Here is a 46,497-nt window from a genome sequence, read left to right on the forward strand (position 1 = left end):
AGGGGTAAGTCAAGAGTTTACTCATGTTGCTACACCAGAGGAAAATGCACATGTAGAAGCTTATCATGGAATACTTAAAAAAGAAGTCTTTCAACGATTTGAGTATAGAACATTTGGAGAGATTCAACAAATACTAAAAAGATATGTGGTTTTCTATAACAACGTAAGGCATCATGGACTATTGGGAAGAATAACTCCTATGGAAAAATGGAACAAAGACAAACACTTAATTTTAATGAAAAATAGAGTAGCATAATTAATAATCCAAATTTAAAAGATTACTCTTGTTTTATAGGGGTCAAAACAACCAGATCAAATAGGAAATACAGAAGATCCAAAAGTTAATTTCGATTACTTTTGGAATATTTTTAATGACTATTATGCTTTTTTTGAAAGACGAAATGTGAATTGGTCTGAGTTTGAAAATGTAAGAGATCAAGTTACTGAAGATAATTTTTATGATATTGTTGAAGAATTAGTATTGCAGTTAAAAGATGGACATGTAAGTGTAAAAGATGAAAATAAAGGTGTAGAAATCGAACCTGGTTTTTCGAATTTAGTAGAAAGATTGAATGAACATCTTGAAGGACCATATCGTATAGAGAATACAGACGACTATTGGGATGTTCTGGATGGAAAAATGAATGTAATTGCAGAAACTTATCTCAAAGGAGAATTCAGTCAAAATGCCAAAGAAAATATGTTTTGGGGATTGGTAACTGATCAGATAGGATACGTTGCAATTCTTGAAATGGAAGATTTTGGAACAAGCCTTGAAAATGAGAGAATCGCTCTAAATGAAGTATTAGATGAAATGATGAATGATTTTGAAAAATCTGGAGTTTCCAAGTTAATTATAGATGTTAGGGCCAATGGAGGAGGGCATGATAAAATTTCATTAGATATCGCCTCTCGTTTTGTAAATAAAAAAATAGTAGTCGGAACAAAAAAGGCAAAACTAGGAGAAGGCTTTACAGAGCCTCAGACAATCTCTATTAGCCCTAAAGGGGGCGTATCAGTTTACAGGAGACATTGCTCTTTTGACTAGTCCTGTCACATCTAGTGCGGCAGAAATATTTACTCTAGCGATGAAAGGTTTGCCGTATGTAAACCTTATAGGAGAGAATACCAATGGAATCCTTTCTGATGAATTAACACATGTGTTGCCAAATGGAGCAAGGATAGTGTTGTCTAATGAGGTGTATAGTGATCCAGAAGGAGCTGTTTTTGAAGCCGTAGGTATGGGGCCAGAAAAAGAAGAAAATAAAGTGCCATTTTTGTCTACTCTAGATTTTGATAACAAAATTGATAGTGGGATAGAAAGGGCTATTGAGTTACTAGGTAATTAATAGGGTGTTTATTTCAAAGTCAAGAAGCAAAAGTCTTTAGTATTGAATGCGTTTCTTGACTTTGTTTGACGTGATAAGAATTTATTAGTGTTATTTCACAAGTTAAAATGATATGAGTTCATTTGCTTTCTCATACACAAGATTTGTTTCCCATCCTCGATATAGTAGGTAATCTACGAGTTTTTTATATTTTTTGTTTTTATCCTGTTCAGAAATGCTGTTATATTTTTTTTCTGCCAGTTCATGAAAGATGATAAAATAATCCTCTTCAGCTATTTCCTTAAGTGCAGTTTTTATATTATAAGGAGATATTTTACGTAATTTAAGTTCTCTGGTAATACGTTGTTTACCCCATTTTTTAATATTAAATTTTCCTCTGGCAAAACTTTTAGCAAAACGCTCTTCGTTTAGGAAATTATGCTCCAAAAGATGTAAGATGATTTTTTCCTTAGCTTCAGGAATCAGTTTCATCGTTCTCAATTTATCTTCAATATCTTTATGGCAACGCTCCTGGTAGGCGCAATAATGTTCCATTTTGTGAGTTGCTTCTGCTACCGTTACAGACTTTATAGGGTACTTATGCATGCAACAAAGGTAAGGCACTTTTGTGATTGAATTCAAGTCATATGAATACAAATCTTAATCAATTAGCTATTATGTGTTTAAGCCAGATCATAAAAATAGAAAATAGTATATTTATCTTTTTGATACTAACCATTTAAAAATACCACACACTTTTGAAACTTAAAAACCCATATACTTTTTTCGATAAATTCTGCCTTAGAACGCCTCTTTTGCCTTTAAATTTTTATTACGATCTAACAAAAAATAAGGAGATAACTACAGAGGTATTTGTTGATCTTTGGAAGAATGATGAGATTAAAGAGGCAATTTTTCTTGCCTCTCCAGAATTGTTTGCTGAGATAGAAAAATGGTTATCAGGTAAGCTCAATGATATTAATAAAACTAAGAGACTTGAATCTTCATTGTTAAAATACATATCCAGAATGAGCTCACGCTGTACTCCTTTTGGACTATTTGCAGGGTGTAGTGTAGGAGCATTTGGTGGTGAAACTATGATTGCTCTAGATGATTACTGGAAGAATCATAGGCAAACTCGATTTGATATGAATTTTCTGGTAGCACTTTCTCAAAAACTAGCAAAAGAAGAAGTTATAAAAAAGCAATTATTGTGGTATCCTAATAATAGCTTATATAAAATTGGAGATCAATATCGATATATAGAATATCGATATAATTCATATAACCAAAGGGAACACTCTATAGAAGCTATAGCGTATACGGGATATTTAGAAACAATACTCAAAACTGCTATTTCTGGTAAAAAGGTTAAGGACTTGGCAATGTTGTTGGTAAATGATGAAATCATCTATCAAGAAGCAGAAGAGTTTATAGATGAGCTTATAAGTAATCAAATCTTGGTAAGTGAGATAGAACCCTCTGTAACAGGAGAAGACTTCTTAGAGCAGCTTGCAAATAGAGTAAGCTACTTAGAAGAAGCAGATGTATTACTAAAAGAAATTCAATATTATCAAAAGTTTTTGAAAGAAATAGATAATAGATTGGGTAATGAAGTTAATAAATACGTAGAACTAAGTGATAGAGTAGCAAAAATGGAGACCCCGTTTGAATTAAAATATCTTTTTCAAACAGATATGTATACAGGAATTCAGTCAAATCAATTAAATATTCGGTGGGGTTATAAGTTAAAAAGGTTATTGCCATTATTAAATAGAATGAGTAATACACCATCAGAAACAAACTTGCAAAAATTTAAAGATGCGTTTATAAAACGATACGAAACTCAAGAAATACCGCTGGCAATTGCATTAGATACAGAAGTTGGTATTGGGTATTTGCAAAACATGAATGCCAGTGATTCTACTTCTTTTTTAGATGATTTATATATTCCTTCAGCTCCTGTTACAACACAAGAAATACAATGGAATCCAGTACAGGAAATAATAGGTCAAAAATTGCAAAGTATCCATAGGGATAATAAATATTTAATGCTTCTAGAAGATCAGGATTTTGACCATTTAGAGCTTAATTGGAATGATTTACCTGATACAATGTCTACAATTGCGCAAATAGCAACAGTGGATGGAGAAGAGAAAATGATATGCTCGTATATAGTAGGCGCTTCTGCCGCAAATTTACTAGGGCGATTTTCTACTGGAAACCATAGCATATTAGAGCATGTACAACAAATTGCGGCTGTGGAACAAGAAATGCATGATAATCAAATACTTGCAGAAATTGTTCATTTGCCAGAATCAAGGACAGGTAATGTGATAAGAAGGGCAACAATACGTGAATATGAAATCCCTTATTTAGGCAAATCTAATCTACCTCTAGAACGGCAATTACCAATAGAAGATTTAATGATATCGGTAAGAGGTAATCAAATTATATTACGCAGTAGAATACTGAATAAAGAAATTATTCCAAGATTAACAAATGCACACAACTACAGTGCAAATGCATTACCTGTGTATCATTTTTTATGTGATATGCAAAGCCAAGGAAGGAGGCAAAGTATTGGTTTTTATTGGAATGAGGTACTGCAAAAACATGCTTTTTTGCCAAGAGTGATATATAAAGATTTTATATTGGCAAAAGCCAGATGGAAGATTACTGTAGCTGATCTTTCCTTTCTAAAAGAGTCAGATGATAAAGAAAGAATGGTGGCTGTAAATGAATGGAGAGCAAATTATAATATCCCCAAGATGGTGCAGTTGATTGATGGGGATAATACATTGCTAATACATCTAGAGAATAACAATTCTATACAGATGTGGATAGATTCTATAAAAAAGAAGAAAGAATGCATTATAGAAGAATTTTTGTTTTCAGAAGAAAGTTCTTCTGGCAATGTAGCGGGGGTGGTACAACAAAAAGGAATGAATTATACCAATCAGTTTGTGATCTCTTTGTATAATCAAGAAAAACTAGAAAGAGCAAGAGAGAAGAAAGAAAAGCTGGGATATGCTGGTAAAGAAGTATTGTTATGAAGATGATAGTAAGTGCAAGTATTATTACCAGAACGGTCACATAAATACAACAACATGAGTACAAAAAGAACATTTATATTAGGAGATGAATGGTTATACTATAAGATATATTGTGGTGCCAGAACATCAGATATACTTCTTACAGAAGCTATAAAACCTCTTGTAGAGTATTTAGTAAAGCAAGATGTGATTGATTCTTGGTTTTTTATACGCTATGGCGATCCTGATTTTCATATTAGAATACGATTTCATATACCAGACATAGAGAAAATAGGGAGTGTTATTCTGCATATTAATAACGCACTACAGAAATATGTAGAACAGCAAGTGGTGTATAAAATACAAACAGATACCTATTTGAGAGAATTAGAGAGGTATGGTGTGAATAGTATAGATGCTTCAGAAAAATTATTTTATTGGGATAGTGCTACTTTATTAGAGGCAATATCGATGATAGAAGATGAAGAATTGTACTTTTTGTTTGTGATAAAAGCAATAGATCGATTGTTGGATAGTTTTGGGTATACAAAAGAGGCAAAACTACAATTGGTGTCGCAAAACGGATTAGCTTTCAAAAGAGAGTTTCATGCAGATAAAACCTTGAATAAGCAATTAGATAAAAAATATAGAGGGTTGAAAAACAAAATAACTTTGTTTATAGAGGAAGCCCATACAGATCAGAATTATGTAATTCTCGATAATCTATTAAATCATAAAGAAGAAAATACATCTGTGTACATACAAGAAATTAAGAATATTCATACCGATAAGAATCTTGAAATGCCATTAGACAATTTGATGAGTAGTTATATTCATATGTTGGTAAATCGTGCTTTTAGGTCAAAACAACGATTTTACGAATTGGTATGTTATGATTTTTTATCACGTTATCATAAAACAAAAGTTAGAAGCAAAGTGTTGATTTAGCGTAAATACGAGAAGTTAGAAAAACAAAAAACCCGACACTTAAAATAAGGTCGGGTTATTTTTATTTTATCATTTCACCATTTTTGTCATGAAAATGATATTCTAAATACGTGTAAGCGTCTCTAGGTACAATTTTTACCCATCTTTTATGGTTAATAAACCATTTGGATCGGGTGGATGGAAATCCTTTTGTTAAAAAAGCTGCAATAAAAGGATGCGCACTAAGCGTTATCTTTTTATGATCTTTTTTAATTAACTTTTCTAATTCGACTTTTATTTTTTCTACCAAAACGATTGGTGCCTCAACCTCACCATTTGTTCCGTTTGGATCAACCTCACGGGTTTTGATATTCATTTCAGGTCGAACGCGTTGTCGTGTTATCTGAATCAAACCAAATTTACTTGGCGGTAATATTTTATGCTTTGCTCTATCGTCTTTCATCTCTTCTCTCAATTGATTGAAGAGAGTTCTTCGATTGTCAGCATTATTCATGTCAATAAAATCAACTACAATAATACCTCCCATATCTCTAAGACGTAATTGTCTTGCTACTTCAGCTGCGCTAATAAGATTTACTTCTAGTGCAGTATCTTCTTGGTTTTTGGCTTTGTTTGATCGATTGCCACTATTCACATCGATTACATGCATCGCTTCTGTATGCTCTATAACCAAATAAGCGCCCTTACTCATCGATACAGTTTTACCAAAACTTGTTTTGATTTGCCGTTCAATACCATATTTTTCAAAAATTGGTATTTTAGGATTATGAAGTTTTACAATAGACTCTTTTTTTGGAGCAATTTCTTGCAAATACTCTTTGATTCTGTTGCAGAGATCTTCTTCATCTACAATAATAGAAGTAAAGGTGTCATTAAAAACATCTCTTAATATAGAAGATGCTCTATTCATTTCACCAAGTACTTTTGAAGGATGATGAGCTTTGTATAATTTCTTACACATACTTTGCCATCGTCCTATTAGATTTTGTAAATCTTTGTCTAGTTCTGCTACTTTTTTGCCTTCTGCTACAGTACGTACGATAATTCCGAAACCTTTAGGCTTGATACTTTTTACAAGCCTCTTTAAGCGTTCTTTTTCTTCTGATGATTCTATTTTTTGAGAAATAGAAATCCGATTAGAAAAAGGCACTAAAACTATATATCTACCAGCAATCGAAAGCTCAGAGCTTATTCGAGGACCTTTGGTAGATATAGGTTCTTTTACTATCTGTACTAGTAGTGACTGGTTTGATTTGAGCACATTGGTAATAATACCATGCTTATCAATATCGTTCTCAAAAGGAAAATCCTTTAGAGAATAGTTTTTTAATTTACCTGTGCTTACACGTTTTATGAATTTAAGTAAAGAAGATACTTGAGGACCAAGGTCATGATAATGCAAAAATGCATCTTTTTCATAGCCTACATTTACAAATGCGGCATTAAGACCTGGGACAGATTTGCGGATTTTGGCAATAAATATATCACCAACAGCAAAATCACTGTCGTCTTCTTCCTTATGTAATTCAATTAGTTTTCCATCCTTTAGTAAGGCAAAATCCGTAGAGGAACCTGACCTAATGATCAATTCGTTGTTCACTCTGATTAGATTTTTATCCCGATAGCTATCGAGATGGATTAAACAATTTTTCACAGGAATTTTTTACAATTCCGTTGAAATAAAACGTACATATAGGTAGTGAATATGCTGTTTTATTTCGATTTCAAAGAACTTAACTTTTTAAATAAAAAAAGTAGTTAGAAACTACTTTTTCTTGTGACGGTTGGCTCTTCTTCGTTTTTTACGCTTGTGCGTAGCTACCTTGTGTCTTTTTCGTTTTTTACCACTTGGCATAGTGTACTTTTTATTTAGTTATTATTATTTTACTTCTACGTTCGTTTTTACACCTTCTACAAATACTTTTGCAGGTTTAAACGCAGGTATATTGTGTGCAGGAATTTTGATAGTAGTGTTCTTAGAAATATTACGGCCTGTTTTTTCTGCCCTGGTTTTGATAATAAAACTACCAAATCCTCTAAGGTATACATTATCTCCACTCTCTAAAGAACTTTTTACTTCTTCCATAAAGGTCTCAACTGTTGCCTGAACATCACCTTTTTCTATTCCTAGTTTTTCTGAAATTTTTGCTACAATATCTGCTTTAGTCATTATATTACCTATTTAGGGGTTTTTAAATTTTCAAGGGGGCAAATATAAGAATTTAAAAACCAAAAAATCAATACTTAAGATGATATTTTCATCTTTAAACGTTTAATTTTGCAAAACTTATAATTTTACTATGATTTTTTCTAAAAAACTCATTTCGTGGTATTTACAGAACAAAAGGGCAATGCCGTGGCGAGAAACCAAAAACCCATACCACATTTGGCTTAGTGAAATTATACTTCAGCAAACCAGAGTAGCACAAGGATTACCATATTATTTGTCATTTACAGAAGCCTTTCCTACTGTTTTTGATCTTGCCAAGGCAAAAGAAGAAGAAGTGTTAAAATTGTGGCAAGGTTTGGGGTATTATTCAAGGGCTAGAAACTTACATACTACAGCAAAATATGTGGCAGATGAGCTAAAAGGTGTTTTTCCTTCTACATATAATGACCTTTTAAAACTTAAAGGAGTAGGTGATTATACAGCAAGTGCAATTGCTTCTATTTGTTATAATGAAGCAGTCCCTGTAGTAGATGGTAATGTATATAGAGTATTATCACGATATTATGGGATCGATACTCCTATTAATACTACTAAAGGAGTAAAGGAATTCAAAGAATTGGCTATAACATTAATGGATCATGAGCAGCCTGCAGAATATAATCAGGCAATTATGGAGTTTGGGGCGTTACAGTGTAAACCTCAAAGCCCATATTGTATTATCTGCCCCATACAAGATAGTTGTGATGCATTAAAAGAAGGAAGAGTACAGTTGTTACCTATTAAAATTAAAAAGCTAAAAATCAAAAAACGATATTTTAACTACTTAGTTTTTTGTGCAGAAAATCAAAAAACAATTATTCAGCAAAGGATAGGTAAGGGGATTTGGGAGGGGTTGTATGAATTTCCTTTAATAGAAGGAGAGAGGGTAGATCATACCACAATTACTTCTGATGATGCTTTTAAAAAAATGATAAAAGGAGAGAAGAGTGAGATAACACCATTTTATGATAAGCCTATAGTGCATAAGTTGTCTCATCAACATTTATATACTCAGTTTTATATTGTAAATTTAGGCGATCCCCCGTCAATTATTCATAATCAAAAACTCATTGATTGTGTCGATATACATAAATATCCCGTTCCTATTTTATTAGGGAAATTTATAGACAGATTTTTTGATAAAAGTTCTATTAAAAAACACTTAAAAAGCATGAGTTAAGAGAAGCGCAAAGCTATTTGTTTGTTATTTTTTATTACATTTACTATAATAAGAAAACTGTTTTTGGGTTAGTTAAAAAAATAAGAAGATCAAGATGGTGTTATTTATCAAGGTTTATTATTTCTTTGCGTACAATAACCCTAATAAAAACTATAAATAAAAATGTCTGGAACATTAAATAAAGTAATGCTTATTGGGCATACAGGAGATGAGGTAAAGATGCATTATTTTGAAGGTGGTAACTGCATAGGCAGATTTCCACTTGCGACCAATGATTCGTATGTCAATAAAAGCACAGGAGAGCGTGTAAATTCGACTGAGTGGCATAATATTGTGGTAAGAAATAAAGCTGCAGAAATATGCGAAAAATATCTTAATAAAGGAGATAAGGTATATATAGAAGGACGTCTTAAGACTAGAAAATGGCAAGATGAGCAAGGAAAGGATAGATATAGTACAGAAATACAATGTACAGATTTTACTTTTCTTACTCCTAAAAATGAGAATCAACCTTCTGAATCTGGACCTCAGAATACGCGTCAAATGAATGCGCCTGCTGTTAATGATAACACGCAGATAGCTCCATCTAATTCACAGAATATGGAAGAGGATGATCTTCCGTTCTGATATGTTTAACTAAACAAAGATAATTTGGACCCTGATCCTGAACTGTTATTTATTTCATTATTCACTTTTGATATTTTGCAAACCATTAATGTGGTGATGCTTGTTGTATTGCTTGTTTTTTCTGCATTAATTTCTGGTAGTGAAGTGGCTCTATTTTCATTGACGCCTACCGATCTTAAAGATGAAGAAAATATCTCTAGGAACCTTAAGATTATAATTAAGTTGCTGGATAGTCCTAAGAAGTTGCTGGCAACTATACTGGTGGCAAACAATTTTATCAATATCGCAATTGTATTGCTCTTTGATGCTATTGGAAAAGTGTATTTCAGTAATCTGGATTATGTTTGGTTGGGATGGATCAATGTAAGGTTTGTGGTAGAGGTAGGGTTGGCAACCTTTTTTATATTATTGTTTGGTGAGATTTTGCCAAAGTTGTATGCTAGTAGAAACAGGGTGAAATTTGCAAAGTTTATGGCGCGCCCATTAGGAGTTTTAGATTGGGTGATTTCTCCAGTAAGTATTCCTATGAGAGGTGTAACTGTAAGGATGCATAGCCAGTTAGGGAAACAAAAATCAAATTTGAGTGTAGATCAGTTATCGCAAGCATTAGAATTGACATCAGATAATGATACTACAGATGAAGAAAAGAAAATATTAGAAGGGATTGTGTCTTTTGGTAATACAGATACCAAACAAGTAATGCGCCCTCGTATGGATGTTTTTGCACTTAATAGTACTTCTTCATACAAAGAAATTCTTCCAGAAATTATAGAAAAAGGATATTCTAGAATCCCTGTGTTTGAAGATGGTATTGATAAGGTTATTGGGATTTTGTATGTAAAAGATTTGTTGCCACATATAAATGAATCTTTTTTTGATTGGATTCCATTATTGAGAGAGCCTTATTTTGTGCCAGAAAATAAAAAACTAGATGATTTGCTCAATGATTTTAAAGACAAAAAAAATCACTTAGCTATAGTTGTAGATGAATATGGAGGAACTAGTGGTTTGATTTCATTAGAAGATATTATAGAGGAAATAGTAGGAGATATTAGTGATGAATTTGATGATGAGGATTTAATTTTTTCAAAACTAGATGATAAAAACTATGTTTTTGAAGGAAGAACAGCTCTAAAAGACTTTTATAAAGTATTAAAACTGGAAGATAATACCGTCTTTGAAGATAAAAAAGGAGATGCAGAAACTATAGCAGGGTTATTACTCGAAATATCAGGAAATTTCCCTAAAAGAGGAGAAACTATAGTTTTGAATCACTACGTATTTAAGGTAGAGTCATTAGATAATAAGCGAATAAAACAAGTGAAATTAACGATCAATGAGGAATAAGATAGTTAGGTTTTTTTTGGTAGTATGTGCTCCAGTTGTATTTTTTTCTTGTGGAGGAGAGGTATTGCCTAAGCCCAAAGGAATGTTACGATTGAGTTATCCTGAATCTAAGTATAGAGAGGTGTTGCTGCCATGTTCATATTCTTTTGAAAAAAATGATCTTTCAGAATTATATCCAGCAAGAAGAAATCAACAATGTTGGTACAACTTGGAATATAAAAAAATGAGAGCAACCATGTATATTTCGTATTATCAAGTTAACAATAATTTGGATTCATTGCTTAGGGATGCTCAGAATCTTACACAAGAACATGTAGTCAAGGCAGATGGGATTATACAAACTCCTTTTGAAAATAAAAAAAACAACGTCTACGGTGTGTTTTATGAAGTTTCTGGAAATGCTGCATCCCCATCCCAATTTTATGTAACAGATAGTATTAATCATTTTATTGTTGGGTCAATGTATTTCAAAGTAAAACCTAATTATGATTCAATACTTCCAGCGGCCAATTATTTGCGTAATGATATGATGCATTTGATGGAAACTATTAATTGGAGATAATAAAAAACATACCAAAAGAGGGGTGTTTTATTAAAAAACTGCCCTTGTGTATCTATAATTTCATCACTTTTGCAACTATAGTAATAGGGAGATGGAAAACACAAAACTAAAATGGATATACCTGGCAGTGTTGTCTTTGGTGTGGGGAAGTTCATTTATTCTTATTAAGAAATCATTGATTGGGCTTACGCCATTACAATTGGGTGCGCTAAGAACATTATTTGCTGCAACCTTTTTGTTTTTAATTGGATTTAGAAGTATGAAAACCATACAAGCTTCCGATTGGAAATGGATAATTATATCTGCCTTTGCGGGAACATTTATACCAGCCTTTTTGTTTGCCTTTGCAGAAACAGAAATCGATAGTGGTATTGCTTCAATACTTAACTCAACCACTCCTCTGGTTACATTGATATTTGGGATATTAATTTTTTCAGTGACATTCAGTAAAAACCAACTTATAGGTGTCATTGTAGGGTTTATAGGCTGCTTAGCACTCATATTAGAAGGGGCTTCGGTAAATCCAGATCAAAATTATTGGTATGCATTATTGGTGCTTTGTGCATCAATTTGTTATGCGATCAATGTGAATATTATAAAACGGTATATGCAGCATATATCTCCTATGGCTATTGCCAATGGAAACTTTCTGGTATTAGTCGTTCCAGCTTTGATTGTATTGTTTTTTTCTGATTTTTTCAAGAGTGATGTGATGCATGACCCTATTGTACATACAAGTTTGGTATATATATCTATTCTTGCGGTTATAGGAACAGGGATTGCCAAAGTGTTGTTTAATAAGTTGGTTCAGATTAGTACGCCAGTATTTGCAAGTTCGGTAACATATACAATTCCTATTGTAGCATTATTATGGGGAATATTGGATAATGAGAAGTTTACACTGTATCAAGTGTTTGCCTCTGGAGTTATTATTCTTGGAGTCTACTTGGCAAATAGGAACAAGTAGTTTTTTAATACACTGAAAAACAATAAATTAACATTTGTTTGTATTTAAAAAGGTTCTGTTTTTCTTATTTTTAAGAAAGAACTTTAAAAGATAGAACTTATGAAAAAATCAACTATTCCTGTAAAATACGGTATTCTCATTGCTGTAGGTCTTGTTATATATTTTTTAATTCTTTCTTTGATAGGGATGCATACAAAACCTGTTTTTAGTATAGGTAATGGTGTTATTATGGCTTTTGGTCTGTATAATGCTATGAAGGATTACAAGCATGAAAAAGGAAAAGAGTTTAAATATCAAAAAGGGTTTATGGCAGGGCTTTTTACGGGATTTAATGCAACTATTCTTTTTACAATGTTTTTTGCAGTATATGTAACGAATATTAATGTAGGTTTCTTGCCAGAAATGCTGGCAAACTGGAGTTCGCATTATCATGTAGGTGTTGGTATTGTTGTGTTTGTAGCGGCAATTATGGGATTTGCTACTACTTTTATGCTCACCTTATCGTTTATGCAGCTGTTTAAAGAAAGCTGGAATTCTAAGAAAAATCACAAATCATACTCTGTAGAGGCTTAAAATGTTTGTCGTTTAATTAATTAGCAGTATATTTGCACCCGCCTATTTAAAAGATAGGCAGTTCTTTATTTACAAAATAATTAATTAAACGTTACGCTATGTACGCAATTGTAGAGATAGCAGGGCAGCAATTTAAGGTTGCAAAAGACCAAAAAGTGTTTGTACACCGTTTAGCAGGAGAAGAAGGAGACAAAGTTTCTTTTGACAAAGTTCTTCTTGCCGCAGATGGAGACAATGTTACTTTAGGCGCCCCAGCTATAGATGGAGCTCAAGTAGGAGCAAAAATCACAAGACACCTTAAAGGTGATAAAGTTATTGTTTTCAAGAAAAAGAGACGTAAGGGGTACCGTGTAAAAAATGGTCACCGTCAATCTCTTACAGAAATTGTTATCGAGAGTATTGTAACTTCTGGAGCAAAGAAAACAGCAACTAAAAAAGCTGAACCAAAAGCTAAAGCAGCAGCTCCTAAGAAAACAGAAGCTAAGCCAAAAGCAGAAAAGAAATCTACTGTAAAAGTTGATGATCTTAAAAAAGTTGAAGGAATTGGCCCTAAAATTGCCGAAATATTCAATAGTGCAGGGATCAATACATTTACAGATCTTGCAGGAACAGATGTAGAAAAACTAAAAGAAATTTTAGGAGAAGCAGGTTCTCGTTACGCTTCAAAAAACCCAGGATCATGGCCAAAGCAAGCAAAAATGGCTGCTGACGGTAAATGGGATGAGTTGAAAGAATGGCAGGATAACCACAAAGGTGGTATAGAAAAATAAACGTTTAATTTTTTTACCAAATCACTATCTTAGCTTAGACTTAGATAGTGGGTAAAATAAAAAATATGTATTATGGCTCATAAAAAAGGAGTTGGTAGTTCAAAAAACGGTAGAGAATCAGAATCGAAACGCTTAGGTGTTAAGATATTTGGTGGACAAGCTGCCGTGGCTGGAAACATCATTGTAAGACAAAGAGGTACAGCCCACAAGCCAGGTGAAAATGTATACGCTGGTAAAGACCATACCCTACACGCAAGAGTAGATGGTGTTGTAAAATTTACTAAAAAGAAAGATAATAAATCATATGTTTCAATAGTTCCTTTTGAAGCATAGAGAATTTTTTCTTTGTAATATAAAAAAACCCTTTCAAGTTAACTTGAAAGGGTTTTTTTATATAGCCTTTCTTTGATAATGCGTAAGAGGCTGATTCTCAAATTTTATAAATTAAGTATTTAAAATTTCTTTTTTTTTATTAAAAAAGAAATACCTTTAGTAGTGTTAAATTTAAAAACCTAATTATGAAAAAGTTATTGTTGTTTACAATGCTAATGACTCTTACATTTTCTTTTGGACAAAAGCGAAAAGATATAGAGGGAAGTATTAAAAATTTAAAAGGAATTACAGAATACAAGTTAGTTTTTGATTATGAAAACCTTAAAGTTCATAAATTTAATACAGAAGAAGAATTTTTGAAAGATAAAATGGATAAGCGAGAAGAGAAGAATGTTGGTGGTGGAGAGAAGTTTAAAAAATCTTGGTTTGCTGATCGCGAAAATTTATATGAACCAAAGTATATAGAGTCTTTTAATAAGCGTTTTGATGGTGGGGCTGTAAAGGTTGGAAAAGATATAACAAATGCTAAATATACAATGAAGGTTAAGACAACGTGGATTTATCCAGGTTATAATGTTGGCGTTGTAAAACAGCCATCTAAAGTAAATGCAACAATCATTATATACGAAACAGCCACTCCTGATAAAGTAGTGTTCTCTACAAAATATTTTAAGGTTCCTGGAAGTAATTTTTATGGAGCCGATTTTAATTCGGGATACAGAATAGCTGAGAGTTATGCCAAATTAGCAAAAGAAATGGCAAAATACATTCTTAAAAAGGCAAAGTAATAGTAATACCATTTCCAACTTAAATTTAATCAATAAAACCGCGCCTTTTTGTCTAATGTTTCAAAATAAAATACAACCATAGCCCTGCTATGCTTGATTTTTCTTTTTTATCTAAGTCAAAAATTCATCATTTTTCTTATGAGTAAATTTAAATCAGAACTGGTATAATCTGGAAGCTTAAAATTACTAACAAAAGAAAGCAAAACAATAAAAAAAGTCTCTTGAAAAGAGACTTTTTTTATAAAATCAGATGCTTTTTTTAGTATCTGTAATATTCTGGTTTAAATGGCCCTTCAACGGTAACACCAATATATTCTGCTTGATCTGGTCTTAGAGTTTCTAGTTCTACTCCTAGACGTGCCAAGTGTAATTTTGCAACCTTTTCATCAAGATGTTTAGGTAACATATACACTTCATTTTTATAGTTTTCTTTGTTGTTCCAAAGTTCTATTTGTGCCAAGGTCTGGTTGGTAAATGAATTACTCATTACAAAACTTGGATGTCCAGTAGCACAACCAAGGTTTACCAAACGACCTTCAGCAAGAATAATGATATCTTTACCATCAATAGTATATTTGTCAACCTGAGGTTTGATTTCGTCTTTTGTATTTCCGTAATTGTCATTTAGCCAAGCCATATCTATTTCATTATCAAAATGACCGATATTACAAACGATAGCTTTGTCTTTTAGTGTCTTGAAGTGTTTTCCTTGTACAATATCTTTGTTTCCAGTAGTAGTAATAACAACATCGGCATTACCAATTACAGTTTCTAGTTTTTTAACTTCAAAACCGTCCATTGCAGCTTGTAGTGCACATATAGGATCAATCTCAGTAACAGTTACTATAGACCCAGCTCCTTTGAATGAAGCAGCAGAGCCTTTACCAACATCTCCATATCCACAAACAACTACACGTTTACCTGCGAGCATTGTATCTGTAGCACGTCTAATAGCATCAACAGCACTCTCACGACACCCGTATTTGTTATCAAACTTTGATTTGGTTACAGAGTCATTTACATTGATGGCAGGCATAGGTAACGTTCCGTTTTTCATTCTTTCGTATAAACGATGTACACCAGTGGTTGTCTCTTCAGATAAACCATTGATACCACTAACTAGTTCAGGATATTTATCTAATACCATATTGGTAAGATCACCACCATCATCAAGAATCATGTTAAGTGGTTTTCTATCTTCACCAAAAAATAAAGTTTGCTCAATACACCAGTCAAATTCTTCTTCGGTCATTCCTTTCCAAGCATATACAGGTATACCTGCATCTGCGATAGCAGCAGCAGCTTGATCTTGAGTAGAAAATATATTACAAGAACTCCATGTAACTTCTGCGCCTAGAGCTTGAAGTGTTTCTATCAATACAGCTGTTTGGATTGTCATGTGAAGACAACCTGCAATACGAGCACCTTTAAGAGGTTGCTCATCTTTGTATTCTTCACGAAGAGACATTAATCCAGGCATCTCTGCTTCGGCTAATTCGATTTCTTTTCTTCCCCAGGCAGCCAAAGAAATATCTTTTACCTTGTAAGGAACATAAGGTACTGTTTTGGTACTCATAGTTTTTATTTTATGTTTATAAAGCGCATTCTGGTATTTTGCGCTAATTTGTTCTAAATTCGCCTTTCGAAAAAATTAGAAAAAACTTCTTTTTTCGGTTTGCAAAGGTACGTAATAACTTTAAGAATCTAAATGCCTCTTTACAAAACTATAACAGTAGATCAAAGCACTAATGTGTTGATTTGGAAGATCGAAGAATCGTATGAGTCTTTGTGTGAAGGAATAGAATTAACAACACATTGCCAAAATAGAGTAAATGGCATGAAATCAGAGATGCATCGCAGAGCTTTTATGAGCGTGCGACATTTGCTAGCTATATTTGGGTATACCGATCATGATCTTTATTATGATGAATTTGGTAAACCACATCTCACAGATGGTAAGCAAATATCGATTACCCATTCATATGAATTTGCAGGAGTTATTGTTAGTGATAAACCAGTAGGGATTGATATCGAAAAACAAAGAGAAAAAATACAAAGGATAGCACATAAATTTGTAAACGAATTCGAAAACGAATCAATAATAAAACAAGATTCTGATAAAACTCGAGCTCTTACGGTAATATGGGGAGCCAAAGAATCATTATATAAACTGTATGCCACTGCAGGATTGAGTTTTGAGCAACATATTTTTATCTCACCGTTTGAATTAGAATATCCTTTCATTTATGGGGCTATTAGTTATAAGGATCAAATTAGTCATTACGACATGAGTTTTTTGGAGTTTGAAGGCTTTACATGTGTATATGCTCAACAAGCTGTAGAAGAGTAATGCGATTTATGGTATAGAAGCTGTGATAGATGTTTAAAAACAATATTTGTTAAGTAGATTTCTATGAGATATTTTAGGTTTAAATTATTGACAATACTTACTTTCGTAGTTTTGTAACTATATATTATTATAAAGACGATGCAAGTATCAATAGAGCTGACCCTAACTCCACTTCAAAATAATTTTGAAGAACATATCATGCGTTTTATAAAATGTTTACGTGCGTCTGATTTTACAGTTTTAGAAAACCCTTTAAGTACTCAGGTTTATGGCGAGTATGATAAGTTGATGATTTTTCTTACTCAGGAAATAAAAAAAGCATTTGGTGCTATGGATCATGTTTTAGTACATATGAAAATGATAAAAAGTAATAGAAGCGATTATGAGCCCTTTTTTTGATTTTTTCTTCGGACAGTATTCAGAATATTCAAATTTGCATATAACACTTGAAATTATTGCTGCATTTTTAGGATTCTTAAGTGTGCTCTTTGCTTGGTTTAATAAGATATGGGTGTACCCGGCTGGGATCATAAGCACTTCTATTTATGTGTATTTGTTATTAGAATGGTCCTTACTGGGTGATATGATGATTAATGTGTATTATTTTATAATGAGTATTTATGGATGGTATGTGTGGACTCGAAAAGTAAATGAAGTAAGTGTTACCCCTATTTCTAAAACAACTTCTGAAGAAGATAACGTAGCTATAATAATATTTATTATGACGATCCTTTTTGTATTTGGGGTTTATGTTGTTTTTGATAAACTGAATGATTGGCCAGCATATATTGATACTTTGACTACAGCAATATTTTTTGTTGGAATGTGGCTCATGGCAAAAAGAAAAATAGAGAATTGGATATTTTGGATTATTGGAGATATTATTTCGGTGCCATTATATTTTTATAAAGGATTTACATTTACAAGTCTACAGTATTTATTATTTACCGTAATTGCAATTTTTGGATATATTACATGGAAGAAAAACTTAGACAACACCCCAGTGATTGCATAAGAGTAGTGCTGTTTGGCCCAGAATGTACTGGTAAAACTACACTATCCCAGCAATTGGCATCATATTATGATACACAATGTGTTTCTGAGTATATGCGGGAATATCTACAAGAAAAATGGAATAAAACTAAAAAGGTATGTGTTTTTGATGACCTAATCCCTATTGGAGAAGAGCAAATGAGATTAGAAAATGAAGCAGCTACAAAAGCAAATAAGATTTTGTTTTGTGACACCAATCTTTTAGAATTAAAAGTGTATTCAGAAGCTTATTATGATGGAGCAGTACCTGAAAAACTTAACAAAATTTCATTAGAAAATGTTTATGATTTGTATCTTTTGACTTATATTGACATACCTTGGGTTGCTGATGACCTGAGAGATAAGCCCCATGAGAGAGAGGAAATGTTTTTGAGATTTAAAGAATGTCTAGAGCATAATAATCTTCCGTATATTGTTATAAAAGGAGACAAAACGTCTCGTTTTGAGCAAGCAATAAGACATATTAGCCAACTAATAATATAGAAAAGTGAATATAACAGATAAAGATATAAAGTTAATCAAATCAAAAGGGTTAACCGTAGATAAAGTGTTTTCACAAATAGAAATTTTTAAGAATGAGATTCCTTTTGTTGCTTTACGAAGTGCTGCAACATTGGATAACGGGATTTTAAAACTATCAGAACATTATCAATCAGAACTTACTAAGTTATATGATTCTAGGGTTGAAAATCTAGAGACAATAAAGTTTGTGCCCGCTTCTGGTGCAGCGACCCGGATGTTTAAAGATTTGTTTAGATTTCTTGATAACTATGACTTTAAGAAAGAGAGTCTAAACTCTTATACTAATCACGAAAAAGCAAACGCAATACGACTTTTTCTTATAGGCCTAGAGAAGTTTCCGTTCTATGCCACAATTATGGAAAAGGTAAAAAATGCATATCCAAAATTTCAATCTCTCTCTGAAGGAAAACAATTGTATATTTTTGTAGAAATGATGCTAAAGGAAAAAGGTTTGAATTATGGTACTTTTCCTAAAGGGTTATTTCCTTTTCATAAATATACAGATAGTGTTTCAACCTCTTTTGAAGAACATTTGTATGAAGCAGCGGGATATAATACTAATGATAAAGGAGAATCAGCCTTACACTTTACTATTTCCAAAGATCACCTCGAAGCTTTTAAAGAAGAGTTTGAAAGAATTAAAAAAAGAGTAGAAAAAAAGACCAATACAAGTTTTGGAATTACATATTCTTTTCAAAAATCAGAAACAGATACTATAGCGGTAACAGAGGATAATGAACCTTTTAGAAAAGAAGATGGTTCTCTTTTGTTTAGACCTGGAGGGCATGGGGCTTTGATTGAAAACCTTAATGATTTGGATGCAGATATTATTTATATAAAAAATATAGATAACGTTGTGGTGCGTAAATATCAAGATGAAGTTTCTGCCTATAAGAAGATATTAGCAGGTAAATTGACCGAGGTTCAGGATGAGGTGTTTAGAATATTAAATGCAATTGATCAAGAGAATCCATCAGAAGCAGAATTGATAGATATAAAGAAATTCTTGGTAAAACAGCTTAATGTGAGATTACCATTGGATTTTGATAAATTTTCTGAGAAATATAAACTTCAATTCTTGAGAGAATCCCTAGATAGACCTATTCGTGTTTGTGGAATGGTAATTAATGAGGGAGAGCCAGGTGGAGGACCGTTTTGGGTTAAGGATGAAAATGGAAGGCAGGTTTTGCAAATTATCGAAGCCCCTCAAATAGATACGTCAGACCGTAGACAAGCTGATATTCTGGGGCGTGCAACCCATTTTAACCCAGTAGATTTGGTGTGTGGAGTGCGAGACTATCAAGGCAAGAAGTTTGATTTACTTCAATATGTAGATCCTGAAGCTGGATTTATCACAGAAAAAACGATGGATGGCAAAATCCTAAAAGCATTAGAACTTCCTGGATTATGGAATGGAGCAATGTCAAATTGGATTAGTGTTTTTGTAGAAGTGCCTCTTACAACGTTTAACCCTGTAAAGACAGTAAATGATTTGCTTAAATCGGCTCATCAGGTAACACTTTTTTCATGAATACTTCGGTAATTATTAATGAATTAAAGTTTAAAGCTATTAGAAGTTCAGGGGCAGGAGGTCAGCACGTAAATAAGGTGTCTTCAAAAATTGAATTAACTTTTGATATAATGACATCAAAAGGATGTACCGATGATGAAAAATTAAGACTCTCTCAAAAATTATCTTCACGATTGACCAAGTCAGGAGTTTTATTATTACAATGTGGTGATAGTAGAAGTCAGCATAGGAATAAAGAGATGGTAATAAAAAGGTTATTAGACGTACTTAGAGCTAATCTTCAAATACCTAAAAAAAGGAAGCCAACCAAACCTTCAAAAGCTGCTATAAAAAAACGCGTAGAAGACAAACAAAAGAAGTCATTAAAGAAAGCAAATCGCAAAAAACCACTTTTCTAAAAAATCGAGTAATATTTCTACACTTTTGTGTGGATTCTACATGTGTAACTGTTTTTTGTTGAATACGCTTTTATTTTTAATAAACTGAAAACCAGTATTTTGTGATGTTTGTTGTGAAATAACTGTGTTTGGAACAATTATTACTCTTTATATAAGAGTAAAAATAATTCAGTTAACCCAAAATGAAAAAGTTACCAATGATAGTAGCGATTGTAGTAAGTATCTTTTCGGCGCAGGGTGTTGTAGCTCAGGATGAATTAGCTGTCCTAGAAGATGATCTCGGATTCCGAGAATACGAATATGAACAACAAGAATATACTGAAATCAATATTGTAGAATTGCCATTATCAATCCAAGAAGCAGCGGCTAGAGATTTTCGTGATTTAAGGATTGTTAAAGTATATATATCAAAAGATAATACGTACAAGATCGTCCTACAAGATGAGAATGACAGTATAAAAATTGTATTTGCAAGTACTAATGGCAAATGGATAAGGCCAAACAACAATAAATCTTAAATCTAGGGGTAGAAAAAGAATATCGTTTTGCAACCAAGGACGATATAAAGTTGTTTAGTGCTAAAAAAGAGGCTCAATCCCAAGGGTCTCTTTTTTTATGTTTTTATTCCAACTAAGATTTTTAAATCGTAATTTTATACAATGTAGCTTTCTAGTTACATAAATTTACCTAGATTTATTATAGTATAGGTTGACTATAAGCTGGTTGTTTGATAGTTGATGTCATTCTTGTGAAAACAGAAAGATGTCTAAGCAATAATAGTGTTTAGAAAAGATCCCTGTTTTGTATAGCAAAGAGAAATAGTACGATTATTTAATACTTAAGAAATTAAATAATGGGTTTCGATGTGAAAATCAAATACCTCTCATCGATTACATTAAATTATAAAATATGTCTAAAATACTTATCATTGAAGATGATGTGGCCTTTTGTACAATGTTAAAAACATTTTTGCAAAAGAAAGATTATGAGGTGTTTACAGCATTTTCGGGTAATGAAGCTATCCCGAAAATAAATAAAGAAACTTTTGATGTTGTACTAACAGATGTGAGATTGCCTGATATAGATGGGATTGCCATATTAGATGAAGTTCTAGAGAATAGCTCAGAAACTCAGGTTATTATCATGACAGGGTATGCAGAAGTGAATAAGGCAGTTAGCGCAATAAAACAAGGGGCTTTTGATTATGTTTCAAAACCATTTAATCCAGATGCGATACTTCAAACTATAGAAAAAGCATTAAAAAGCAATGCTACTACTGGCGTAGTGTCGAATAAACAAGAAGTAAACGGCACTCAAAATACATCAAAAAAAACAGCTGCTTCTTTTGTGAGAGGAGTAAGTGATGCCTCAAAAAAGCTAAATGAATACGTGGCGCTTGTTGCTCCAACCCGTATGTCTGTTTTGGTTATGGGAGATAGTGGTACAGGTAAAGAATATGTGGCAAGTAGTATTCATAAAGCGAGTAAACGTGCCGATAAGCCTTTTGTGGCTGTAGACTGTGGAGCAATACCTAAGGAAATTGCGTCTAGCGAGTTTTTTGGGCATATCAAAGGATCTTTTACAGGAGCTGTAAATGATAAAGTTGGTCATTTTGAAGCTGCAAACGGTGGAACTCTTTTTCTTGACGAAATAGGTAATTTGAGTTATGAATTACAGATTCAGTTGTTAAGAGCGCTTCAAGAACGTAAGATTAAACCTGTAGGGAGTAATAAAGAAATTGAAGTAGATATTAGGGTAATTGTAGCAACCAATGAAGATCTTAGTCATGCTGTAAAAGAAGGTGATTTTAGAGAAGATTTGTATCATAGATTGAATGAATTTTCAATCAAAGTTCCACCTTTGAGAGATAGAATAGAAGACTTAATGCTCTTTGCAAACCATTTTCTTGAGGAATCAAATATAGAATTAGAAAAACATGTTGTAGGTTTTGCTGATGAAGTACTAGAAGCTTTCAAAAAATATAATTGGCCAGGAAATCTAAGAGAATTAAAAAATATTGTAAAACGCTCCGTTCTTCTTTCGCAGGGAGATATGATTGTATTAAGTATTTTGCCTAATGATATAGCATATGCATCTCATAATTCAAAACAAACCTATAGTTTGTTTAAAAATCAAAATGAACAAGAATTAATTCTTGATGCTTTAGAAAAATCAAATGGAAATAAGGCTAAAGCAGCTAGAATGCTTTCTATTGATCGTAAAACACTATACAATAAATTAAAACAATACGATATTAGCCTTTAGTTTTCGATCTTTAATTTATCAATTAAGCCTTCGATTTTTTTGATGCTATCACTTGTTGTTTTTAGAATGACGTCTTTATTGAGATGGTATTTCTCAGGATGTTCTAATTTTTTAAGAATAGGCACAACCTCTTTTGCTTTGATCTGTTTAAACATAGGAAGCATTTTGTGAGCAATCTTTTTAATTTGAGAAATATCTTTTTTCTTCACTGCTTTTTTTAACTGATGGAGATTATCGATAGTACTTTCATAAAATGTATCAAGAATGGTATAAAGAGACTCAGAGTCACCATGAGCAAAGAGCATTAGGTCGTTAAGAGAATATTCCTCATCAGAGGAATCATTATTTGTTGTACTGTTATAGTCGTCTGCCAAGTTGATATTAATAACTATTGCGATAAGGTCAATTAACTCCTTGGGGGCATATGGTTTTTGTAAACTACCAGCAAACCCAGCTTTTTGATATTCTAGAAAAGAAGTGTCAGTTCTACCCGATAAAGCAATAACAGGTAAATTAGTGTGATTTGTATTACTTTTTATAGATTGTAAAAGTATAAACCCATCCATTTTTGGCATTTGTATATCAGTAAGTACAAGGTCATAAGAATTATCTTGTAATAGAGAAAGAGCCTCAACACCATTTTTGCATAAATCATAGGTTAATCCTGCCAGTGAGGCCACTTCACTAGTCAATGCTAATTGGCTTGGGTCATCATCAACAATCAATACTTTCTTATTTGTGAAATTCTGTATTTTTGTAATTTCTGGTTCCTCCTCTGGAGTTAATAAATCTGACCCTTTGAGAGGGATATAAAAGATAAATTCACTACCAATACCAGGGGTACTATGTAATTCGATTTTACCACGTAAGAGTTTGATTATTTTCTTGGTAATAGCAAGCCCTAATCCAAAACCACCATACCTTTTTTCGGTAGTATCATCACCTTGAGAAAACTCTTCAAAAATATGGTGCTGTTGCTCTTTTGTAATCCCGATTCCAGTATCTTTTACAGATATAACCAATTGTTTTTCAGATAAACCATTTTCTGTAGTTTTACTTTCAATAGTTATGGCCCCTTCATCAGTAAATTTATATGCATTATTTACCAGATTTGTTAGTACTTGTTTTATTCTGAACGGATCACCTAGATATTGTTTTTTTAATTGAGGATCTGTTATGATATTGATTTTTATATTTTTTTTATCATCAATAGGAATAACACCAGATATTGTATCTTCTATTAACTTTTTTGGGCAAAAAGGTAATTCTTCGATAATCATTTTTTCTGCTTCTAGTTTGGATAAATCAAGGAGATCATTTACTAGATGAAGAATGTAATCAGATGATTTTTTGAGATGCCCAAGATAATGTCTCTGCTTGTTATCTAGCCCTGTTCTTTCTAGTAAATCAGAATAACCAATAACCGTGTTTAGAGGAGATCGTAAATCATGGGTGACCGTATTAATCAAAGATTCTCGGGTTTTTAAAAGAGTTTCTGTATATGTTTTTTCCGCTTCAAGTTCATTCCTGTATTTTTGACTCTTTGATACGTCTTTGGTGATCAAAAAGAGAAATATAATAGCAATCAAAAAACTGATTGCAGCAATAATAAGAATGATATCAGAAGTATTGTTAAGTACTTGATTTGAAGCTTCAAGACGAGTTAGATATCTGTTTCTTTCATTTCGGTCTATAGCCGCAAGCAAATCTCTTAATTGTTTTGTGATGATCTGATCATTTTTAAGAAGATTATTCTCTTTTTGTGTGATCTCACGACGGTATTTTTTGTCTTTTTGTTCAAGTTCGGTAAGGACTTGCCTTACAGAAGTTGCGAGAGAATCAACAGTTTGATTTGTTAACCGTTTGGCATTATCCTTTTTGGTCAACTCTAAAATGTTGATTAGTTTCCTTCTGGTACGAGGATCATACTCTTTAAATCGAATGTTGTAATTGGTGTACCCGTCAAAACTTTTATTTACTTTTTTGAGTTCATCAATAGCAGTTTCATATAACCCTTTTTGTTTTCGTTGCTCATAAATTTTAATAAGAGCTTCGAGGTTTTTGTTTTTACTATCAATAAGATATTTAATACTATCAATTTTTCGAGTTTGTAGGGTGTCATAAGATATCTCAGAAACCTTATTGATTGTTTTAAGTATCGTATCTATTTTAGTTTTATAAGTAGCGAATTTCTTGACATCAGAAGTTTGGATAATATTTCTGGTTAAGCTTTCTGCCTCATATAGACCAGTTATAGCTTCTCCTACAAGAAAGAGTTTTTCGTTGTTTTGGTTTTTGATTTCTGCAATTTGAGTATAGTTATTCAACTGTTGGCGAATTACCCAAAAAGTAGTGACAGCAAGTACTCCAGCCAAAAGATAGCCTGCTATAATTTTGAAAGTAACCGATCTTTTTGTATTCTTCATGATCCCTTTATAACTTCAAAAAACTAGAAGCATTGTTTTACAATAAATAAAGTTACAATAAATCAATAAAACATATTACTTTTGCGCAGAAATCTCAAAGGGGTGCTTTTCTTAGTTTTGAGGTAAGAGTATGTGTATACACATTTTTCAACTCTTTACTTTTTACGATGAATGGCTGAGATCATACCCAATGAACCTGGGCGGATAATGCTGCCAAGGGACCGCTAGACCATGATTTTATAAATGGTAAGCAACATAAAATTGGAAAGTTTTTTTTTAAAACATTTTAAATAACTATTTTTAAAACTGAATAATAACCCCTTTTATTCGTATAGAATGTTTACGAATGAAAAATATATTATTTTATCTCGCAATTTTCTTATTGAGCGTAAATCTAATAGCTCAGGAAAAACAAATAGATTCAATTCAATCTGAAATTGAAAAATTAGATGAGGTTTTAGTAAAATCAGTACGCGTAGAAGCAGATTCTCCTGTTACTCATTCTAATGTATCAAAAGAAGAACTTGCAACGCGTAATCTTGGTCAGGATGTTCCATTTTTATTAAATTATCTCCCTTCTGTAGTTTCAACATCAGATGCAGGAGCAGGAATAGGATATACCTCTATTAGAGTCAGGGGTAGTGATGCATCAAGAGTCAATATAACTTTAAACGGTATTCCATATAATGATGCAGAGAGTCAAGGTATTTTTTGGGTGAATTTGCAAGATTTTGCCTCTTCTATAGAAAGTCTTCAATTACAACGAGGCGTTGGAACCTCTACCAATGGATCAGGAGCATTTGGAGCAAGTGTAAATATACTTACAGATGCGGTTTCAGAAATTGCCAATGCAGAAATATCAAATTCATTTGGATCATTTGCAACAAGAAGACATAATGTAAAATTTAGTACAGGGTTAATCAATAACAATATTGAAATTGCAGGGCGTTTATCAGCTATTGCTTCTGATGGGTATGTAGACCGCGCTTCTTCTGATTTGAAATCTTATTTTTTGCAGGGAGCTTATGTAGGTAATAACACACTGGTAAAAGCAATTACCTTTGGAGGCCATGAAGTAACATATCAAGCATGGGACGGAATAGATGAAAAAACATTAAAAGAAAATAGAACATTTAACCCTGTAGGAGAATATACAGATGAAAACGGAGAAACACGTTTTTATGATAATGAAGTAGATGATTATAAACAAGATCATTATCAGTTACATTGGAATCAGAAATATAATAAAAACTGGTCTACAAATCTAAGTTTGAACTATACCTATGGAAGAGGTTTTTTTGAACAATACAAAGAAGATCAAGATTTTGCAGACTATGATTTTACTCCTGTTATAAGTAGTGTAGATACAATCAATACAACAGATTTGGTACGTCGTAAATGGTTAGATAATGATTATTATGTAATTAATGCATCTGCCAATTATAAAAATGATCAAGTAGATATAGATTTTGGAGGATTTTATAGCCTCTATGATGGAGATCATTTTGGAGAAGTAATATGGGCTCAAAATGGTGGAGGTTCTGAATTAAGAGATCAATACTATTTTGGAAATGGAAAGAAAGATGAAATTACCTTTTTTGGTAAAACTACTTATAGAGTTAATGAAAAATGGAGTGCCTTTTTGGATCTTCAAGGGCGTTTTGTAAGTTATGAGTCAACAGGTCAAACTTCTGATCGTATTCCTCTGGAAGTTGATAAAAGTTATGAGTTTTTTAATCCCAAATTAGGAGCAACATATCAATTTAATGACTCGAATCATATGTATGTGTCATATGCCAGAGCAAATAGAGAGCCCAGAAGAAGTGATTTTGAAAAAGGAATAGATACTGAAGAAAGATTGAATGATATAGAATTAGGGTGGAGATTGGCAAAAAATAAGATAGAAGTTAATACCAACGTGTACTATATGTGGTATAGAGATCAATTAGTGCTTACAGGAGCCCTAGACGATGTAGGTAATCCGATTAGAGAGACAAGTGGAGAAAGCTATCGTTTGGGGATCGAAATTGATGCAAACATTACTCTTTCTGATAAGTTTGCCATCAAGCCTAATATTGCATTAAGTACCAATAAGAATAGAGATTTTGTTACTTCAAAGAATGGAAGTTTAATCAACCTTGGAGATACAAACCTATCTTACTCTCCAAATATTGTAGCAGGTAATATGATTGTTTATAGCCCTTTAAAAAACCTTCAATTAGGGTTTCTCTCTAAGTATGTTGGAGAACAATATATGGGTAATATAGATAGTGAAAACTCTAAGTTAGATGGATTCTTTGTAAATGACTTGAACATTGTTTATGAAATCAAAAACATCCCAGTATTCAAGTCAATAGTATTAACAGGATTGGTAAATAATATCTTTGATGCAACCTATGAATCCAATGGGTATTTTTACACCTATGATGATCGAGATGAAGATACTGGAGCAGTAACAACTAATGAAGGTACAGGGTTTTATCCACAAGCAGGAATTAACTTTTTGCTGGGAGCAACATTAAAATTTTAATAAAAACTCAAGCTTAAAAGTAATTTTAAGCTTGAGTTTCATTACTTTTACAACATAAGCTTTAGGGGTGGATTTGCGATGCGAATTCTGAGAAAAACCCTTTGAACCTGACACGGTTAGTACCGGCGAAGGGAAAAGTTAATTTCACATATATAGATACGATGTCTATTTATGTGAATTTTCTTCTTCAAAATAGGTAAATACTGCCTAAAGTTTATGGAATTAATTTTTTAAGAAATGACCATAAACATTAATAATAAACAACAATCTATTTCAGAAAATAGCTCAATATCTATCGTGTTAGAACAATTAAATATTGTGACCAAGGGGATAGCAATAGCGGTTAATAATGAGATCATTGCAAAAGAAAATTGGAGTAAGACCCATTTGCAACAAGAAGATCAGGTAACCATTATAAAAGCTACTCAAGGAGGATAAAGATTAGTTTGTATGCTTTGCATTAGAATTTGTTATGAAGTTTAAATTTGATACAACATAGCATTGTTGCTATGTTTTAAAACAGTTTGAGCTGTAATACATCTTTTAATGAACAAAGTAGGTTTGTAATAAAAAAATGGCATATGCCAGATAGCTACTAAATACATATATCAAAACGTTATAAAATGAAGAAAAAAGATACCGCTCCGCAAGAAAAAGTGATTTCTACCAAGCCGTTTCCTAATTCTAAAAAAATCTATGTGCTAGGAGAAATTCATCCACAAATTAACGTTGCTATGCGCGAAATTTCTTTGGATGATACCACAGATAGTTTTACAGGGAAAAAGATACCAAATCCACCCGTAACGGTATATGATACTAGTGGCCCCTATACCGACCCATCAAAAGAAATCAATGTACATGATGGTATCGAACCTATACGAGAACAATGGATTTTGGATCGTGGAGATGTAGATGAATTAAGTAGTTTTTCTTCAGAATACTGTAACGAAAGATTAAATGATTCTAGTTTAGATCACTTACGATTTAATCATTTACGTAAGCCTAAACGTGCAAAAAAAGGGAAGAATGTTTCGCAAATGTATTATGCTAAGCAAGGAATCATTACCCCAGAGATGGAGTATATTGCCATTCGTGAGAATCAAAAGCTGCAAGAAGTAAAACAATTGTCTAAACAGCACCCAGGACAAGATTTTGGAGCGAGTATTCCAGAAGTTATTACACCAGAATTTGTAAGAGAAGAAGTAGCTAGAGGTCGTGCTGTAATACCATCTAATATCAATCATCCAGAAAGTGAGCCTATGATTATAGGAAGAAACTTCTTGGTAAAAATCAATGCCAATATAGGTAACTCTGCAACAACATCAAGCATCGAAGAAGAAGTAGAAAAAGCGGTATGGGCATGTCGTTGGGGAGCAGATAATATTATGGACCTTTCTACAGGAAAAAATATTCACGAAACTCGAGAATGGATTATACGTAATTCACCAGTACCTATAGGAACGGTACCTATATACCAAGCCTTAGAAAAAGTAAACGGTAAAGCAGAAGATTTAACCTGGGAAATTTTTAAAGACACATTGATTGAGCAGGCAGAACAAGGAGTGGATTATTTTACAATCCACGCAGGAGTGCGATTGGCTTACGTACCAATGACTGCCAAAAGAATTACAGGGATTGTTTCTCGTGGAGGGTCAATTATGGCAAAATGGTGTTTGGCACATCACAAAGAAAGTTTCCTGTATACACATTTTGAAGAAATCTGCGAGATATTAAAAGTCTATGATGTAGCTTTTTCTTTAGGAGATGGTTTACGCCCAGGATGTATTGCAGATGCTAATGATGAAGCACAATTTGCAGAATTAGAAACCCTAGGTGAGTTGACAAAAATTGCATGGAAACATGATGTGCAAACTTTTATAGAAGGACCAGGGCATGTACCTATGCATATGATCAAAGCTAATATGGATAAGCAGTTAGAGGCTTGCGGAGAAGCTCCTTTTTATACATTAGGGCCATTAACCACTGATATTGCGCCAGGATATGATCATATTACCTCAGGAATTGGAGCAGCTATGATTGGTTGGTTTGGTACTGCAATGTTATGCTATGTAACTCCTAAAGAACATTTGGGATTACCGAATAAAGAAGATGTACGTACAGGAGTGATTACCTATAAATTGGCAGCACATGCAGCTGATTTGGCCAAAGGGCATCCAGGATCACAACATAGAGATGATGCATTGAGTAAGGCACGTTTTGAATTTCGTTGGGAAGATCAATTTAATTTATCTCTCGACCCTGAATTAGCAAGAGAATACCATGATGAAACCCTACCAGCAGAAGGAGCAAAAATTGCACACTTTTGTAGTATGTGTGGACCTAAGTTTTGCTCAATGAAAATATCTCAGGAAGTAAGAGAATATGCAGCAAAAAAAGAATTAGATAGTCAAAAAGTATTTGAAACAGGTATGAAGGAAAAAGCGGAAGAATTTAAAGACAAAGGAAGCGAAGTATACCTGTAAGTAAACTATATGTATAGAAGAGTGAAGTTGTGAAATATACTATGAACTTATTTAAGGTTTTTTAATTTGCTAAAAAATTGCTGTTTTCAGCGCTATTTTCGTCTTTTTTTCTTCCGTAGCGATGCTATGCAACTCAAAAAGGACTTCAAGAGAACTAAAAACTTCTAATTTTCGCTTAAATCCAAAAATCTTAAATGAATTCTATATCGATGTTTTGAAAAAAAAATCACAACTTCCCCTTTACTCACTAAGTGAGATTTTAATGCTCCGAAGCTTGCTTCAAAATCAAAGGTTCGTTTTAAACGAATACTTTGTGGGTTTACTTCGAGGCCAGTTTATTTAATTTTCTAAATCAAAAATGATGCTAATTGTACTTACTTCAGAAAGAGAAATAGAGAAAGAAGCTAATTATATCAATGAGTTATTCAAGAATGGATTAGAAATAATACACTTGCGTAAACCTACTTTGAATATAGAAGGTTATAGAACATTACTCCATAAGGTAGAAGCTAAATATTATAATCGAATAATGCTACATCAATACCATGAGTTGTATCACGAGTTTAATTTGAGAGGAATTCATATTCAAGAACAATCACGACTGGATTTAGGAGATAATCTTCAAGAATACATCCTTGATTATCAAAGTAAAGGGGCGAGAATAAGTAGTTCTTTTCATACCAAAGAAGATATTAAAAATTGTCAAGTTGATTTTGAATACGTTTTGCTTAGTCCCGTATTTAGCTCAATCTCTAAAGCTGGGTATAAAGGAAAAGGGTTTGATGTTACAGATATGAACAAGTTTGTAGTAGGAATGGGGGGAATTAATAAAGATACATTACAAGCAACATTTGATTTGGGATATTCAGGTGTAGGCGTTCTGGGTGGTGTGTGGAATTTTGAAAACCCAATACGTAGTTTTGTAGAAATAAAAGAAAAATTAAATTAATATCTATGAGAATATTAATGATAGTAGTAGCGGTAATGTCAATAAATTTTGTTCACGCCCAAGATAAAAAGGTTGAGAAAGATTCTACAGTTGTCCATGAGTTGACAATCAATAAAGATAGCTTTGGATCCTACCCCGCAGTAATACTTGATATAGATACCCATACGTTAATAAAGTTAAATGCAGGAGCAACAGAAGAAGAAGTTTTTAAAAGTATCAAAGTAAAGAATGGCTTTTTTATAGAACCAAGTGATCCTGAATTTGCTTCAATTAGTACGGATGGACCTGATGTAAATCCAAGATTAATAGTGCATGAATCAAATAGTCTAGAAATTACTTTAGAAGAGGTTGAAAAGTTGGATGTCGTCAGTTCACGATTAAGAAGAGAGAGTATTAAAACTGGAGTGTTGTTTATTGTCAAAACGTATAAAGGGATATTTTATAAGTTTCAGATTGTTTTATTTGATACAGAAACAAAGGAAATAAAATTAAGGTATGAAAAAATTGAATAAGAATGTAGCAATTTTAAAACTGTAGATATAATAGTATGATAAAACGTCCATACATACTTACTATTGCGGGTTTTGATCCATCAAATGGAGCAGGACTTACCGCAGATATCAAAACTTTTGAAGCACTCAAAGGATATGGGTTGGCAGTTTGTACTGCAAATACAGTTCAGAATGATGTAGAGTTCAAAGAATGTCATTGGGTAGATATAGCAGTAATCAAAAATCAAATAGACATATTGTTTGATCGTTTTGTGATTGATGTGGTCAAAATCGGAATTGTTGAAAACTGGAAGGTGCTAAATGAAATTATAGATGTTTTATTAGAAAAAAATAAAAATGTTAGGATTGTTTTGGATCCAGTATTAAAATCAAGTTCAGAATTTGAGTTTCATTCCTTAGGTTCAGAGAATAATAACGCTAACAAAATAGTTGAAGAAATAACAAAAAAAATCTATTTATTGACGCCTAATTATCATGAAATAGAAAAGCTATACACAGATAAAACGATTGAAGAAACAGTAGAACACATTAGTGATAAGTGTAATCTGTTTCTCAAAGGAGGACATAGAGATAAGGATATAGGAAAAGATGAGTTGTTTACCATCAATAGGAAATATTTTGTGTTGAATCCTAAAGGAAAAAATATAGCTGAAAAACATGGGAGTGGTTGTGTGCTGTCATCAGCAATTGCAATGTATCTGGCGCAAGGTTTTTCTTTGTTGCAATCATGTTTCAGAGCAAAGAGATATACCGAAAAAGTATTGAGTTCTAATACTAGCTTGTTAGGATATCATAGAGTTTAGAAAGTAAATAAATAAAAAAGGGTGGTAAAAGTAATTTACAACTCTATAAATAATAAAATAAATGATTGAGTTTCAATATATATCACAAGGAGAAACGCCTCAAGAGCATCTATATAATATAGAAGAAGTTTGCAAAAATGGAGGCAAATGGATACAGTTACGTATCAAGAATGAAGAAAGGATTACACATCTTAAAACAGCAATGCGATGTAGAGATATCTGTGATCAATATGGAGCAATCATGGTTGTCAATGATAGTATAAGTGTGGCCAAAGTAGCTATGGCAGATGGAGTGCATTTAGGACTTAATGATACATCACCAGAAGAAGCCAGAAAAATCTTAGGAGATAATTTTATTATTGGGGGTACAGCTAATACGATAGAAGATTGTATACAACAGATTCGTGCAGGAGTTGATTATATAGGTTTAGGTCCCTATAAATATACAAATACTAAAAAGAATCTAAGTCCAGTACTAGGGCTAGAAGGTTACAAAAATATTATAGAAGAACTGCATGGTAAAAATATAGAAATACCTGTCGTTGCAATAGGAGGGATTACAGAGGCAGATATCCCTGATCTCATAAAAACAAAGGTTACAGGAGTTGCAGTCTCAGGAATGTTAACTCGTCAAGAAAATCTTGAACAAAAGATTAAAAATATAAAAAAGAATATCCCTCAACGATTGGTTAATAATAGTTTTAAATAAAATGGATAAACTAAAAATTGCAGACAAAGAGTTTTCGTCACGTTTGTTTACAGGAACAGGAAAATTTAGCTCCTCTCAATTGATGAGAGATGCATTGCTTGTATCAGAAAGTGAATTAATTACAGTAGCATTAAAACGAGTTGATGTAGATAATGAAAAAGATGATATATTAAACCATTTGACTCATTCTAGAATTAGTTTGCTACCTAATACATCAGGAGTACGTGATGCCAAAGAAGCAATTTTTGCTGCGCAGTTAGCAAGAGAAGCACTAGAGACCAATTGGGTAAAATTAGAAATTCATCCAGATCCAAAATATTTATTACCTGATCCCATAGAGACATTAAAAGCGGCAGAAGAATTAGTGAAAAAAGGATTTGTAGTAATGCCTTATATCCATGCAGACCCAGTTTTGTGCAAACGATTAGAAGAAGTAGGAGTGCAATGTGTAATGCCATTGGGAGCACCTATAGGAAGTAATAAAGGGTTAAAAACACTAGAGTTTTTAGAGATTATAATAGACCAAAGTAATGTTCCTGTAATTGTAGATGCAGGAATTGGGAGCCCTTCGCATGCAGCGCATGCTATGGAAATTGGGGCAGATGCAGTATTGGTAAATACAGCTATTGCAGTATCTCAACAGCCTATAGTGATGGCACAAGCTTTTAAAATGGCTGTAGAAGCAGGTCGAATGGCTTATAATGCAAAATTAGCCCCAGTAAAACAACATGCAGAAGCAAGCAGTCCGCTTACAAGTTTTCTTTCAGAAAAATAGATAGCGTATAAGCTTAATAGGTAAAAAAGTATAATGAAATCTTTCAAAAATATATTTGAGCAATACGATTGGGATGAAGTGCTATCTGGTATTTATTCTAAAACAGAAACCGATGTTGTTCATGCGCTTTCCAAGCCCAAAAGAGACCTTGAGGATTTTAAAGCGTTAATTTCGCCAGTTGCAAAGCCATATTTAGAGCAAATGGCACAGATGAGTAGTCGTATTACCAAAAAGAGATTTGGAAATACGATTCAAATGTATGCTCCTATGTACTTGAGTAATGAGTGTCAGAATATTTGTACGTATTGTGGTTTTAGTATGACCAATAAAATTCCTAGAAGAACATTAACCGATCAAGAGATTTTAAAAGAAGTACGTTTTTTAAAATCAAAAGGATATGATCACATCCTTTTGGTTACAGGAGAAGCCAATAGAACCGTAGGAGTTGATTATATTAATAATGCAATACAATTAATTCAATCAGAATTTGCTAATATTACCATAGAAGTGCAGCCCCTACAACAACAAGAATATGAAACTTTGATTGATAGTGGTTTATACGCAGTATTAGTATATCAAGAAACGTATCATAAAGAAGAGTATAAAAAACATCACCCAAAAGGAAGGAAATCTAATTTTGATTATCGATTAGAAACCCCAGATCGATTGGGTAAAGCAGGAATTCATAAAATTGGATTAGGGGCTTTATTCGGATTAGAAGATTGGAGGGCAGATAGTTTTTTTACAGCATTGCACCTACATTATTTGCAAAAAGAATATTGGAAAACAAAATACTCGATATCGTTCCCTAGGCTTAGACCACACAGTGGAGGATTGGAACCGAAAGTAGAAATGAAAGATGCAGATTTGGTACAATTGATATGTGCTTTTCGTTTGTTGGATGAAGATGTAGAATTATCAATGTCTACAAGAGAAAGCGAAGTATTTAGAGAAAATATTGTGAATCTTGGGGTTACTTCAATAAGTGCAGAATCCAAAACTAATCCAGGAGGGTATGCAGTAGCACCACAATCCCTAGAACAGTTTGAGATTTCTGACGAGCGTTCTACAGAAGAGGTCGTACAAATGCTTAAAAATAGGGGGTTAGAAGTTGTTTGGAAGGATTGGGCTTATAATTGGCAGTAATAATGATATCTTTACAGATGTAAACCTCGAAAAGATAAGAAATGTATCAATGTTATGCGCAAGCAATGAAAAACCAATATCAAAATTTAAAATGAGTGGAATTGAAAACTATTTGGGATTTTTATTAGCTGGAATTATTATGAATATGACTCCAGGGGCGGATTCAATCTACATAATTACTCGTAGCATTGCTCAAGGAAAAAAAGCTGGAATATACTCTGTACTCGGAATCGGAAGTGGAGCAATAATTCATATCGTACTCGCAGCATTTGGATTATCAGTAATATTAGCTAAATCAATACTACTTTTTAATATAGTAAAATGGACAGGAGCTGCTTATCTGATTTATTTAGGAATTAGAATGCTTATTGATAAATCCAACTTGTTTAATAATGAAAAAACTGAATTTGAGAAAGTTGATTTGTGGAAAATATATCGCCAAGGATTTCTGACTAATGTACTAAATCCAAAAGTTGCAATTTTTTTTCTTTCTCTATTACCTCAATTCATTAAACCTGAATACGTAAATAATTCTATTCCTTTTCTAATTTTAGGAGGAACATTTTTATTCACAGGGACAATTTGGTGTTTGTTTTTAGCTTACTTTGCCTCTTTTATGACGGATACTTTGAGAAGTAATGACCGAATAGGAAAAATAATGAAAAAAGTAAGTGGATATGTGTTTATTGGATTAGGGCTTCAGCTTTTATTTAGAAAAAACTGACAAAAAACCCAGCAAGCATACACACCATATATAGCAAATAAGGAGATTAATGTTTAATTGAAAGAGTTTGGTACTATCTGTAAGTAATGTCGCCAAATGTTTTGATTTGGCTTGTGACTAAACGGAATATAATCACTTATTTTCTGCCCAACTTACTATATATTAAACAATATAAACATATTGATGTAAAATTGATTGTTTCTTAATTCTGTCCAGTTTTTTAAGTTGATAATGAAAAGAATAAATATTTTTTTTAATAGAACTTTGCGATGTGCAGTAATGCTTTTGTTCCTACTAGCCTTGTTTTGTAGTCTCCCTGTATATGCACAACAAGATTGTGATATAAAAACAGGAAAACAACAAAATGAATGGTTGGTCAAAGTTAATTTGGATTCATCGATCATGCTCAAAGATTCTTTAAACATATTTTTACAAACATTTAAGTTTAATAATTACAGAGATAAAGGGGTAACAAAAGCAAGAGCAGACTTACAGTTGTCAAAAGGTAATAAGTGTGGCGAAATATGGGTTGCTATACATGGAGTAAATGGTAAAAAAGAAGAAACAGCAACCATTTCATTTTGGGAAAAATATAAATTTCAACTCAAAAGTTTTGACTATAATTCTGTAATTATTCTTGTTTCTAAAAAAGTAGATTAATTAGTGATAAACAAGGTGTTTCCGTTCCTACGTATGTTGTATCGTCGTAATCCAAATTGACCTGTCCCTGTTCCTGAAGTTTTTTGCCCTGTAACTATATTATAGCTATTCCCGTCCTTACAATTACAAGTAGAAGTAAGTCCATCGATTTTTTGAGTAGAACAAGAGCTAGGAGAATGGTTGGGATCACTCAACTCAAAGGCTGCATATTGAGTATTGTTAATATTATAAATAATGATTCCTTTAATACTCCCGTTTTCTGAGTAATCTATAATGCGACCATCTGGAAATTTAAGAGGATTGAATTGAGGTAAATTCAAATTAATTTGATAATTAATACTAGAAGGAGGCAGGAATTGATTATTATCTCTGTTGTCATCACTACTACAGGATACAATAAAAAAAGTGCTAATTATAAATAGAATTTTTTTCATCTTATTATGTTTATTATCTGTTAGAGATAATATTAGTCTTTACTAGTTTTTATACGTTATTTTATTACGTAATTAATGTGCGGGCAAATTACGTAAATTTGAGGTCTTCCGTAAATTTTTTGTTATCTTTGAATAACAAATCCCATTCTTATGGGATTTTTTGTATTTATATAAACGATGAAGTTATGAGCAAAGTATCTTATTATACTGCAGAGGGGCTAAAAAAATTAAGAGACGAAGTAGGTCAACTTAAGGATATAGAGCGCCCTAAAGCTTCTCAGGCAATAGCTGAGGCACGTGATAAAGGCGATTTAAGTGAAAATGCCGAATATGATGCCGCCAAAGAGGCGCAAGGATTGTTAGAAATGAGAATTTCTAAATTAGAAGAAACCCTTGCAAACGCTCGCTTAATAGACGAATCTCAATTAGATATGTCTAAAGCGCTTATACATTCTACTGTAAAGATCAAGAACCAAACAAATGGTGCAGAAATGACCTATAAACTGGTAGCGCAAAGTGAGGCAGATCTAAAAACAGGGAAAATATCAGTAGACTCTCCTATCGGAAAAGGTTTATTGGGTAAAAGTGTAGGTGAAATAGCAGAAATACAAGTACCTAATGGTATTATGAAATTTGATGTAGTAGAGATTACCAGAGAATAATAGAAGTAATTTCTTGCAAATGTAAAAAAGCCTTTTTTATTTTTTAAAAAAGGCTTTTTTATGAGATAAAATTAGGTATAAATAAAGTATATTTCGGAACCGTAACCCAACTAAAATTTAATTAATGTCTACCTTATTTACCAAAATCATAAAAGGTGAGATCCCCTCCTACAGGATTGCCGAAGATGATAAACATTATGCCTTTTTGGATATCAATCCAAATGCAAAAGGACATACACTATGTATTCCTAAAAAAGAAGAAGATAAAATTTTTGACCTAGAAGAAGATGAGTATTTGGAGTTAATGCGATTTTCTCATAAAATAGCTAAGGCTTTAGAGAAAACAGTTTCTTGTAAGCGTGTAGGAATTGCCGTTGTAGGTCTAGAAGTACCTCATGTACATGTACATCTTATTCCAATAAACGAAATGAAAGAAATGACTTTTCAGCATAAAGTTTCTATGTCAGATGTAGATTTTAAAAAACTGGCAGAAGAAATTCAATCTAATTTATAGGTATATGCAGGAATCGGATTTTAAATTATCATTAAAACTTCGAATTGATTGGAGTGAGATGGATACCTATCAACATGTGAATAATGTGAATTTCATGAAATACATGCAAAGTGCACGAGTTCAATTTTGGGAGGTAACAGGATTAGCAAAACTATATGCCGAAACTAAAAAAGGACCTATGCTGGTATCTACTCATTGTGATTTTAAGAATCCACTTTTTTTCCCAGGAAATGTATTGATACAAACCAAAGTAGCGTTTATCAAAAACTCTAGCTTTGGTTTGTATCATGAATTATATAATGATGAAGGAGTGTTATGTGCAGAAGGTCATGATGTAGCTGTTTGTTTTGATTTTAATACCAATGCCACTTTTGTAATTACAGATGAATTGAGACAGGTTATGAAGCAATACTAATCTTTAGATATTCATACCAAGTAGATGAGGTTGAAAAAAGTAAAGATAGCCTACGATTACTATACCTAGTATCAATAGAAGTAATAAGTAGAATAGTTTTGTAAATCGCAATGATCCAGATGATTGAGTGATTGTTTTTTTGTGGTAATCATATACTCTTTCTATATCGATAGTCCATTGGCCAGGGAAGATTTCGTTTTCACATTTTTTACAATTGATACTTTCAACAATGTTACTTTTGGTTTTGACCAAAAACTTCGAGGATACTCTTTTTTGTTTAAAAGAAAGTATCATACCGTCTGTAGAATAACACTCGGGGCAATTGTTGGTAAGAGGTGCTTCTTTTAATGTAATATATTCGGTTTTCACAGTACATAGATTTAGTTCAATAGAAATTGTATAACGTTGCGAAAAAAATATTGTTATATCAAATTATCAAAATTGAAGTATAACATAAAAGTGATGATTTTAAGTGTAAGTTTGTGTAAATTTTTCTTAGAACAAGAATAGATCTATTAAATAGTAGCCTCATTTTTGCGAAGTGTAATCTGAAAAGTGGTACCTATACCAATTTCAGATCGAAGTACTTTGATTTTGCCCAAATGATATTCTTCTATAATTCTTTTGGATAGAGATAACCCTAATCCCCATCCTCGACTTTTGGAGGTGTATCCTGGTTCAAAAATTTTGGTAAACTTTCCTTTAGGAATACCTTTTCCTGTATCTTTTATTCTGATAAATACTCTTTTTGCATCATCAACAAGATCAATTTGTAAATCTCCTTTACCTCTCATAGCATCAATAGCATTTTTAACCAAATTTTCAATTGTCCAACTATACAGTTGAGAATTTAAAGAAACGTAAATTGGTTTTTCTGGTAGGTTTAGCGAAAAATTAATTAGTTTAGAACTTCTAGATTGAAGGTATGTATATGCATTTCTCGTTTCTTCTACAATATCAACTTCTTCAAGATTAGGAATAGAACCAATTTTAGAAAAACGCTCAGTAATAACCTTTAATCTTTCGATATCCTTTTCTATTTCGATAATATATTCAGGGTTTACATTTTCTGTTTTAAGAATTTCGTTCCACCCTACTAATGATGATAAAGGAGTACCTATTTGATGAGCAGTTTCTTTTGCCATACCTGCCCATAGTTTATTTTGCTCACTAGCCTTAGAGGTGGTAAAGAAAAAGTAAATAACCCCTATGAGCAAAAATATGATGATTGCAATGGTGATCGGGTAATACTTTAGTTTGTTCAAAATATCAGAATTACCATAATAGATGTATTGAACAGTACCTTTGAGGTCAAGTTCAATAGGTGCATTTTCTGATTTTAATGTGTGTAAATAAGATTTAAGGTTTTCTTCATTTTTCATCACAGTTTGTGATAAATTTTGAAAATAACTAGGATCAGGGTTTTCCAAAGAATCCCTTACAAAGTCACCAGCAGAATCTGTAATAATAATAGGAATAGATTTATTGGTAGCTCCTATAATAATGGATAATTCTAGATAATCATCAGATTGTTCGCTGTTTAATGCTTTTTGTGATTGAGCCCAAATTTGAATCTTGGTTCGTTCATCATCTTTAAGTCTTTGTATGAATAATGAAGTGTTCCATAAAACCAATCCAGTTATTACCAGAACCGCGATGATAATAAAATAGCTCGAAAAATTACGCTCATCAGAAAAATTCATATAGCCTTATTAATTTAAGCTTAAATATAACCGTTTTAAAACGATTTTATTGCTTATAAAATAGATAACTAAAACCTATATCTACAATAGTCACGAAGCCAAAGTTTGATTATCTTTGTCAGATTATAAAATAAATGTATGATTACAATTGATCCATCTCAGGTTACTACAGGAAAATTACACGGTTTAATGCTTGGAGCAATTGGTCCTAGACCCATAGCTTTTGCTAGTACGATAGATGATAATGGTACTGCAAATTTATCTCCGTTTAGTTTTTTTAATGTATTTAGTGCAAATCCACCAATTCTTATTTTTTCACCAGCAAGAAGAGTAAGAGATAATACAACAAAACATACATTGGATAATGCGGTATCTACCAAAGAAGTAGTGATCAATGTTGTAAATTATGATATTGTTCAGCAAATGTCATTATCAAGTACAGAGTATCCAGAAGGAGTTAATGAGTTTGTAAAATCGGGACTCACAATGGTACCCTCAGAAAAAGTAAAGGCATATCGAGTAGGAGAGGCTCCTGTACAATTTGAGTGCAAAGTCAATGAGGTTGTTCCTATGGGGCAAGAAGGAGGGGCAGGTAACTTGGTTATTTGCGAGGTGCTTCTTATGCATATCAATGAAGATGTAATGGATGAAAATAATAGAATAGATCAACACAAGATAGATTTGGTTGCTCGTATGGGTGGTAATTGGTATACTCGTGCGAATATGGGAATGTTTGAAGTGCCTAAGCCTTTAAGTACTATGGGTATTGGAGTAGATGTATTGCCTGAAGAGGTCAAAGCAAGTACTATTTTTACAGGAAACGATTTGGGAAAATTGGGAAATGTTGAGGTAATTCCTGAAAAAGTCAAGGCTTTAGAGTTTGTTAATAACCATATGGATATTAAGAGTAAAATTCAGCAGGCTAACCTGATAGAAATTCATAAATTTGCAAAACAGTATCTGGATAAAGATGACATAGATACTGCATGGAATATTTTAGCAGCAAAATAATAATTCAATAAGATGGAAGTACAAGGTAAAGTAAAGATGATCGGTGATACTCAAACCTTTGGAAGCAATGGTTTTAGAAAGAGAGAGATTGTGGTAACAACAGAAGAGCAATATCCACAACATATCATGGTAGAGTTTGTTCAGGATAAATGTGATTTATTAAACCCTTTTCAGGTAGGTCATGATGTAAAGATTAGTATTAATTTACGTGGTCGAGAATGGGTGAATCCACAAGGGGAGACCAAGTATTTTAATTCTATACAAGGATGGAGAATTGAGAGCTTACAAGCTGTAGCCCAAAATGCTCCTGCCCCTACGGCACCACCAGCAGATAATTTTGAGCCTGCATCAGATTTCTCAAAAGAAGAACATGATGATTTGCCATTCTAAGCAATAGGCTTTTTGATACAATATTTTTGATAAAAAGAAAAAAGTCCGATATCTTCATATCGGACTTTTTATTATTATGGTATTAGGTCAACCTTTTAATAAAATTCAAAAAAGCAATGATGAACAAAATTTGTCTTAAAAGGCCTTACACAAATATTGCGATTTTTTTGATGAATTCAAACAACTAATTGATATTTAATATTATATGTTTGTTTGTAAATAGAAGATATTTTGTACATTCTTACTAATACAATAGAGTTTCCGCCTGTTACTTGCGCAGATAGTGATGGGTTATTAGCGATAGGAGGAGATCTTTCTGTCGATAGGTTGTTAAAGGCATATCACCAAGGAATTTTTCCGTGGTATAATGAGGATCAACCAATATTGTGGTTTAGCCCTGATCCCAGAATGGTACTGTTTCCAACAGAGCTTAAAGTGAGTAAAAGTATGCGACAACTGATTAGAAAAAATCGGTTTGAAGTAACTTTTAATAAAGATTTTGAGAATGTTATCGATAATTGTGCAAAAATCTCACGACCAGAACAAGAAGGGAGTTGGATTACAGGGGATATGAAACAAGCATATACAAAATTACATGAGTTAGGGCATGCGATATCTGTTGAAGTTTGGGACGAATCAAAATTAGTAGGAGGTTTATATGGAGTTTTACTAAATGACGTAAACGTCTTTTGTGGAGAAAGTATGTTCTCTAAAGTAAGTAATGCTTCTAAATATGGTTTTATAGCTTTGGTAGAATGGCTGAAGGAAAAAGAAATAAAAATAATAGATTGTCAGGTGTATACAGAGCATTTGGCTAGTTTAGGAGGTAAAGAAATCCCTAGAGAAGAATTCTTGAGCTATTTGTAATTATTAATATGCGTTTGGTTTTTGGCGCTTAGAAAAACAGTATAAATAATGAATGTTCACAATTTAGGAATAGGAAATTCAGTTTTAAACCAATTTGTATCAGAACTTAGAGATATAGAGATACAGAAAGATGCTATGCGTTTTAGGAAGAATATAGAACGTATAGGTGAAATCTTAAGCTATGAGCTTAGTAAAACGTTAAACTATACTACAAAAAAGGTAACTACGCCTCTAGGTATTAAAGAGGTGTCAGTACCAGACGATAAGATTGTATTGTGTTCGATTCTTAGAGCAGGATTGCCTTTGCATCAGGGAGTGTTGAATTATTTTGATCATGTAGAAAATGCATTTATTTCAGCATATAGAAAACATCAAGATGACAATGATGATTTTGATATTGTGGTTAATTATCTAGCATCTCCTTCAATACAGGATAAAATTTTAATTCTTGTAGATCCTATGTTGGCAACAGGAAATACTCTGGAAGTTACTTTTGAGGCAATAAAAAAATATGGAACCCCTAAACAAATACATATTGTTTCTGTAATTGGTTCAGAGCAAGGAGTTGCTTATGTTGATAATGCATTTCCTCCTAATACTCAGTTATGGATTGCAGCAGTTGATGAACAATTGAATAGTAAAAGTTATATAGTTCCTGGTTTAGGAGATGCAGGTGATTTGGCTTTTGGATCAAAGTTGTAAGCCTTGACTTTTTATCTCAAATTATACTTCATTATGTCTAAAACAACCTGTTTCATGGTCATTTACCATACCGATAGCTTGCATAAATGCATAGATTACAGTAGAACCAACAAATTTAAAACCTCGTTTTTTTAGGTCTTTACTTATTTTGTCAGACATTTCTGTTGTAGCGGGACTGTCTTTATAATTGCTCCAATTATTTTGAATAGGTTCTCCGTTTACAAAGCCCCAGATATATGCATCAAAACTGCCAAACTCTTTCTGGATTTTAATAAAATTCTGGGCATTACTTATTGCAGAATTTACTTTGAGTTTATTGCGAATGATTCCAGCATTTTGTAGTAATTCTTCTTTTTTTGTATCGGTATATTTAGCAACGGTTTTATAGTCAAAATTATCAAAAGCAATTCTAAAATTTTCTCGTTTACGCAAAATGGTAATCCAGCTTAACCCTGCTTGAAAGGTTTCTAGTACAAGAAATTCAAATAAAAGGCGTTCGTCATGAAGTGGTACACCCCATTCTGTATCATGATAAGATTCATACAAAGAATCACCAACACACCAGCCACATTTGTGTTTTTGCATATTTTGATTTTCAGCGATTAAAACTCCTAAAATATAATTTTTTTAAAATAAAACAGAACAATTGGGCAGTAGCTTTTTAACTCTTTCCTTTTCTATATCAGAAAATTGATTACCTGATAAGTGCACAACCTTTAATTTTTTTAGGCTTTTTATAGACTCTGGAACAGAAGAAAGTTTATTGCTGTCAAGATATAATTGTTGCAAGCTTTTGAGTTTGTTTATCGATTCTGGTAGCTTGGTAATCTTGTTGTAGGATAAGGATAAGGTTTCTAGATTTTTTAGTTTCTCTATAGATTTAGGTAGCTTCTGTAGGTGGTTGCCTATCAAGTACAATTTCTGTAAGTTTTTGAATTCACCAATAGATTCAGGTAGTTCTGTTATTTCAGAATCAGAGAGATAGAGGATGTCTACGTTTTTTTTATTCAACAATGCTTTTTGTAAAGAGTAATAACTGTTTTCAAAATTAATATCACAGTTAGGTAATAGTTGTTTGCTTTTTTCTTTCTCACTTTTGGATAGCCTATTTCCTGATATATTCAGATCTCTTAAATTGGTTAGACCTTCTATAGTTTTTGGTAATTTACTTATTTTGTTAGAGTTTAGGTACAAGAGTTTTAGCTTCGCGAGTCCTCCTATAGTTTCTGGGATTTCACTCAGTTTATTTTGCTTACAAAGCAACCATTCTAGATTTTTAAGCTTACCTATAGACTCTGGTAATTCATCAAGCTCATTACCAGATAGATTAATAGCTTCAATATTTTCTAGATTTCCAAATGTAATGGGGAGTTCAGGAATTTTGTTTTTTTCTAATAAAAGTTCTTGTAAATTGGTTAAACTGCCAAAATTATTAGGTAAACCTATAAGTTGATTTTGTCTAAGATCTAATTTTTTTAATTGACTTAGATTGCCAAAAGACTCTGGTAATTCTTCAATTTTATTTCCTTTAAGGAAAAGCCATCCCAAGTTTTTTAGGTTCCCGATAGAATTTGGGAGCGATTCAATTTTATTTCCTGACAAGAACAAAACTTCTATAGTTTCTAGAGTACAGAATGATTGAGGCAGAGAGGTGAGCTTATTCTGTTTTAGGTTTAGCGTTTGTAGCTCTTTGAGCTTATCAATAGATTCGGGTAATTTATTTATTTTATTACCTTCTAGATTTAGGTATTGTAATTTTGTTAATTGTAAAATTGATTGAGGAAACTTGGCGAGATTGGTATTGTTCAGGTCTAGTTTATAGACTTGCTCTTTGTTGATTAAAGCTTCTTCTAGAGAGGTGTATATTTTGTTTTCTTGCGCTGTGGCACTTATGTACCCTGCTAATAATGTGATTATAGTAATTATTCTTTTCATGCATTTAAAATTTTCTTTCAGAAAACCTTTTTGATGTGATACATACAGATGTGTGATGGTTAAAAAAAAGAGATATTTCCCATATGTAAAGTTATTGTTTAAATCTCTTACATGAGGAGTGTACATCATATTTTTTTAAATAGTAGTATCAAAGATAATCGAGATACAAAGATGTAAAGTATATGTCATTAAAAGTACACTGATACTAGTGTATCTTGATTCGCCGTTTTCAGGGTGTGGATACTTCGGTTCGTTTTGTGCCAGTAATTTCGGAGTTATGATGCCAGTGATTTCGGATCAAACTGTGCCAATTATTACGTTTTGATTTGTGCCATTTGATTTTGGAGAGCATTAAAACGGTTCGTTTTGTGCCACAGTTCGATTCAGTTCACTGGTCACTTTGAGAGATCAAGTAATTACCTTATCGCGCTAAAAAAAGCGATATGGCCAACACCCTTGATCCAATGGACTTAAAACAAATACTTACCCTTCACCTAGATGGTGTCAGTAACCGTAAAATAGGAGGTTTCCTTAGTATCTCTCGCAATACTGTAAATACATACATTGGTTTATTTAAGGGCAGCAATTATACTTTTAAAGAATTGCTATCCTTTGATAATGCTGCCTTAGAATCACTTTTTTCTTCCCATACCACTATTGACAATGCTCGGTATGATGAGCTTATGCACTATTTTGAGGGGATGAACAAAGCCCGGAATCATCCAGGTTTTACTTTTCTATATCATTACGGGGAATATAGTCAAAGGGCCAAAGAGCCGTATGGGTACACCCAATTTATGGAGCATTATCGTCGTAAATACGCAAAGATCAAAGGTTCGATGAAACTCGAGCATGAAGCTGGAAAAGAAATGTTCATTGATTATGCAGGTAAGAAACTACATATTGTGGATAAACAAACAGGAGAAATCATTCCAGTTGAAGTATTTGTAGCGATCCTTCCCAATAGCCAGTATACCTATGTGGAAGCATGCAGGAGCCAAAAGCGGGAAGATTTGATTGGTTGCTGTGACAATGCCTTACATTTTTATGGAGGTGTTCCCAAAGCTATTGTATCCGATAATCTTAAATCCGCAGTAACAAGATCTAGTAAATATGAAGCACAGATCAACCGTAGCTTTAAAGATTTTGCACGCCATTATAACTGTATAATCAATCCAGCACGAGGGTATTCTCCACAGGATAAGGCTTTAGTAGAGAATGCAGTCCACCTAGCCTACCAGCGTATCTATTACCCATTGCGTGAGATGACTTTTTTCTCTTTAGAGGATTTAAACAAGGAGATACAACAATTATTAGAGCGCTATAACAATTTACTATTCAAAAGAAAAGAAGCTAGTCGT

General features: G+C 32.7%; 51 protein-coding genes and 1 riboswitch. Of the genes, 41 read left to right on the forward strand and 10 right to left on the reverse strand.

The window, feature by feature from the left end:
* The 3 genes from CVD18_RS09500 to CVD18_RS23355 form a co-directional block, all read left to right on the forward strand.
* Positions 1 to 256 (forward strand): integrase core domain-containing protein (locus tag CVD18_RS09500; protein WP_146052742.1); only part of this gene is annotated, 256 nt, incomplete at its 5' end.
* 147 nt (positions 257 to 403) lie between these two features.
* Complete coding sequence (locus tag CVD18_RS23350; protein WP_103865207.1) at positions 404 to 1,048, forward strand: S41 family peptidase; 645 nt, start codon at positions 404 to 406, stop codon at positions 1,046 to 1,048.
* Positions 1,041 to 1,349, forward strand: coding sequence for a S41 family peptidase (locus CVD18_RS23355; RefSeq protein WP_158250421.1), 309 nt, complete (start codon positions 1,041 to 1,043; stop codon positions 1,347 to 1,349). Before CVD18_RS23350 ends, CVD18_RS23355 begins: the two co-directional genes overlap by 8 nt.
* A gap of 102 nt (positions 1,350 to 1,451) precedes the next feature.
* Here CVD18_RS23355 and CVD18_RS09515 read toward each other — a convergent pair whose 3' ends face one another.
* On the reverse strand, positions 1,452 to 1,934 hold the full coding sequence (locus tag CVD18_RS09515; RefSeq protein WP_103865209.1) for a regulatory protein RecX: 483 nt from the start codon (positions 1,932 to 1,934) through the stop codon (positions 1,452 to 1,454).
* 209 nt (positions 1,935 to 2,143) lie between these two features.
* Here CVD18_RS09515 and CVD18_RS09520 point away from each other — a divergent pair, with 209 nt between their 5' ends.
* Positions 2,144 to 4,384: a lantibiotic dehydratase family protein gene (locus CVD18_RS09520; RefSeq protein WP_158250422.1), complete on the forward strand. Its 2,241-nt coding sequence runs from the start codon at positions 2,144 to 2,146 to the stop codon at positions 4,382 to 4,384.
* Between the two features lie 54 nt (positions 4,385 to 4,438).
* Positions 4,439 to 5,311 carry a thiopeptide-type bacteriocin biosynthesis protein gene (locus tag CVD18_RS09525; RefSeq protein ID WP_103865211.1) on the forward strand — a complete coding sequence of 291 codons (873 nt, stop codon included), beginning with the start codon at positions 4,439 to 4,441 and terminating at the stop codon, positions 5,309 to 5,311.
* Positions 5,312 to 5,372: 61 nt separating this feature from the next.
* Here the strand turns inward: CVD18_RS09525 and CVD18_RS09530 are convergent, their stop codons facing one another.
* Complete coding sequence (locus CVD18_RS09530) at positions 5,373 to 6,911, reverse strand: ribonuclease E/G (protein ID WP_103865212.1); 1,539 nt, start codon at positions 6,909 to 6,911, stop codon at positions 5,373 to 5,375.
* A 279-nt stretch (positions 6,912 to 7,190) separates the two neighbouring features.
* On the reverse strand, positions 7,191 to 7,481 hold the full coding sequence (locus CVD18_RS09535) for an HU family DNA-binding protein (RefSeq protein WP_024768281.1): 291 nt from the start codon (positions 7,479 to 7,481) through the stop codon (positions 7,191 to 7,193).
* Between the two features lie 130 nt (positions 7,482 to 7,611).
* On the opposite strand from CVD18_RS09535, the gene mutY reads away from it, so the two are divergent.
* The 9 genes from mutY to CVD18_RS09580 all read left to right on the forward strand — a co-directional run bounded on the left by mutY (position 7,612) and on the right by CVD18_RS09580 (position 14,667).
* Positions 7,612 to 8,700, forward strand: coding sequence for an A/G-specific adenine glycosylase (mutY, locus tag CVD18_RS09540; protein ID WP_103865213.1), 1,089 nt, complete (start codon positions 7,612 to 7,614; stop codon positions 8,698 to 8,700).
* 162 nt (positions 8,701 to 8,862) lie between these two features.
* A complete protein-coding gene (locus CVD18_RS09545) occupies positions 8,863 to 9,327 on the forward strand; it encodes a single-stranded DNA-binding protein (RefSeq protein ID WP_103865214.1) in 465 nt (154 codons plus the stop codon).
* Between the two features lie 24 nt (positions 9,328 to 9,351).
* Positions 9,352 to 10,674, forward strand: a complete 1,323-nt coding sequence (locus CVD18_RS09550; RefSeq protein WP_233194517.1) for a gliding motility-associated protein GldE — start codon at positions 9,352 to 9,354, stop codon at positions 10,672 to 10,674.
* Entirely contained in the window at positions 10,664 to 11,236 is a 573-nt protein-coding gene (gene gldD / locus CVD18_RS09555; RefSeq protein WP_103865215.1) for a gliding motility lipoprotein GldD, read from the forward strand. The genes CVD18_RS09550 and gldD overlap by 11 nt, the downstream gene beginning before the upstream one ends.
* 91 nt (positions 11,237 to 11,327) lie before the next feature.
* Positions 11,328 to 12,203 carry a DMT family transporter gene (locus CVD18_RS09560; RefSeq protein ID WP_103865216.1) on the forward strand — a complete coding sequence of 292 codons (876 nt, stop codon included), beginning with the start codon at positions 11,328 to 11,330 and terminating at the stop codon, positions 12,201 to 12,203.
* 99 nt (positions 12,204 to 12,302) lie between these two features.
* A complete protein-coding gene (locus tag CVD18_RS09565) occupies positions 12,303 to 12,776 on the forward strand; it encodes a DUF4199 domain-containing protein (protein WP_103865217.1) in 474 nt (157 codons plus the stop codon).
* Positions 12,777 to 12,874: 98 nt separating this feature from the next.
* On the forward strand, positions 12,875 to 13,546 hold the full coding sequence (gene rplU, locus CVD18_RS09570; RefSeq protein ID WP_103865218.1) for a 50S ribosomal protein L21: 672 nt from the start codon (positions 12,875 to 12,877) through the stop codon (positions 13,544 to 13,546).
* 72 nt (positions 13,547 to 13,618) lie between these two features.
* Complete coding sequence (rpmA, locus tag CVD18_RS09575) at positions 13,619 to 13,879, forward strand: 50S ribosomal protein L27 (protein ID WP_103865219.1); 261 nt, start codon at positions 13,619 to 13,621, stop codon at positions 13,877 to 13,879.
* A 185-nt stretch (positions 13,880 to 14,064) separates the two neighbouring features.
* The gene (locus CVD18_RS09580; protein WP_103865220.1) at positions 14,065 to 14,667 is read left to right on the forward strand and encodes a hypothetical protein; all 603 of its coding nucleotides are present in this window, start codon (positions 14,065 to 14,067) and stop codon (positions 14,665 to 14,667) included.
* 259 nt (positions 14,668 to 14,926) lie between these two features.
* Here CVD18_RS09580 and ahcY read toward each other — a convergent pair whose 3' ends face one another.
* Positions 14,927 to 16,243, reverse strand: coding sequence for an adenosylhomocysteinase (ahcY, locus tag CVD18_RS09585; RefSeq protein WP_103865221.1), 1,317 nt, complete (start codon positions 16,241 to 16,243; stop codon positions 14,927 to 14,929).
* 132 nt (positions 16,244 to 16,375) lie between these two features.
* Between ahcY and CVD18_RS09590 the strand changes: the two genes are divergently transcribed.
* From CVD18_RS09590 to CVD18_RS09625, 8 genes are all read left to right on the forward strand, one after another.
* Positions 16,376 to 17,017, forward strand: a complete 642-nt coding sequence (locus tag CVD18_RS09590; protein WP_103865222.1) for a 4'-phosphopantetheinyl transferase superfamily protein — start codon at positions 16,376 to 16,378, stop codon at positions 17,015 to 17,017.
* 138 nt (positions 17,018 to 17,155) lie between these two features.
* Positions 17,156 to 17,416, forward strand: coding sequence for a hypothetical protein (locus tag CVD18_RS09595; protein ID WP_103865223.1), 261 nt, complete (start codon positions 17,156 to 17,158; stop codon positions 17,414 to 17,416).
* Entirely contained in the window at positions 17,400 to 18,032 is a 633-nt protein-coding gene (pnuC, locus tag CVD18_RS09600) for a nicotinamide riboside transporter PnuC (RefSeq protein WP_103865224.1), read from the forward strand. The genes CVD18_RS09595 and pnuC overlap by 17 nt, the downstream gene beginning before the upstream one ends.
* Entirely contained in the window at positions 17,993 to 18,553 is a 561-nt protein-coding gene (locus tag CVD18_RS09605; protein WP_103865225.1) for an AAA family ATPase, read from the forward strand. The genes pnuC and CVD18_RS09605 overlap by 40 nt, the downstream gene beginning before the upstream one ends.
* 4 nt (positions 18,554 to 18,557) lie before the next feature.
* A complete protein-coding gene (locus CVD18_RS09610) occupies positions 18,558 to 20,123 on the forward strand; it encodes a DUF4301 family protein (RefSeq protein ID WP_103865226.1) in 1,566 nt (521 codons plus the stop codon).
* Positions 20,120 to 20,521: an alternative ribosome rescue aminoacyl-tRNA hydrolase ArfB gene (gene arfB, locus CVD18_RS09615; protein WP_103865227.1), complete on the forward strand. Its 402-nt coding sequence runs from the start codon at positions 20,120 to 20,122 to the stop codon at positions 20,519 to 20,521. Before CVD18_RS09610 ends, arfB begins: the two co-directional genes overlap by 4 nt.
* A gap of 182 nt (positions 20,522 to 20,703) precedes the next feature.
* The gene (locus CVD18_RS09620) at positions 20,704 to 21,039 is read left to right on the forward strand and encodes a hypothetical protein (protein ID WP_103865228.1); all 336 of its coding nucleotides are present in this window, start codon (positions 20,704 to 20,706) and stop codon (positions 21,037 to 21,039) included.
* A gap of 391 nt (positions 21,040 to 21,430) precedes the next feature.
* On the forward strand, positions 21,431 to 22,786 hold the full coding sequence (locus tag CVD18_RS09625) for a sigma-54 dependent transcriptional regulator (RefSeq protein WP_103865229.1): 1,356 nt from the start codon (positions 21,431 to 21,433) through the stop codon (positions 22,784 to 22,786).
* Here CVD18_RS09625 and CVD18_RS09630 read toward each other — a convergent pair.
* Positions 22,783 to 25,212: an ATP-binding protein gene (locus tag CVD18_RS09630; protein ID WP_103865230.1), complete on the reverse strand. Its 2,430-nt coding sequence runs from the start codon at positions 25,210 to 25,212 to the stop codon at positions 22,783 to 22,785. The genes CVD18_RS09625 and CVD18_RS09630 overlap by 4 nt on opposite strands.
* A gap of 346 nt (positions 25,213 to 25,558) precedes the next feature.
* On the opposite strand from CVD18_RS09630, the gene CVD18_RS09635 reads away from it, so the two are divergent.
* From CVD18_RS09635 to CVD18_RS09685, 11 genes are all read left to right on the forward strand, one after another.
* A complete protein-coding gene (locus CVD18_RS09635) occupies positions 25,559 to 27,742 on the forward strand; it encodes a TonB-dependent receptor (protein ID WP_103865231.1) in 2,184 nt (727 codons plus the stop codon).
* 53 nt (positions 27,743 to 27,795) lie between these two features.
* A riboswitch (TPP riboswitch) is annotated at positions 27,796 to 27,893 on the forward strand.
* Positions 27,894 to 27,979: 86 nt separating this feature from the next.
* A complete protein-coding gene (gene thiS, locus CVD18_RS09640; protein ID WP_103865232.1) occupies positions 27,980 to 28,180 on the forward strand; it encodes a sulfur carrier protein ThiS in 201 nt (66 codons plus the stop codon).
* Positions 28,181 to 28,365: 185 nt separating this feature from the next.
* A complete protein-coding gene (gene thiC, locus CVD18_RS09645) occupies positions 28,366 to 30,225 on the forward strand; it encodes a phosphomethylpyrimidine synthase ThiC (protein ID WP_103865233.1) in 1,860 nt (619 codons plus the stop codon).
* A gap of 358 nt (positions 30,226 to 30,583) precedes the next feature.
* Positions 30,584 to 31,174 carry a thiamine phosphate synthase gene (locus tag CVD18_RS09650; RefSeq protein WP_233194518.1) on the forward strand — a complete coding sequence of 197 codons (591 nt, stop codon included), beginning with the start codon at positions 30,584 to 30,586 and terminating at the stop codon, positions 31,172 to 31,174.
* A 5-nt stretch (positions 31,175 to 31,179) separates the two neighbouring features.
* Positions 31,180 to 31,686: a hypothetical protein gene (locus CVD18_RS09655; protein ID WP_103865235.1), complete on the forward strand. Its 507-nt coding sequence runs from the start codon at positions 31,180 to 31,182 to the stop codon at positions 31,684 to 31,686.
* Positions 31,687 to 31,721: 35 nt separating this feature from the next.
* Positions 31,722 to 32,489, forward strand: coding sequence for a hydroxymethylpyrimidine/phosphomethylpyrimidine kinase (locus CVD18_RS09660; RefSeq protein WP_103865236.1), 768 nt, complete (start codon positions 31,722 to 31,724; stop codon positions 32,487 to 32,489).
* Positions 32,490 to 32,550: 61 nt separating this feature from the next.
* A complete protein-coding gene (locus CVD18_RS09665; RefSeq protein WP_103865237.1) occupies positions 32,551 to 33,198 on the forward strand; it encodes a thiamine phosphate synthase in 648 nt (215 codons plus the stop codon).
* A gap of 1 nt (position 33,199) precedes the next feature.
* A complete protein-coding gene (locus CVD18_RS09670; protein ID WP_103865238.1) occupies positions 33,200 to 33,973 on the forward strand; it encodes a thiazole synthase in 774 nt (257 codons plus the stop codon).
* 33 nt (positions 33,974 to 34,006) lie between these two features.
* Positions 34,007 to 35,119, forward strand: coding sequence for a 2-iminoacetate synthase ThiH (gene thiH / locus CVD18_RS09675; RefSeq protein WP_103865239.1), 1,113 nt, complete (start codon positions 34,007 to 34,009; stop codon positions 35,117 to 35,119).
* Positions 35,120 to 35,210: 91 nt separating this feature from the next.
* Entirely contained in the window at positions 35,211 to 35,843 is a 633-nt protein-coding gene (locus CVD18_RS09680; protein ID WP_103865254.1) for a LysE family translocator, read from the forward strand.
* 231 nt (positions 35,844 to 36,074) lie between these two features.
* Positions 36,075 to 36,503: a hypothetical protein gene (locus CVD18_RS09685; RefSeq protein ID WP_103865240.1), complete on the forward strand. Its 429-nt coding sequence runs from the start codon at positions 36,075 to 36,077 to the stop codon at positions 36,501 to 36,503.
* On the opposite strand, the gene CVD18_RS09690 is transcribed toward CVD18_RS09685, so the two are convergent.
* Positions 36,500 to 36,937, reverse strand: a complete 438-nt coding sequence (locus CVD18_RS09690; protein WP_103865241.1) for a hypothetical protein — start codon at positions 36,935 to 36,937, stop codon at positions 36,500 to 36,502. The two genes, CVD18_RS09685 and CVD18_RS09690, sit on opposite strands and share 4 nt — an antisense overlap.
* A 185-nt stretch (positions 36,938 to 37,122) precedes the next feature.
* On the opposite strand from CVD18_RS09690, the gene greA reads away from it, so the two are divergent.
* The 3 genes from greA to CVD18_RS09705 all read left to right on the forward strand — a co-directional run bounded on the left by greA (position 37,123) and on the right by CVD18_RS09705 (position 38,528).
* Complete coding sequence (gene greA, locus CVD18_RS09695) at positions 37,123 to 37,599, forward strand: transcription elongation factor GreA (RefSeq protein ID WP_103865242.1); 477 nt, start codon at positions 37,123 to 37,125, stop codon at positions 37,597 to 37,599.
* A gap of 124 nt (positions 37,600 to 37,723) precedes the next feature.
* Positions 37,724 to 38,113 (forward strand): HIT family protein, encoded by a 390-nt coding sequence (locus tag CVD18_RS09700; protein WP_103865243.1) that lies wholly within the window; start codon positions 37,724 to 37,726, stop codon positions 38,111 to 38,113.
* 4 nt (positions 38,114 to 38,117) lie between these two features.
* The gene (locus tag CVD18_RS09705; protein WP_103865244.1) at positions 38,118 to 38,528 is read left to right on the forward strand and encodes a thioesterase family protein; all 411 of its coding nucleotides are present in this window, start codon (positions 38,118 to 38,120) and stop codon (positions 38,526 to 38,528) included.
* A 3-nt stretch (positions 38,529 to 38,531) separates the two neighbouring features.
* Here the strand turns inward: CVD18_RS09705 and CVD18_RS09710 are convergent, their stop codons facing one another.
* Complete coding sequence (locus CVD18_RS09710) at positions 38,532 to 38,897, reverse strand: hypothetical protein (RefSeq protein WP_103865245.1); 366 nt, start codon at positions 38,895 to 38,897, stop codon at positions 38,532 to 38,534.
* A gap of 146 nt (positions 38,898 to 39,043) precedes the next feature.
* Positions 39,044 to 40,231, reverse strand: a complete 1,188-nt coding sequence (locus CVD18_RS09715; RefSeq protein ID WP_103865246.1) for a HAMP domain-containing sensor histidine kinase — start codon at positions 40,229 to 40,231, stop codon at positions 39,044 to 39,046.
* A gap of 138 nt (positions 40,232 to 40,369) precedes the next feature.
* Between CVD18_RS09715 and CVD18_RS09720 the strand changes: the two genes are divergently transcribed.
* From CVD18_RS09720 to upp, 4 genes are all read left to right on the forward strand, one after another.
* Positions 40,370 to 41,242 carry a flavin reductase family protein gene (locus tag CVD18_RS09720; protein ID WP_103865247.1) on the forward strand — a complete coding sequence of 291 codons (873 nt, stop codon included), beginning with the start codon at positions 40,370 to 40,372 and terminating at the stop codon, positions 41,240 to 41,242.
* 12 nt (positions 41,243 to 41,254) lie between these two features.
* Positions 41,255 to 41,632 (forward strand): DUF3127 domain-containing protein, encoded by a 378-nt coding sequence (locus tag CVD18_RS09725; protein ID WP_103865248.1) that lies wholly within the window; start codon positions 41,255 to 41,257, stop codon positions 41,630 to 41,632.
* Between the two features lie 231 nt (positions 41,633 to 41,863).
* Positions 41,864 to 42,499 (forward strand): leucyl/phenylalanyl-tRNA--protein transferase, encoded by a 636-nt coding sequence (gene aat / locus CVD18_RS09730; protein ID WP_103865249.1) that lies wholly within the window; start codon positions 41,864 to 41,866, stop codon positions 42,497 to 42,499.
* 48 nt (positions 42,500 to 42,547) lie between these two features.
* Positions 42,548 to 43,201 (forward strand): uracil phosphoribosyltransferase, encoded by a 654-nt coding sequence (upp, locus tag CVD18_RS09735; RefSeq protein ID WP_103865250.1) that lies wholly within the window; start codon positions 42,548 to 42,550, stop codon positions 43,199 to 43,201.
* Between the two features lie 21 nt (positions 43,202 to 43,222).
* On the opposite strand, the gene CVD18_RS09740 is transcribed toward upp, so the two are convergent.
* Both CVD18_RS09740 and CVD18_RS09745 read right to left on the reverse strand, forming a co-directional pair.
* Positions 43,223 to 43,786, reverse strand: a complete 564-nt coding sequence (locus CVD18_RS09740; protein ID WP_103865251.1) for a DNA-3-methyladenine glycosylase I — start codon at positions 43,784 to 43,786, stop codon at positions 43,223 to 43,225.
* A 42-nt stretch (positions 43,787 to 43,828) separates the two neighbouring features.
* Positions 43,829 to 45,136, reverse strand: a complete 1,308-nt coding sequence (locus CVD18_RS09745; RefSeq protein WP_158250423.1) for a leucine-rich repeat domain-containing protein — start codon at positions 45,134 to 45,136, stop codon at positions 43,829 to 43,831.
* A 443-nt stretch (positions 45,137 to 45,579) separates the two neighbouring features.
* On the opposite strand from CVD18_RS09745, the gene istA reads away from it, so the two are divergent.
* A partial coding sequence (istA, locus tag CVD18_RS09750) for an IS21 family transposase (protein WP_146052747.1) occupies positions 45,580 to 46,497 on the forward strand: 918 nt, incomplete at its 3' end.

Source organism: Aquimarina sp. I32.4, from assembly GCF_002924285.1.
GTDB lineage: Bacteria > Bacteroidota > Bacteroidia > Flavobacteriales > Flavobacteriaceae > Aquimarina.

Excerpts from the sequence above, each read along its gene's own strand:
- CVD18_RS09720 (WP_103865247.1), top strand. The coding sequence starts at position 40,370 with ATGATTACAATTGATCCATCTCAGGTTACTACAGGAAAATTACACGGT.
- gldD (WP_103865215.1), top strand. The coding sequence starts at position 10,664 with ATGAGGAATAAGATAGTTAGGTTTTTTTTGGTAGTATGTGCTCCAGTT.
- CVD18_RS09665 (WP_103865237.1), top strand. The coding sequence starts at position 32,551 with ATGATTGAGTTTCAATATATATCACAAGGAGAAACGCCTCAAGAGCAT.
- CVD18_RS09605 (WP_103865225.1), top strand. The coding sequence starts at position 17,993 with ATGGAAGAAAAACTTAGACAACACCCCAGTGATTGCATAAGAGTAGTG.
- CVD18_RS09680 (WP_103865254.1), top strand. The coding sequence starts at position 35,211 with ATGAGTGGAATTGAAAACTATTTGGGATTTTTATTAGCTGGAATTATT.
- CVD18_RS09595 (WP_103865223.1), top strand. The coding sequence starts at position 17,156 with ATGCAAGTATCAATAGAGCTGACCCTAACTCCACTTCAAAATAATTTT.
- CVD18_RS09635 (WP_103865231.1), top strand. The coding sequence starts at position 25,559 with ATGAAAAATATATTATTTTATCTCGCAATTTTCTTATTGAGCGTAAAT.
- CVD18_RS09655 (WP_103865235.1), top strand. The coding sequence starts at position 31,180 with ATGAGAATATTAATGATAGTAGTAGCGGTAATGTCAATAAATTTTGTT.
- ahcY (WP_103865221.1), bottom strand. The coding sequence starts at position 16,243 with ATGAGTACCAAAACAGTACCTTATGTTCCTTACAAGGTAAAAGATATT.
- pnuC (WP_103865224.1), top strand. The coding sequence starts at position 17,400 with ATGAGCCCTTTTTTTGATTTTTTCTTCGGACAGTATTCAGAATATTCA.
- CVD18_RS09715 (WP_103865246.1), bottom strand. The coding sequence starts at position 40,231 with ATGAATTTTTCTGATGAGCGTAATTTTTCGAGCTATTTTATTATCATC.
- thiS (WP_103865232.1), top strand. The coding sequence starts at position 27,980 with ATGACCATAAACATTAATAATAAACAACAATCTATTTCAGAAAATAGC.
- arfB (WP_103865227.1), top strand. The coding sequence starts at position 20,120 with ATGAATACTTCGGTAATTATTAATGAATTAAAGTTTAAAGCTATTAGA.
- CVD18_RS09745 (WP_158250423.1), bottom strand. The coding sequence starts at position 45,136 with ATGAAAAGAATAATTACTATAATCACATTATTAGCAGGGTACATAAGT.
- CVD18_RS09525 (WP_103865211.1), top strand. The coding sequence starts at position 4,439 with ATGAGTACAAAAAGAACATTTATATTAGGAGATGAATGGTTATACTAT.
- CVD18_RS09660 (WP_103865236.1), top strand. The coding sequence starts at position 31,722 with ATGATAAAACGTCCATACATACTTACTATTGCGGGTTTTGATCCATCA.
- greA (WP_103865242.1), top strand. The coding sequence starts at position 37,123 with ATGAGCAAAGTATCTTATTATACTGCAGAGGGGCTAAAAAAATTAAGA.
- thiC (WP_103865233.1), top strand. The coding sequence starts at position 28,366 with ATGAAGAAAAAAGATACCGCTCCGCAAGAAAAAGTGATTTCTACCAAG.
- rpmA (WP_103865219.1), top strand. The coding sequence starts at position 13,619 with ATGGCTCATAAAAAAGGAGTTGGTAGTTCAAAAAACGGTAGAGAATCA.
- CVD18_RS09625 (WP_103865229.1), top strand. The coding sequence starts at position 21,431 with ATGTCTAAAATACTTATCATTGAAGATGATGTGGCCTTTTGTACAATG.
- CVD18_RS09670 (WP_103865238.1), top strand. The coding sequence starts at position 33,200 with ATGGATAAACTAAAAATTGCAGACAAAGAGTTTTCGTCACGTTTGTTT.
- CVD18_RS09580 (WP_103865220.1), top strand. The coding sequence starts at position 14,065 with ATGAAAAAGTTATTGTTGTTTACAATGCTAATGACTCTTACATTTTCT.
- thiH (WP_103865239.1), top strand. The coding sequence starts at position 34,007 with ATGAAATCTTTCAAAAATATATTTGAGCAATACGATTGGGATGAAGTG.
- CVD18_RS09685 (WP_103865240.1), top strand. The coding sequence starts at position 36,075 with ATGAAAAGAATAAATATTTTTTTTAATAGAACTTTGCGATGTGCAGTA.
- CVD18_RS09565 (WP_103865217.1), top strand. The coding sequence starts at position 12,303 with ATGAAAAAATCAACTATTCCTGTAAAATACGGTATTCTCATTGCTGTA.
- CVD18_RS09630 (WP_103865230.1), bottom strand. The coding sequence starts at position 25,212 with ATGAAGAATACAAAAAGATCGGTTACTTTCAAAATTATAGCAGGCTAT.
- CVD18_RS09740 (WP_103865251.1), bottom strand. The coding sequence starts at position 43,786 with ATGCAAAAACACAAATGTGGCTGGTGTGTTGGTGATTCTTTGTATGAA.
- CVD18_RS09690 (WP_103865241.1), bottom strand. The coding sequence starts at position 36,937 with ATGAAAAAAATTCTATTTATAATTAGCACTTTTTTTATTGTATCCTGT.
- CVD18_RS09545 (WP_103865214.1), top strand. The coding sequence starts at position 8,863 with ATGTCTGGAACATTAAATAAAGTAATGCTTATTGGGCATACAGGAGAT.
- CVD18_RS09560 (WP_103865216.1), top strand. The coding sequence starts at position 11,328 with ATGGAAAACACAAAACTAAAATGGATATACCTGGCAGTGTTGTCTTTG.
- CVD18_RS09705 (WP_103865244.1), top strand. The coding sequence starts at position 38,118 with ATGCAGGAATCGGATTTTAAATTATCATTAAAACTTCGAATTGATTGG.
- CVD18_RS09535 (WP_024768281.1), bottom strand. The coding sequence starts at position 7,481 with ATGACTAAAGCAGATATTGTAGCAAAAATTTCAGAAAAACTAGGAATA.
- CVD18_RS09650 (WP_233194518.1), top strand. The coding sequence starts at position 30,584 with ATGATGCTAATTGTACTTACTTCAGAAAGAGAAATAGAGAAAGAAGCT.
- CVD18_RS09590 (WP_103865222.1), top strand. The coding sequence starts at position 16,376 with ATGCCTCTTTACAAAACTATAACAGTAGATCAAAGCACTAATGTGTTG.
- CVD18_RS09515 (WP_103865209.1), bottom strand. The coding sequence starts at position 1,934 with ATGCATAAGTACCCTATAAAGTCTGTAACGGTAGCAGAAGCAACTCAC.
- CVD18_RS09620 (WP_103865228.1), top strand. The coding sequence starts at position 20,704 with ATGAAAAAGTTACCAATGATAGTAGCGATTGTAGTAAGTATCTTTTCG.
- mutY (WP_103865213.1), top strand. The coding sequence starts at position 7,612 with ATGATTTTTTCTAAAAAACTCATTTCGTGGTATTTACAGAACAAAAGG.
- CVD18_RS09700 (WP_103865243.1), top strand. The coding sequence starts at position 37,724 with ATGTCTACCTTATTTACCAAAATCATAAAAGGTGAGATCCCCTCCTAC.
- rplU (WP_103865218.1), top strand. The coding sequence starts at position 12,875 with ATGTACGCAATTGTAGAGATAGCAGGGCAGCAATTTAAGGTTGCAAAA.
- upp (WP_103865250.1), top strand. The coding sequence starts at position 42,548 with ATGAATGTTCACAATTTAGGAATAGGAAATTCAGTTTTAAACCAATTT.
- CVD18_RS09725 (WP_103865248.1), top strand. The coding sequence starts at position 41,255 with ATGGAAGTACAAGGTAAAGTAAAGATGATCGGTGATACTCAAACCTTT.